40 protein-coding genes and 3 pseudogenes (1 of these 43 running past the window's edge) are annotated in these 57,671 nt (G+C 70.9%); 23 read left to right on the top strand and 20 right to left on the bottom strand.

Going from position 1 to position 57,671, the window contains the following annotated elements; translation table 11 throughout:
* The 4 genes from ACFYR0_RS11145 to ACFYR0_RS11130 all read right to left on the bottom strand — a co-directional run.
* Positions 1–814, bottom strand: the 5' portion of a protein-coding gene (locus ACFYR0_RS11145) for a permease (RefSeq protein ID WP_389324754.1). The gene continues 212 nt to the left of window position 1, outside the view; 814 of the gene's 1,026 nt are visible here — the first part of the coding sequence; it begins with the start codon at positions 812–814; its stop codon lies off the left edge, out of view.
* 632 nt (positions 815–1,446) lie between these two features.
* Positions 1,447–2,679: a cytochrome P450 gene (locus tag ACFYR0_RS11140; RefSeq protein WP_389324751.1), complete on the bottom strand. Its 1,233-nt coding sequence runs from the start codon at positions 2,677–2,679 to the stop codon at positions 1,447–1,449.
* Between the two features lie 1,238 nt (positions 2,680–3,917).
* Positions 3,918–4,310 carry a CBS domain-containing protein gene (locus ACFYR0_RS11135; RefSeq protein WP_389325445.1) on the bottom strand — a complete coding sequence of 131 codons (393 nt, stop codon included), beginning with the start codon at positions 4,308–4,310 and terminating at the stop codon, positions 3,918–3,920.
* 486 nt (positions 4,311–4,796) lie between these two features.
* Positions 4,797–9,266, bottom strand: coding sequence for an HAD-IC family P-type ATPase (locus ACFYR0_RS11130; protein ID WP_389324748.1), 4,470 nt, complete (start codon positions 9,264–9,266; stop codon positions 4,797–4,799).
* A gap of 280 nt (positions 9,267–9,546) precedes the next feature.
* Here ACFYR0_RS11130 and ACFYR0_RS11125 point away from each other — a divergent pair, with 280 nt between their 5' ends.
* Complete coding sequence (locus ACFYR0_RS11125) at positions 9,547–9,903, top strand: hypothetical protein (RefSeq protein WP_389324745.1); 357 nt, start codon at positions 9,547–9,549, stop codon at positions 9,901–9,903.
* 43 nt (positions 9,904–9,946) lie between these two features.
* On the top strand, positions 9,947–12,298 hold the full coding sequence (locus ACFYR0_RS11120; protein WP_389324742.1) for a tetratricopeptide repeat protein: 2,352 nt from the start codon (positions 9,947–9,949) through the stop codon (positions 12,296–12,298).
* Between the two features lie 21 nt (positions 12,299–12,319).
* Here the strand turns inward: ACFYR0_RS11120 and ACFYR0_RS11115 are convergent, their stop codons facing one another.
* Complete coding sequence (locus ACFYR0_RS11115) at positions 12,320–15,121, bottom strand: AAA family ATPase (protein WP_389324739.1); 2,802 nt, start codon at positions 15,119–15,121, stop codon at positions 12,320–12,322.
* A gap of 123 nt (positions 15,122–15,244) precedes the next feature.
* On the opposite strand from ACFYR0_RS11115, the gene ACFYR0_RS11110 reads away from it, so the two are divergent.
* The 6 genes from ACFYR0_RS11110 (at position 15,245) to ACFYR0_RS11085 (ending at position 21,900) form a co-directional block, all read left to right on the top strand.
* On the top strand, positions 15,245–15,442 hold the full coding sequence (locus ACFYR0_RS11110; RefSeq protein ID WP_389324736.1) for a hypothetical protein: 198 nt from the start codon (positions 15,245–15,247) through the stop codon (positions 15,440–15,442).
* 357 nt (positions 15,443–15,799) lie between these two features.
* Positions 15,800–19,207, top strand: coding sequence for a CHAT domain-containing protein (locus ACFYR0_RS11105; protein ID WP_389324733.1), 3,408 nt, complete (start codon positions 15,800–15,802; stop codon positions 19,205–19,207).
* On the top strand, positions 19,207–20,259 hold the full coding sequence (locus tag ACFYR0_RS11100; RefSeq protein ID WP_389324729.1) for a hypothetical protein: 1,053 nt from the start codon (positions 19,207–19,209) through the stop codon (positions 20,257–20,259). The genes ACFYR0_RS11105 and ACFYR0_RS11100 overlap by 1 nt, the downstream gene beginning before the upstream one ends.
* Entirely contained in the window at positions 20,256–20,909 is a 654-nt protein-coding gene (locus ACFYR0_RS11095) for a DUF6338 family protein (protein WP_389324726.1), read from the top strand. Before ACFYR0_RS11100 ends, ACFYR0_RS11095 begins: the two co-directional genes overlap by 4 nt.
* Positions 20,896–21,081, top strand: a complete 186-nt coding sequence (locus ACFYR0_RS11090) for a hypothetical protein (RefSeq protein ID WP_389324723.1) — start codon at positions 20,896–20,898, stop codon at positions 21,079–21,081. The genes ACFYR0_RS11095 and ACFYR0_RS11090 overlap by 14 nt, the downstream gene beginning before the upstream one ends.
* A 411-nt stretch (positions 21,082–21,492) precedes the next feature.
* Positions 21,493–21,900, top strand: a complete 408-nt coding sequence (locus tag ACFYR0_RS11085) for a DUF6336 family protein (protein ID WP_389324720.1) — start codon at positions 21,493–21,495, stop codon at positions 21,898–21,900.
* A 337-nt stretch (positions 21,901–22,237) separates the two neighbouring features.
* Here the strand turns inward: ACFYR0_RS11085 and ACFYR0_RS11080 are convergent, their stop codons facing one another.
* From ACFYR0_RS11080 to ACFYR0_RS11070, 3 genes are all read right to left on the bottom strand, one after another.
* Positions 22,238–22,765 carry an HAD domain-containing protein gene (locus ACFYR0_RS11080; protein ID WP_389324717.1) on the bottom strand — a complete coding sequence of 176 codons (528 nt, stop codon included), beginning with the start codon at positions 22,763–22,765 and terminating at the stop codon, positions 22,238–22,240.
* A 311-nt stretch (positions 22,766–23,076) separates the two neighbouring features.
* A complete protein-coding gene (locus ACFYR0_RS11075; RefSeq protein ID WP_389324714.1) occupies positions 23,077–25,818 on the bottom strand; it encodes a tetratricopeptide repeat protein in 2,742 nt (913 codons plus the stop codon).
* Positions 25,819–25,835: 17 nt separating this feature from the next.
* Positions 25,836–26,243: a hypothetical protein gene (locus ACFYR0_RS11070; RefSeq protein ID WP_389324711.1), complete on the bottom strand. Its 408-nt coding sequence runs from the start codon at positions 26,241–26,243 to the stop codon at positions 25,836–25,838.
* An 811-nt stretch (positions 26,244–27,054) separates the two neighbouring features.
* Here ACFYR0_RS11070 and ACFYR0_RS11065 point away from each other — a divergent pair.
* The 4 genes and pseudogenes from ACFYR0_RS11065 to ACFYR0_RS11050 form a co-directional block, all read left to right on the top strand.
* Entirely contained in the window at positions 27,055–27,861 is an 807-nt protein-coding gene (locus tag ACFYR0_RS11065; RefSeq protein ID WP_389324708.1) for a hypothetical protein, read from the top strand.
* Positions 27,862–27,930: 69 nt separating this feature from the next.
* Positions 27,931–28,739: pseudogene (locus ACFYR0_RS11060) on the top strand (IS5 family transposase).
* A 79-nt stretch (positions 28,740–28,818) separates the two neighbouring features.
* Complete coding sequence (locus ACFYR0_RS11055) at positions 28,819–29,346, top strand: DUF6584 family protein (RefSeq protein ID WP_389324705.1); 528 nt, start codon at positions 28,819–28,821, stop codon at positions 29,344–29,346.
* Between the two features lie 98 nt (positions 29,347–29,444).
* A pseudogene (locus ACFYR0_RS11050) lies at positions 29,445–29,728 on the top strand (transposase family protein); the annotation flags it as partial.
* A 59-nt stretch (positions 29,729–29,787) separates the two neighbouring features.
* Here ACFYR0_RS11050 and ACFYR0_RS11045 read toward each other — a convergent pair.
* Positions 29,788–30,702 (bottom strand): YihY/virulence factor BrkB family protein, encoded by a 915-nt coding sequence (locus ACFYR0_RS11045; RefSeq protein WP_389324702.1) that lies wholly within the window; start codon positions 30,700–30,702, stop codon positions 29,788–29,790.
* 508 nt (positions 30,703–31,210) lie between these two features.
* A complete protein-coding gene (locus ACFYR0_RS11040; protein WP_389324699.1) occupies positions 31,211–31,621 on the bottom strand; it encodes a RidA family protein in 411 nt (136 codons plus the stop codon).
* Between the two features lie 77 nt (positions 31,622–31,698).
* Here ACFYR0_RS11040 and ACFYR0_RS11035 point away from each other — a divergent pair, with 77 nt between their 5' ends.
* The 3 genes from ACFYR0_RS11035 to ACFYR0_RS11025 all read left to right on the top strand — a co-directional run bounded on the left by ACFYR0_RS11035 (position 31,699) and on the right by ACFYR0_RS11025 (position 36,136).
* A complete protein-coding gene (locus tag ACFYR0_RS11035; RefSeq protein ID WP_389324696.1) occupies positions 31,699–32,073 on the top strand; it encodes a winged helix-turn-helix transcriptional regulator in 375 nt (124 codons plus the stop codon).
* 367 nt (positions 32,074–32,440) lie between these two features.
* Complete coding sequence (locus ACFYR0_RS11030) at positions 32,441–33,235, top strand: maleylpyruvate isomerase family mycothiol-dependent enzyme (RefSeq protein WP_389324693.1); 795 nt, start codon at positions 32,441–32,443, stop codon at positions 33,233–33,235.
* A 441-nt stretch (positions 33,236–33,676) separates the two neighbouring features.
* Complete coding sequence (locus ACFYR0_RS11025; protein ID WP_389324690.1) at positions 33,677–36,136, top strand: SpoIIE family protein phosphatase; 2,460 nt, start codon at positions 33,677–33,679, stop codon at positions 36,134–36,136.
* Here the strand turns inward: ACFYR0_RS11025 and ACFYR0_RS11020 are convergent.
* Positions 36,058–36,573: a hypothetical protein gene (locus ACFYR0_RS11020; protein ID WP_389324687.1), complete on the bottom strand. Its 516-nt coding sequence runs from the start codon at positions 36,571–36,573 to the stop codon at positions 36,058–36,060. The two genes, ACFYR0_RS11025 and ACFYR0_RS11020, sit on opposite strands and share 79 nt — an antisense overlap.
* Positions 36,574–36,829: 256 nt before the next feature.
* Positions 36,830–37,240: pseudogene (gene tnpA, locus ACFYR0_RS11015) on the bottom strand (IS200/IS605 family transposase); the annotation flags it as partial.
* Between the two features lie 894 nt (positions 37,241–38,134).
* Between tnpA and ACFYR0_RS11010 the strand changes: the two are divergent.
* Complete coding sequence (locus tag ACFYR0_RS11010; protein ID WP_389324684.1) at positions 38,135–38,788, top strand: esterase/lipase family protein; 654 nt, start codon at positions 38,135–38,137, stop codon at positions 38,786–38,788.
* Between the two features lie 428 nt (positions 38,789–39,216).
* On the opposite strand, the gene ACFYR0_RS11005 is transcribed toward ACFYR0_RS11010, so the two are convergent.
* The 4 genes from ACFYR0_RS11005 to ACFYR0_RS10990 all read right to left on the bottom strand — a co-directional run bounded on the left by ACFYR0_RS11005 (position 39,217) and on the right by ACFYR0_RS10990 (position 43,760).
* Positions 39,217–39,927: a hypothetical protein gene (locus ACFYR0_RS11005; protein WP_389324681.1), complete on the bottom strand. Its 711-nt coding sequence runs from the start codon at positions 39,925–39,927 to the stop codon at positions 39,217–39,219.
* A 478-nt stretch (positions 39,928–40,405) separates the two neighbouring features.
* A complete protein-coding gene (locus ACFYR0_RS11000) occupies positions 40,406–41,392 on the bottom strand; it encodes an SMP-30/gluconolactonase/LRE family protein (RefSeq protein ID WP_389324678.1) in 987 nt (328 codons plus the stop codon).
* A gap of 86 nt (positions 41,393–41,478) precedes the next feature.
* Positions 41,479–42,363, bottom strand: coding sequence for a helix-turn-helix domain-containing protein (locus tag ACFYR0_RS10995; RefSeq protein ID WP_389324675.1), 885 nt, complete (start codon positions 42,361–42,363; stop codon positions 41,479–41,481).
* 410 nt (positions 42,364–42,773) lie between these two features.
* A complete protein-coding gene (locus tag ACFYR0_RS10990; RefSeq protein WP_389324672.1) occupies positions 42,774–43,760 on the bottom strand; it encodes an ATP-dependent DNA ligase in 987 nt (328 codons plus the stop codon).
* Positions 43,761–44,489: 729 nt separating this feature from the next.
* Here ACFYR0_RS10990 and ACFYR0_RS10985 point away from each other — a divergent pair.
* The 3 genes from ACFYR0_RS10985 to ACFYR0_RS10975 all read left to right on the top strand — a co-directional run bounded on the left by ACFYR0_RS10985 (position 44,490) and on the right by ACFYR0_RS10975 (position 48,505).
* Entirely contained in the window at positions 44,490–46,364 is a 1,875-nt protein-coding gene (locus ACFYR0_RS10985) for an AMP-dependent synthetase/ligase (RefSeq protein WP_389324669.1), read from the top strand.
* 790 nt (positions 46,365–47,154) lie between these two features.
* Positions 47,155–47,979, top strand: a complete 825-nt coding sequence (locus ACFYR0_RS10980; RefSeq protein ID WP_389324666.1) for an SDR family oxidoreductase — start codon at positions 47,155–47,157, stop codon at positions 47,977–47,979.
* 283 nt (positions 47,980–48,262) lie between these two features.
* On the top strand, positions 48,263–48,505 hold the full coding sequence (locus ACFYR0_RS10975; protein ID WP_389325442.1) for a DUF2945 domain-containing protein: 243 nt from the start codon (positions 48,263–48,265) through the stop codon (positions 48,503–48,505).
* Between the two features lie 204 nt (positions 48,506–48,709).
* Here the strand turns inward: ACFYR0_RS10975 and ACFYR0_RS10970 are convergent, their stop codons facing one another.
* Complete coding sequence (locus tag ACFYR0_RS10970) at positions 48,710–49,387, bottom strand: zinc-binding dehydrogenase (protein WP_389324663.1); 678 nt, start codon at positions 49,385–49,387, stop codon at positions 48,710–48,712.
* A gap of 55 nt (positions 49,388–49,442) precedes the next feature.
* On the opposite strand from ACFYR0_RS10970, the gene ACFYR0_RS10965 reads away from it, so the two are divergent.
* Positions 49,443–49,643 carry a phosphatase PAP2 family protein gene (locus tag ACFYR0_RS10965; RefSeq protein ID WP_389324660.1) on the top strand — a complete coding sequence of 67 codons (201 nt, stop codon included), beginning with the start codon at positions 49,443–49,445 and terminating at the stop codon, positions 49,641–49,643.
* Positions 49,644–49,975: 332 nt separating this feature from the next.
* Here ACFYR0_RS10965 and ACFYR0_RS10960 read toward each other — a convergent pair whose 3' ends face one another.
* Positions 49,976–50,734 (bottom strand): GvpL/GvpF family gas vesicle protein, encoded by a 759-nt coding sequence (locus ACFYR0_RS10960; RefSeq protein ID WP_389324657.1) that lies wholly within the window; start codon positions 50,732–50,734, stop codon positions 49,976–49,978.
* The gene (locus ACFYR0_RS10955; protein ID WP_389325438.1) at positions 50,731–51,132 is read right to left on the bottom strand and encodes a gas vesicle structural protein GvpA; all 402 of its coding nucleotides are present in this window, start codon (positions 51,130–51,132) and stop codon (positions 50,731–50,733) included. Before ACFYR0_RS10955 ends, ACFYR0_RS10960 begins: the two co-directional genes overlap by 4 nt.
* Before the next feature lie 844 nt (positions 51,133–51,976).
* Between ACFYR0_RS10955 and ACFYR0_RS10950 the strand changes: the two genes are divergently transcribed.
* Together ACFYR0_RS10950 and ACFYR0_RS10945 are read left to right on the top strand one after the other, a co-directional pair.
* Positions 51,977–52,543: a DUF4383 domain-containing protein gene (locus tag ACFYR0_RS10950; protein ID WP_389324654.1), complete on the top strand. Its 567-nt coding sequence runs from the start codon at positions 51,977–51,979 to the stop codon at positions 52,541–52,543.
* Between the two features lie 266 nt (positions 52,544–52,809).
* Positions 52,810–53,586 carry a YqjF family protein gene (locus tag ACFYR0_RS10945; RefSeq protein ID WP_389324651.1) on the top strand — a complete coding sequence of 259 codons (777 nt, stop codon included), beginning with the start codon at positions 52,810–52,812 and terminating at the stop codon, positions 53,584–53,586.
* A gap of 429 nt (positions 53,587–54,015) precedes the next feature.
* Here the strand turns inward: ACFYR0_RS10945 and ACFYR0_RS10940 are convergent, their stop codons facing one another.
* Positions 54,016–54,816: a DUF2382 domain-containing protein gene (locus ACFYR0_RS10940; RefSeq protein WP_389324648.1), complete on the bottom strand. Its 801-nt coding sequence runs from the start codon at positions 54,814–54,816 to the stop codon at positions 54,016–54,018.
* A 491-nt stretch (positions 54,817–55,307) separates the two neighbouring features.
* Between ACFYR0_RS10940 and ACFYR0_RS10935 the strand changes: the two genes are divergently transcribed.
* Complete coding sequence (locus ACFYR0_RS10935; RefSeq protein ID WP_389324645.1) at positions 55,308–57,236, top strand: Ig-like domain repeat protein; 1,929 nt, start codon at positions 55,308–55,310, stop codon at positions 57,234–57,236.
* The last annotated feature ends 435 nt before the right edge of the window (positions 57,237–57,671 follow it).

Raw genomic sequence — 57,671 nt, 5'->3', positions numbered from 1 at the left:
ACACCGCCAGCACGATGGCCAGCCCGGTGAGGAAGAGCACCGACAGCCAGGGCGAGCCGGAGAAGACGTCGAGCAGGGAAGGCGGCACCATCACGTTGAACGCGGCCGCGGCCATGGCGCCGAGGACGAGAAAGCCGCCGGCATGCAGGAAGTCGTGCTGGAACCCGATCCGGAACTCCTGCCAGCGGCTGTGCCCCGGCTGATGACCGCCGTGCCGTACAGCCGGCCGCAGCCACTTCTCCTGGCCCAGCCAGAGCCAGAGCCAGCCCATCACGGCCGCAGTGGCGAGGGAAGCGGCCAGCCGGGCCGCCACCATGGCGGGATTGCCGGGGAAAGCGACGGCGGTGGCTGTCAGCACGATCGGGTTGACAGCGGGTGCGGACAGCAGGAACGCGAAGGCGGCGGCCGGTGTGACCCCCCGGCTGATCAGGCTGTTCGCCACAGGGACCGAGGCGCACTCACAGCCCGGCAGAACGGCTCCCGCCGCGCCGGCCACCGGCACCGCCAGCGCAGGACGCCGGGGCAGCACCCGCGTGAACAGCCCGGCGGGAACGAAGGCGTTGATCGCGCCGGACACGACCGTGCCCAGCACGAGGAAAGGAAGCGCCTGGACGGTGATGGCCAGGCAGACGGTGCGCCAGGCGGCGAACCCCGGATGGCTCAGCCACTGTCCCTGCGTGAGGGAAGGCACGACGGCCACCAGCCCGACGGACGCCGCGAAACCGACGGCCAACGCGGGCGGAAGCAGCCGACGCCACGCTGGAGCGGCCGACACGGCCACGCCGTCAGCCAATTCATCCGTCTTTGTCATCATGTGCTCCGGATGTCGGTGTCCCAGCCGAAGATAAGCGAGAAGCGCCGCCCCGCCCGCCCTCACACGCCGCCTTGAACGGGTCGAGCTCTGTCGGGGTACCCGGGGCGAGGACGAAGGCCGCCTGGGCAACGCCATCCAGCAATACCGCCCCAAGCCCAGCTCTGGCGGATACACGCACTACGACAGGCTCTTCACCGGTCCCGGACGCCTCGGCAACAGCGACGCCGGGACGCGGAAGACCTACGGCACCGCGGTCAAGGCCGGCGACGGCTACGACAGCGGCCTGCTCGCCGACAGGGCCAGCATCCGGCATGCCACTCTCATCGACAGCGCCGGCCAGGGTCCGGAGCCGCTCAACCAGGGCGCGCCGATCACGGTCGGGCGCGTCCTGAAGCGCGCCAACCGCACCACCCATCACTACGGCCTCTTCGGCGGCGAGAAGGCCACCCTCCACTTCAAGGCGGCAGGCACCACGGCGTGCACCAACGTCAGGACGGTCACCACCACGTCTCCGGCGCGCTGAAGGCAACGCCCGGGCCCCGGCGGACAGCACCTGGCGCTGCTCCTCCGCGGGAGACCCCGCCCTTGAGGGCGGGGGAGGACGTCAAGGCGGGGTCCCTCGTAGGGTTCGGTCAGTGGAGCTGAGCCGGGTGCAGGCGCACGGGGACGGTCGTGTGCCCGTTGCTGATCAGGCTCGGCAGCTTTCTCAACTCGTCTTGAGCGGTGGCGAGTTCGATGTCGGGAAAGCGTTCGAAGAGCATGCGCAGGGCGGTGGCGACTTCGAGTCGGGCGAGCGGGGCGCCGAGGCAGTAATGGACGCCGTGGCCGAAGGCGAGGTGTTCCTTGCTGGGACGGGTGGCGTCGAAGTGGTCGGCGTCGTCGTGCCAGTCGGGGTGGCGGTTGGCGGCGGCGTAGGAGGCGAGGATGGCGTCTCCGGCCCGGATGGTCCGCCCGTCGGGGAGCGGGATGTCGGCGCGGGCGTAGCGCAGGGGAAGGTGCTTGACCGCGGGCTCGTGGCGCAGGGTCTCCTCGACCACGTCCTGCCAGGTGCATCGGCCGTCCCGGACGTGTGCGAGCTGCTTCGGGTCGGACAGCAGGGTGGTGACGGCCTGGTCGATGACGTTGACGGTGGTCTCGTAACCGGCGCTGATCATCAGCAGCAGCGTGTCGCGCAGTTCGGCGTCGCTGAGGGCGGAGCCGTCTCCCTCGTCGTCGCGGGCGGCGATCAGTGCCGAGGTCATGTCCTCGCCGGGCTCGGCCCGCTTGGTCTGGATCAGGGCGTCCAGCAGGCCGTAGAGGGCGGCGGTGTTGGCGGCTTGTTCGTCAGCGGTGAGGTGGGTGGCGAACACGTTGTCCACCACAGCGCGTAACTCGGTGCGCCGGTCGGCGGGTACACCCATGAGTTTGCCGATGACGGCGATCGGTAGCGGGTAGGCGAGATGCTCGCGCAGGTCGACTATTTCGCTCGCAGGACGGGCGTCGAGTCCGTCGAGGAGGGCGCTGACGAGAGTCTCGATGTCCGCTTGGAGGGCTTCGGTGCGGCGGGCGGAGAGGGCCGGGGCGACCATGCGCCGTAGGCGGCTGTGGTCCTTGCCGTAGGCGGTGAACATGTTCTCCACCGCGATCCACAGGGCCAGCGGCCAGGTGGCGACGGTCTCGGCGAAGGCCGGCCAGTGGGCCCGGCCGTCCTTGGAGACGTCCTTGCTGGTCAGGAGCTGCTTGAGGAGGGCTGGGTGGGAGACGGACCAGGCGCGCACGCCGAGGATGTCGACCGGCGTCGCGGGGCCGCGCTCGCGCAGGGCCCGGTGCTCGTCGTCCGGGGCGGAGCTGGCCGGATCGAGGACGAAAACCTGCTGTTCGGACATGTCGAGGTCCCTTTCGGCTGGTCGGAAAGCTGACGGGCAGGGTGGCCACGGGGACGGTGGAAGGGCCCGGGAGGGGGTTGTGGTCGGCGGCTCGGCGGGGCTGGGGTCTGCCATGCTTTCGGGGCAACCGCGCCTGCGCAAGCGGCTGTCGGGAACGCGTGGAAAGCGACCTGTCATGTGCCACCTGGCAGACGATCACCCGGAGTACGGGCGCTTCGCCCTGCTTCTCTCACGAGTCGTTCGCCGCGTACCCCGGTCTGTGGTTCTGCGTTCTTCATCCTGGGCACTTGGGGCGCAGGCCGACACCGGTGCCCATGGAGCCGGGCCGGTTCAGGTTCCTCTGGTTCGGCCCGTGTGCCAGAGGAGCCGCAGGCCGCATCTCCGCCGGTCAGTCGATTCCGCCGCGTTCACAGATCTGACGGGCGACGTCGCGGAGCTTGGTATTCGGTCCCGGGAGTAGCGGCGCAGCACGTCGAGGGCCTGGTCCTCGGTGAGGCGGCGGGCGCCCATGAGGATGCCCGTCGTCTCACCGGTGATGTGCGCGGGTGGCGACAGTGTGTTCGATCTGTGCCTGGGGGCGGGCGCCGGAGAAGGCGACCGTGGCGTGGGAGGCGAGCAGTCGGCCGTGAACGCACCCGCCTTGCGGGGGTACAGGTTCAGCGCCCCCGGTTCCTTTTCCTCGGTGTGCAGCAGGAGCCTCATTTGGGTGCCCCCGCCGAGCGCGGGGGCCTGGGGGCGTAGGACCGCCAGCGCTGCACCGTGGCGGTGGGAACGGTGATCCGGAAGACCCGCTCGCCCTGCGAAGTGCGGGCGGGCGGCGTCGAAACACGGCGTGGCGGGTGCCTGGGGCAAGGGCGCGTGGTGTCCGCGCCCGTGCCCCGGCTGCTGCGCGGACGGGCGCGTGGCCGCGGCGCCGCGATCATCGCTGCGCGCCTGCGTGCAGCTCTGGCCTGCCCCTCCGGCGGCCGTGGGAGGTCTTCGCCGACGAGTCGCCCAAGGGGCCGAGGGCGGGGTGGCTGTCCGGGCTCGCTGGGGCCTGTGCGGCAGCGAAGCGCTCGGCTGACCGGGGCGCTGGTCGAACGGGCCGGTTGCGTGCTCCCGCAGCGGGGGCCGGCGAAAACCTCTGCCCTCCTGCCTGCCTGGACCGGGCCTTGTGCCGCACCTGCCCCGCTACCACCCCGCCCCGCGCCCGCCGCGGCGTGAGCGGCCGGGCGCCGTGCGTGCGGCGGTTCACCCCGTCAGGTGGAGATGTCTTCGAGGAGTTCGCCCACCTTGCGGTCCGGCAGTGCGCGGGCGACGTCTGCCTGGGAGACGATGCCCACCAGCACGTGGCCGTCGATGACCGGAAGCCGGCGCACCTGGTGCCGGCTCATGGTGCGCAGGATCTCCTCTGCGTCGTCGTCGGCGGCGATCGTCACTATGTCTCCTTCGACGAGTTCGCCGGCTTTGACCTGCGAGGGGTCCTTGTGCGCGCCGAGGACCTCCACGACGATGTCGCGGTCGGTGAGCATTCCCTTGAGTTTGTCGTCGCTGCCGCAGACCGGGAGGGACCCGACGCCCAGGTCCGTCATCTTCTCCGCCGCGGTCTGGACGGAGTCGGTGGCGCTGATGCAGGTGACGTCCGGGGTCATGATCATGCGTGCGGTGATCACGCCAGGGCGGTGCTCCCGTTCAGGCGACGGGGGCGTGGCCTCGGTGGTGGGGGTCGAGGTGGCGGGTTCGGCGAGGACGCCGCCGTCGTGACGCAGGACGGCGTAGCCGAGGCCGATGCCGGCGGCGACCGGCCAGGCGAGTACGTCCGCAGCGGCGAGCACTCCCAGGCCGAGGTAGAGCGGTAGGCCCTTCTTCGCCGGGAGGACCTGCCGGGCGACGGTGGCCGGCAGCTTGGCGGCGTTCAGGGCGTCGCTGCCCACCTTCCCGAGGGAAGGGACGGTGAAGGTGATCGTGCGCTGCTGGGGCGTGGAAGGGTCCGGGCCGGGCCGGGGCGGGTCTTTGGGTGACTGGTCGTCCGGCGTGCCGACTGCGGTCGGGGCGTGTGTGGGGGTCGGAGTCGTCACGGCAATCGCCTCGCTTCGAAGAGACAGCTCCTCCTATCCCTGTGTCCGCTTTGGGGGAGTTTATGGGTTCGGTTGCCTGGTGCGGGTCGCCTTCACGGACGAGGAGGAGGGCCGACTTGCGGGGGTCGGCGCCTGGTCGGGGACGTCGGGGGCAAGACGCGAGACGAGGTGGGGCGCGAGGAAGTGGCCGAGGAGGGTGGCGGTGGTGATGGCGGAGAGGACGATCGCCCAGGCGACGGGGCCCAGCGGGGTGCAGCCGAAGAACTGGCTGGGGCCCGGGATCTGGATGATGGCGGCGAGTACGGCCGCCGAGCCGAGTCCGGCGACGAGGACGTCCCGTCCTGTGCCGCCGGCGATCAGGGTCTGAGCCAGCTGGGTGCCGACGACGGCCGCCAGGGAGACGGTGGAAGCGCGGCGGCCGCGCCCGGTCAGGCGGGCTGCCGTCCAGGCCAGGCCGGCGCCGGCCGCGGTGATGAGGCCGCGCAGCAGCATTTCCCGTGTGAGTGAAACGCCCAGTGAACGCTGGGGACCCTCGGCGAGGAGGCGTGCGCCGGTCTGTTCCGAGGGTTCGCGTACGGCGATGGCCAGGGAGGGCGCGAGGTCGGTGAGAAGGTTGACCAGCATGATCTGGCGTGCGTTCAGAGGAGTGCCGCCGGTGATCGCCGACGTGACGACGCCGAACGTGACCTCGCCGAGGTTGCCGCCGATGAGGATGGCGAGGGCCGCGCGGACGGATGTCCACATGGCCCGGCCTTCCATGAGGGCCGCGACGATCGTTTCGAGTCGGTCGTCGGTGACGACGAGGTCGGCGGCGGCGGTCGCGGACGGTGTGCCGCGGCGCCCGAGGGCGATTCCCACGTCGGCGAGCCGGATGGCGGGAGCGTCGTTCGCGCCGTCGCCGGTCATCGCGACGACGCGGCCGAGGCGCTGGTAGGCCTGGACGATTCTCACCTTGTGGCTGGGGCTGCAACGGGCGATGACGTCGACATCGGGCAGCAGTGCGTCCAGAGCGTCGTCGTCCATGTCGTCGATGTCCGGTCCCGTGCAGACCCGGGGTTCGGAGTTGCCGCTGATGGTGGAGGCGATGGCATCCGCGGTGGCGGGATGGTCGCCGGTGAGCATGACGGTGTGCACGCCGGCCTCGCGCAGGCGCGCGGTCGCGGGCGCGGCGCTGTCGCGGACGGGGTCGGCAAGTGTCAGGAAGCCGAGGAACACCAGGTCCCGCACAGCGTCGTCGGTGAGGTCCTCACCGGCTTCCATACGCCGCTCGGCCACGGCCAGGACCCTTCGCCCCGCTGCCGCGAGCTCCTCGGCCGCTGTGGCCAGCGCGCTGCGGTCGGCGTCGTCGAGGTTCGACTCTCCCTGCGGGTGGCGTCGCCGTGCGCACCGGTCGACGACGTTTTCCGGGGCTCCCTTCACGCTCAGCAGAGCGCCCCCGCCCGTCTCGCCGGAGGTGGCGTGGTAGGCCCGGGCCGGCTCGAAGGGCAGAGCGTCCGCGCGGCGCCACCGCGGGACTCCCGTGCGGGTGGTGACCCGCGCGCGGCGAGCACCGTCGAGGATCGCCCGGTCGGTCTGGTGCGCCATGGGTTCGGCCTCCCGGGCGGGCGGGCTTGCGCGCAGAGCGGCGGCGAGGATCTCCTTCCCGGACGGGCCGAGCCGTTCGACGGCGGTCTTGGTGCTGCCGTCGCTGACGCCGGTGAACTCCAACGTGCCCTGGGTGAGGGTGCCCGTCTTGTCGAAGCACAGGACGTCGGCGCGGCCGAGCGCTTCGATCGTGCGGGGGTTGCGGACCAGGGCGCCGACGTCGGCCAGGCGGCGCGCGGCGGCCAGTTGGGCGGCACTGACCAGGAAGGGCAGACCCTCGGGCACGGAAGCGACGGCGAGGTTGACGGCGGAGGACAGATTGGCGGTCAGGGGACGGCCGTGAAGCAGTCCGGACAAAGACACCGCGACGGCGGAACCCAGGGCGATGGGCATGCTGGCGCGGGTCAGCGACGAGAGCCTGCTCTCCACGCCGGTCTCGGGGGAGCCCTGCCGGGCGGTGGCCAGGCTCCGTCCGGCTTCCGTGGCCGACCCGGTCGCCACGACCACCGCGGTGGCCCGCCCGGCGGAGACGGTGGTGCCCTCGTAGAGCATCGAGCGGCGTTCGGTGACGTGCGAGGCGACCACGGGGGACGGGTCCTTGGTGACGGCGAGGGACTCGCCGGTGAGGGACGATTCGTCGACTTCGAGTCCCTCGGCCTGCAGCAGGCGGCAGTCCGCGGGGATCACGTCCGCGGGCCGCACCGAGATGACATCGCCGGGAACCAGGTCGGCGGAGGTGACCAGCCGCTCCCGTCCCTCGCGTCTTACCCGGGCACCGATGGCCGACTGGGCGAAAAGCTCGGCCAGGGCACGGTCGGTGCGCACGCGCTGGAAGCCGCCGACCAGAGCGGAAAGGGCGGTGATGGCCGCGACGAGCACGGCGTCCGTCCGGGATCCCACGGCCGCGGACAGCGCCGCACCGGCCGCGAGGATGGGGGTGAGCGGATTCGACAGCTCCTCCACGAAGGCGTGGGGGAGGGTCAGCTTCGCCGGCCCGCCGGTGGGCGCCCCGGAGCGGCGGGCGGCCGCCTCCTGCGGTGTGAGGCCCTCCTCCCGGGTGCGCAGCCGCTCCATCACGCGGTCGGCGGGCATGAGGTGCCAGGGGGTGGTGATCACCGGCGGGGTGAGCGGGAGGCTCATCAGCTGCCGGGCCCGCCAGGCTCCCATGCAGAACGCGACCGCGCCGGCGGTGCTGCCCACCGCCAGTACACGCGCGGTCGCCCGCCGGACGGGACCCTGCAACGCGGCCACCGCACCGATACCGCTCCCGCCGGCGGCCAGGTAGTGGCTGTCGCGGTCCACCAGGGCGGCGACCCCCGCAGCGTCGACGATCAAGGCGGCCGCCTCGAGATCCGCCCCGACCAGGATGTGCGCGCCCCACGGTGTGAATCCGTCCTCGTCGTGCGCGCCGACAGCGCAGTCGGCCGCGCTCAGGGCCGCACGGTTCCCGGAGATCAGCAGTACGACGGCGCCGGAGGCCTGCAGAGCCCGTACCGAGGCGAGGAGGCCGTCTCCGGCCGGAACCACGGCATCGGCGAACGGGGGACCGGCGCCTTCCCGGTCGGACGCCATGACGACCCGCGCCCCGGAGCGCCGCGCCGCAGCGGCGACAGCCTCGGCGCCGGGAGTCGACTGGACCGCCAGTCCCACCACCGCCCGCAGACGCCGGCCCCGGGCCAGCCCGAGGACCTTCTCGCTGCCGTGTCGCCGCAGCCCGTTCGCCCCCTCGCCGCCGGTTCGGCCTTCGAGGTCCAGGCCGTCCAGCGGCCCCAGCACCCAGTCCCCGTCCCGACGCACGTCCAACGGGGCGTCGGCATCGAAGAGCGCGAAGAACCGCTCCGACGCCTGCTCGGAATCCGCGTCGCCGACAAGCTCCATGTCCCTCGGCTCGAGCAGGCTTCCCCGCAGGGCGTCCTCCTCCAGCACGATGGTGTCCACCTGGCCCAGGCGCCGCAGGACCGTCCGGTCCATCGTCACCACCCCGCGCTGCGCCAGGGACCGGCCGAAAGCCGCAGCGAAGCCCTCCCTCCCCGCCCCGGGGGCCTTGGGGACGGCCGCCACGGCGACGGCGACCGCCTTGCGCACACCGGCGAAAGGCAGCGTGAGAAGGCCGGCCGCGACACCTGCGGCCATCGACCGCTCCGCGTAGCGGTCGGCATCGTCCTGCGGAACGGGCCCCGAGCGGCCGACCGTCTCGGCATCGGCCGCGGCCTCGTCCGGGCCGCGGACCAGTCTGGCTTCACCGGCACGCCATGCCGCATTCTCCGCAGCGGCCTCCCGCCACAACGCCAGACGCTGCACCACGTCCAGGGCCAGCCCGCTGCCGCCCGTCGCCAGGCCCTGCACCAGGGCGCCGATCACGGGCAGCAGCGAGTCGTCCTGCTCATCGGCTTCCGTACCCTCGACCAGATGCCGAAGCCGCGGGTGGTAGCGGACGGCGTCGATGCCGCCGGCGATCTCTGGTGGCAGCCCGAACGGAGCGAGTCGCCGAAGCGTCACCAGGGCAAGCCCCAGGGCGTCCGCCACCAGGGCCGGCACCGCCGGGTGCGGCGGACCTTCCGCGGGGTGATGCGGCTCGGGCTGCCACGCGTCGAACGCCTCCGCGTCAGCGGCGTGCTCGCCCTCCGCAGCCCTCACCAGCGCCACCAGTTCGCTCTGCGGCGGAGCAGGCGACGCCACAGAGACGATCACGCGTTCCATGGGTGCGTTCACCCGCGCCCACAACACTCCCGGATGCCCTTCCAAGGCCCGGCGCACCCGGCCGGCGACGGCCGCGCCCCCAGGACCGTGCACCCCGGACACGGCGATATAGCACCGCCCCGACGTCCACGACACATCGCGGCCAGGCCCGTCGAGCAGCTTCTGCGCCGCCTCCTGGACCGTCCGTACGCCGAGGGCCGCATGGGAGAGGGCTTGTGTGAGCAGCGAGGCAGGCTTCAATTGCATGACCCGTTCTCCTCGCCTCGGACGGTGTGCGCATCAGGTTCACAGGCAGTCTGGTCGACGCCGGGGGGACCAGCCACGCGAGAGGGGGCGAAGGGAGGTATCCCTCCACGGTGGTGGGGCGCGTCCCGCGTGCCGGCGCAGGGACGTCACGAGCGCTGCCCGCACCGGGTCCTTCCGCGTACCGACCGAACCATCGGATTGCGGTTCGGCATCCTCGGAGGTAGGTAAGACCTCTCTGGGTTGCCGTTCGGTCGGCGGACTCCGGGCCAGGGGAGGCAGCGTGTCGCAGGGGTGGAAGGTCACCGTCATTGCCGTGGCCGTGGCCGCGATCGTCTCCACGCCGTTGCTCTGGCTGTTGGGGACCCCCGACGCGGGGCAGATGGCCGGCGCGTCGGTGCAGGCTGCCACCGGCGTCACCGCTCTGCTGTGGGCCGTGCTCGGCGGTTCGCCTGCTCCGGTCCCGGCCCGGGACGAGGCCCGCCGCACCGGCAGTGCCGAGGCCAGGGTCGGCGGCCACGCCGTCTCCGGGATCAAACGCCCGGCAGGCAGCGCGGGCACCTCGGCGAGCGCTGAGGACACCGGCCCCAGCACGGCGCACGGGTCGGGCAGGGCCGTCAGCGGCATCGACTACAGCTGACCGGCTCCGTGAGGACTTCGCGGACGACAGGGGGAACGGCCGCATGGCCGCAGCAGGGCAGCACCCGCACGCTGCCGCGCACCACGGCGAAGTGCCGGTGGCGGTGAACCGCACCGGCGGCGCCGACGCCGGGTCCGAGGCCACAGCGGTCACCGGCTACCGCGGCCCGGCCCCCGCCACGGGCGTTGCCGCTCCAACCTTCGTGCGGGTGTCGGGAAGCGGGGACGCGACCGCGTCCTCGGGCGCGTTCGCCAACACCGGCTACGTCGACAAGATGAGCGTCGACACGCTGACCGTGGTGCAGCAACGCGCCTCGCGCGCGCCGGCGGTCTGGCCCCACCAGGTCGGCGTGCTGCCTCTGCGGGCGCAGTCCTTCCAGCAACGTCCGCAGGCGGAGAGGCTGCGCGCGGCGGCTGGCGACGGCGGCACCACGGGGCTGGGGCAGGTGCTCAGCGGCATGGGAGGGGTGGGCAAGACGCAGCTCGCCGCGGAGTACGCCCGCACCGCCTGGAACGACGGCTGCGGCGACCGTCTGGACGTCCTGGTCTGGGTGACCGCCAGCACCCGAGCGGCCATCGTGGACACGTACGGCCAGGCAGGTGTGGAACTGTGCGGCGCTGACCCCGACGATCCCGAACGGGCCGCACGGGCCTTCCTGGCCTGGCTGACCCCCAAAGCGGGGGCGAGACCGTGCCGGTGGCTGATCGTTCTGGACGACGTCTGCGACCCCGACGACCTGCGCGGCCTGTGGCCGCCCGCCGGCCCCCACGGCGCCACCCTGATCACCACCCGCCGCCGGGACGCCGCCCTGACCGGAGACCGTCGCCGCGGTATCGATGTCGGTCTGTTCAGCCCGGACGAAGCCGTCGCCTACCTCACCGCCTCGCTGGCGGGCCGCGGCCGCACCGAGCCCGAAGCGCAGCTGCGTGCCCTGGCCGCCGAACTCGGCCACCTTCCCCTGGCCCTGGCCCAGGCCGCCGCCTATCTCAATGACGCGGGCGAGGACGTGGCCTCCTACCGCGACCTCCTCGCCGACCGTGCTCTTGCGCTCTCCGACGCCGCCCCCGACCGGCTTCCCGACGATCAGGCACACCCCCTGTCCGCCGCCTGGGCCCTGTCCTTCGACCGCGCCGACGGACTGACCCCCGTCGGCCTGGCCCGCCCGATGCTCCGCCTCGCCGCTCTCCTCGACGCCAACGGCATCCCCCAGAGAGTCCTGACGAGCGAGCCCGCCCTCTCCTACCTCGCCGTGCACCGCACCCCGACCGGCCGCGGCGTCGGGGAGGAACGCTCGCCGCTCTCGGCCCGGGACGCCGTCCGGGCCCTGCGGGCCCTGCACCGGCTCAATCTCGTCGACCACGCGCCCCACGCGCCGCACCACACCGTCCGCGTCCACCAGCTCATCCAGCGGGCGACCCGCGACACCCTCAGCCCCGCCGAACTCGACAGTCTCGCGCGTACCGCCGGCGACGCTCTCCTCAGCGCCTGGCCCGATGTCGATCGCGACACCTCGCTCGCCCAGGCACTGCGCGCCAACACCGCCGCCCTGACCGCCCACGCCGAAGGTGCCCTGTACCGGCCGGACATGCACGCGGTGCTGCACCGCGCCTGCAAAAGCCTCGGCGAGAGCGGGCAGGCCTCCTCGGCGTTCGACCACTGCCGCCACCTCGCCGCCAGAGCCTGCCACCGACTCGGCCCAGACCACCCCGACGTCCTCCACACCCGGCACGAGTCCGCCTTCTGGCGCGGCGTGGCGGGGGATGCGGCGGGGGCCGCTCGTGCCCTCGCCGAGCTGCTGGACCTTACGGTGCGAGTGCTGGGCAAGGACCACCCCCATACCCTCACCACCCGCCACGAGCTCGCCCGCTGGCGGGGGGAGGCGAAGGACGGTAGGGGTGCCGCCGCTGCTCTGGCCGAGCTGCTCGACGACCGGGTACGGGTGCTGGGCGAGGACCATCCCCACACCCTCAGCACCCGGCACGAGCTCGCCCGCTGGCGGGGGGAGGCGGGGGACGCGGCGGGCGCTGCCGCTGCTCTCGCCGAGCTGCTCGATGACCGGGTGCGGGTGCTGGGTGAGGACCATCCCCACACCCTGAACACCCGGCACGAGCTCGCCCGCTGGCAGGGAATGGCGGGACATGCGGAGGGCGCTGCCGCCACCCTGGCCGAACTGCTCGACGATCGGGTACGCGTCCTCGGTGAGGACCATCCCCACACCCTCATCACGCGGCACAATCTCGCCCGCTGGCGGGGGGAGGCGGGGGACGCGGCCGGTGCTGCCGCTGCCCTCGCTGCGCTGCTCGATGACCGGGTGCGGGTGCTGGGCGAGGACCACCCCCACACCCTGAACACCCGGCAGGAGCTCGCCCGCTGGCGAGGGAGCGACGGAGCCTGACTTGCTCCCAGGGCGTGGACATCAGGATTTGTCCAGTGGTGTGCGTCGGCCGGGCAGAGCGGGCGTCGGCGGCTGCCAGAGGGGTGTCGGCGTACCGTCCGGGTCCAAACCGTTCGGCCACAAGTCGTTGAGCAGGGTCCACATCGCCGCGTGGTCGTAGAGAATCCTGGTGTCGCCGTGGTCGGCGGCCTGGCGGGCCAGGGCTTCGGCGCCTTCTCCGTCCCCGGCCTGTATCCGCATGTTCGCCAGGCGGACGAGGGCGCCGGCGTCGCCGTGGTCGGCGGCCAGGCGGAGCATGGCCTCGGCGCTGTTGCCGTCGTCGGCTCTCTCCCGCATGTCCGCCAGCTCCTGAAGGATCTTGGTGCTGCCGTGGGCGGCGGCTTCGCGGGCCAGAGTTTCGGCACTCTCCCGGTCTCCCGCCTCCTCCCGCATTCTCACCAGGTGGTTCAGCGCACCGGTGTCGCCGTGGTCGGCGGCCTGGCGGGCCAGGGCTTCGGCGCCGTCCCGGTCTCCGGCTTCCTCCAGCACGGCCACAAGGCTGTGCACAGCGAGGTTGTGGCCTTCTGCGGCGGCTCGGCGCAGGAGGACCTCGGCGCCTTCGCGGTCTCCGGCCTCGTTGCGTCTCAGCGCCCTGAGGTACAGGGCTTGGGGGCTGCCGTGAAGGGAGGCTTGCCGCAGCAGGGTTTCCGCGCCGACCCGGTCCCCTGCCTCCTCACGCATCTCCGCCAGGCGGACGAGGATGCCGGTGTCCCCCTGGCCAACGGCTCGGCGCGCCAGTGTCTCAGCGCCCTCGCGGTCACCTGCCGCTTCCCGTCTCAGCATCAGCTCGTTCAGGGCGTCGGTACTGCCGTGGTCGGCGGCCAGGTGGAGAAGGGCCTTCCCGCCCGCCCAGTCCCCGGTCAACTCCCGCCTCGTCGCCAGGTATACGAGAGCGCGGGTGTCGCCGTACCGGGCGGCATGCTGACGGGCCAGGGTTTCGGCGCCTTCCCGGTCGCCGGCCTTGTCCCGGATCAGGGCCAGGCGCAACAGGGCGCCGGTGTCGCCGTGCTCGAGGGACTGGCGGGTCAGTGATTCGGCCCTCTGGAAGTCCCCGGCCTCCTCCCGCCGCATGGCCAGGTGCCGCAGTGCGCGGGTGTTGCCGAAGCGGGTGGCTTGCTGACGGGCCAGTGTCTCGGCGCCTTCGTGGTCCCCGGCCTCCTGCAGCATGTCCATCAGGCGGTACAGGGCGCGATTGTGGCCGTGGGTGGCAGCCTGCCGGAAGTCGGCTTCGGCGCCTTCCCGGTCCTCGACGTCTCTTCGCCTCAGAGCCAGGCGGTACAGGGCGTCGGTACTGCCCCGGTCGGCGGCACGCTGCCGGAGGTGGTGGGCCCATTGGAGGCGGTGGCGGTCCTCGGCTGCCTGGGTGAGGCAGTCCAGGTCGTCGGGGTGGGTGAGGTGGCTGTGGGCGGCGTGCCAGAAAGAGGCGGGCGGGCACAGACCGCGGCGGGCGGAGCGGCCGTACTGCTCGAGGTAGTCGGCGATCCGGAACACCGGCCCGGCTGCCCGAGAACCCCGGGCTGCGGGGGCGGTGGCCGGGGTGGGCGGGCGCTGCGGGGGCCGGGGCGTGGTGCGGCGCAGAGGGGTCTGCTTGCCGTGTACCGGCCGGGCGAGTTCGGTGTAGGCGGCTTCGGCCCAGTCGTCGGTGAGCTGGTCGTAGTCGGTGTCGGTGAGGTAGCCGGGGGCGGCGTCGGTGAGGAAGGCCTGGGGGAGGTGAGGGCCGACGCCGAGACGGCGTGCGTCCATGGCTGCCTCCAGCAGTGCCCTGGCAGCCGGGCCGGCGTGCTGGTAGCGGTTGAGGAGTTCAGGGGCGCCAGCCAGGTCCTGGGCCACGCGCCCATCGACGCGGGCACGGGTGAGGGCGTCGGCCAGCAGCCGGTCACCGCCCTCGGCCAGGGCGGTGGCCTTCGCCAGAGCCTGGGGGTCGAAGGAGTCGGGGACGGTCACCATCCGGCCCGCCAACAGCTCTCGCACCCGGCTGTGCGAGTCTGGCTCGCCCGGGGCGGGCAGGGCCGTGTACCGGTGGGCGTACTCGGGCCAGAGCGTGCCCAGCACCAGAACGGGCCCGCGCTGCGGGGTGGTCAGCAGGCGGTGCACGGCTGCCGCGATCTGCTCGCCGAAGGCTCGGCCGCCGAGGTAGTGCTGGGCCTCGTTCAGCCATACCACCGTGTGCGGCCCCACGTGCTGCACGTCCTCCAGGGCAGCCTGCGCCCGGGTCGGATCGAAGGGATGCCACAGCCGCCAACCCTGCTCGGCGAGCGGCTGTACTGCTTCCCAGCAGGCCCGGGTCTTCCCCGTCGAGGAGCTGCCCACCAGGACCACGATCCGGCTGCGGCCTGCCGCCACCTCCTCCACCGCCTCGGCCAGCGTCCGGTCGTGCTCGCGCCGCACATATCCGGGCAGCGCCCGCACGGCAGCGGTGCCGGAGCCGGAAGCGGTCCGGCCGGGTCCGGTGGGATGCACCTCCAGATCGTGCGGCTCCCATTGCCCGATCGGACGCCCCGGCCCGCGCGGTGCGACCGTGGCCAGCACTGCGGCCGCCTTGCGCTGCAACTCCAGCAAGTGGGGCACCGGCAGTCGCAGCGCGCGGGCCAGCGCCGCCACCGTCTGCGCGGACGGCACAGGCTTGCTGGGCGAGAGCGCCTCCGACACGGTGGTGCGCCCCAGCTGTGCCCTGGCGGCGAGCTGCGTCTGGTTCAGCCGGGTCCGGGCCAGCCCGTCGGTGAGAGTCCTGCGTAACTCGGTGAGTGCCGCATGCGAGGTGGGGCCGTTCGGTTCGTCCTGCACGCGCTTGCCCCTGGATGGTGATGTGTTCGCCGGTGTTCGTCCTCATCCCGGCGGACCCCGGCGGACACCGTTTCGGCGACCTTCGTCCACGTCAACACCGCACCGTACACCGGGAGTCCTGCCGTGGCTGTCGCCGTAGCCCTTCTGTCCGCCGCCCTCGTGATCGTCGTCGCGCTGCTGGCCGCGGTCGGCGCGGGCAAGCTCGCCCGTCTGGACAGCGCCACCTACCCCGCCGCCCTCAACCGCGCCGCCACCGTCTTCGCCGCGGTCGTCACCCTCGCCGCGACCGTCACTGCGGCCCTCGCCGCCCTCCTCAACTGATCGGCCTCGTCGGTGGCGGAACTCGGTTCGGTCCGCGCGCCGTGCAGGGGGCCGTGCCAAGGGGGCTGCGCAGGGCTCGGGTTCACCGCACCGGGCAGGCACGCGCCCGATCACAGGCGGCGGACCGTGCTCACCGAGACCGCAGTCGCCATCGGCCTGGCCGCCGTCCCGGAGAGCTCGCGCGAGGCACGCGACGGGCGAATCACGGGTTCACACAACGGTTGTCACTGAGTGTCCCTACAGTGGGGCTGTGGGTGACGGCGTGCCTGTGGTTCGACGGCTTCACCCCGGGGAGCCCCCCGTGGGGACGGGCAGGGGATCCTCACGCGCAGCGTGTGATGTCGGTTGGGGGAGCCGGTGAACTACTCGATTCGGATCAGGCACGATTGGCGGTGCCGCAGGTGCGGGGAAGACGTCCAGGACCACACGTACATGATCGTAGACGCCCTGGCGCGGCCGGACCTGGTGCGGGGAGTGGTCAAGGGCAAGGTGCCGTCTGTCACTTGTCCGTCCTGTGGCGTGAGGAAGGCTCGGCTGTTCCCGCTGCTGGTGTACCGCGGCGCGGCGACTGAGCAGTTGGTGTACTTCTACCCACCCCACACCCCGCCTGAGCAGGACGAAGCCAACAAGAAGCTCTACGTGGAGGCCCTGCTCGACAGGCTGGGGCCGGTGAGCGCGGAGGACGCGGAGAACTCCGGCGTCCTGTCCGTGCCGTTCGACGCGGCAAGGGGAGTGCTGGCGGGGACCGCTCGCGGCGCCTCGGCGGACGGCGGGCCGCGCGTGTGCAGGGTCAAGCCCCGGCGTTCCGAACCACCGCTCGAAGTGCTGCGCATCGCTGCCGAGTTGGAGGCGTCCGGGCGTGGCGGGCTCGGCCGGTCCCTGAGCGACAGGCCGCTCGCCGAGGAGCTGGGGCGTCTGGCGGAACGGGCACTGGAGCTGCTGGGCGACCGGGATCAGCCCGAGATGCGGGGCGCCCTGGAGATGACGCTGGGCATGATGCTGACCAGTGCCAGCCGCGGGCAGGACGTCATCGGCCTGGAACGGGCCATCGGTCTGCTGCTGCGCAACGCGCGCAGTATTACGAGGGAGGAGGACCCGCAGGGCTGGGCCGTAGCCCGGTACGAGCTGGCACGCGCCTACGGCCAGCGCTACACGGGCGACGTCCGCGCCAACCAGGAGCTGGCCATCCGGCACCTGCGGGCGGCTCTGGAGGAGACAGGGCCGGAGCGCAATCCCGACACGTGGGCCCGTGTGCGCAACGAGCTGGCGAAGGTGCTGACCGATCAGGGCACACAGTCCGCACCCGGCCAGATCGAAGAGGCCATCGGCCTGCTGGAACCGGTCGTCGCCCGGCTCGATCCCGCCCGGCACAAGGAGCTCTGGTGCGACGCCCAGAGTTTCCTCGCCGGCGCGTACAACCTCAGGCAACAAGGCGACCCGGCCGTCAACAGAGAGCACGTAGTGCGGCTGTACGAGCAGCTGAACACCGTCGAATCGGAAGAGACCGATCCCGAACAGTGGGCCAACACCCAGGCCCGACTGGCGGTCTCACTCTCCAAGAGAGCACGCGGGGACCGCCGGGAGAACAGCCTCCGTGCACGCGAGCACCTGCTGCGCGCTCTCGCCGTCTACGAGCGGGTCGGCGACCGCGGCGAGGCCTCCAGCACCTACGACAAGCTAGCCGTCGTCGCAGGTGAACTCGGCGAGTACGACGAGGAGATCCGATGCCACGAGGCCGCCCTCGTGCACCGCCACAGGGACACCGCTCCCCACCTGTGGGCACGCAGCATGTCCAAGCTCGGCTGGGCCTTGCTCAAGCAGGCCAAGAGGGGGAAGGCGGAAGATCCCGTCGCCGGGGCGCGGCGGGGGCTGGGGTACATCGAGGACGCCGTCGCCGCCTACGAGGGGCTGCCGACCGGATTCGAACTGGGCTTTGCGTTGCTCTCCTTGGCGGAGGCGTGCCGGGTCGCTCGCAAGCTGGACCTCTCGCGGGAGGACGAACTCCGTGAGCGGAAGCTGTCCGTTCTGCGGGAAGCGATGGACCGTGCCCAGGGTCACAGCGACCTGCTGCGCATGGCGGCGGAACAGCTCGGTGACGCCCTGGCGGAACGAACCGAGTGGTCCGCGGCCGCCGACGCGTACCAGCAGGCCGTTGAGGCGGACGAACAGCTGTTCCGGGCCTGCCTGGTGAGCTCCTCGCGGGAGCAGCGGCTGGACTCGGCCGGGGATCTGCATCAGCGGGCGGCCTGCGCACTGGCTCGCGCGGGCCGGCTGGAAGAGGCGTTGCTCTGCCTGGAGCATGGCAGAACACGCAACTTCAATCTGGTCCTGTCCCCGGATCATGAGCAGCTGCACCGGCTGGCGCGGACGGACCCGGAGACCCACACCGCCTACCTGCGCGCCGCCGAGACCGTACAGACCCTGGAGGCCCGTAACCGTGAGCTGAGCCGCTGGGAAGCCTCGCGGGACGGCGGGCGGGAGCTGGATGCGGCCGAGTACGAGCTGGGCGGCGTTCTCGACGAAGCCAGGGCGGAGCTGGCAGCCGCCCTGGCCCGGGTCAGGGCGCTGCCGGGTATGGAGTCCTTTCTTCGCGAGACGACGCGGGCCGACATCCTGGGGGCCGCACGACCGGGAGAGCCGCTCTGCTACATCGCCGTGACGAAGGACGGGAGCCTGTCCCTGATCGTCCGGCACGAGAGCGACCCCGGGCCGCGTGTCGAAGCCGTGGAGTCCGCGCTGACCGCCGCGGACGCCCGTGCGCTGGCCGACGCCTTCGCCGCGACGGTGGCCGAAAAGGGGAGGGACCTGCGGGAGCTGCTCCCGCGGCTCGGGGAGGAGTTGATCGGACAGGTCGCCGAGGCGCTCGGTACGGCGACCGGTGTGGTCGTGATCGCCTGTGGACCCGTCGCCCATCTGCCCCTGCACGCCGCGCAGCTCCCTTCCACGGGCGAGCCGCTGCTTGCGACCCGGGCGGTCGCGTACGCACCGTCGGTACGACTGCTCCTCGCGGCCAGACGCCGGGCCGCGGCGCCGCCGTCAAAACCCCTTCTCGTGGCGGCGTCCACCCCGGGACAGGACGGAGGACTGCTCGCCGCGCAGGAGGCGGAGACGCTGCGGAAGCTGTTCGCCGCGGTGGGGGAGAGCCGGGACGTCACCGGCGACACGCCGGAGGCCGAGGACGGGTGCACGAAGGGCGGCCTGATCGACGCGCTGTCCGGCGGCAGCCACGTCCACCTCGCATGCCACGGCACCTACGACCCGGCCGATCCGCTCGCCTCCAGTCTCGACCTAGGCGGTGAGAGCATCACCCTGGCCGACCTGCTGGACGCGCGGCCCCGCCCGCTGGAGAGGGCCCGGCTGGTGACCCTGTCGGCCTGTGACACCGGGCTCGTCGACCCCCGGTTGCCGGACGAGGCGATCGGACTGCCGACCGGCATCCTGCTGGCCGGCGGAGCGGGCGTCGTCTGCACGCGCTGGAGGACGAACGACACCGCGGCCGTCCTGTTGATGATCGCGTTCTACCGGCGGTTGCTCGGCCACGGCGTCGAGCCGCCCCCGCACGGCACACCGCCCGGCTTCGCCGGATCGCCCGCACAAGCGCTGCGGTGGGCCCAGTTGTGGCTCCGCTCGGCCACCGTGACCGAACTGCTGGGCCTGGACTGGCTCCCGGCCGAGATCCGCCGGCGGCTGACGACCGACGGTGTTCCGACGCGCCCCTTCCGGCACCCGTTCCTGTGGGCACCGTTCAGCATGGTGGGGGCGTGATGGCCGAGGAGTCGGAGCCGACCGCAGACCGTTTCCTGCACATGCCCGTCTACGAACGGGTCGCGCACTTCGCACTCGTCGACACCCCGGCGGTCCGGCGCACGCTCTCGGACAGGGAGGCGGCCTCCGTACTGGGCTGCCTCTGCCTGGCCTACGCCATGGAGGAACGCTACGACGAGGCCTTCGCCGCAGGGCTGCAAGGGCAGCGGATCGCCCGGGCACGGGCGGCGGACGACCCGGCTCTGCTCGGCCACGTTCTGCTCAACCTCGGGGTCGCCCACTGCCAGGCGGGTGACCTCGAACAGGGCCTCGCCGAGTATCTCGAGAGCTGGACGCACGCACGCCGCGGCGGCGACGAGACGACCCTGTTCAAGGCCGGTGCGAACGCCCTTCTGACCCTGGAGGCAGGGCGGCCGGTCGGGGAGACAGAACTCCCCTTCCTCCAGGAATGCCGTGCCGTCTTCGAGGCGGCGGACAGGCAGCCGGAAGCCGCGCGGGCTTCCCGGCTGCTCGGGGAGGCACTCCTCGACCGCGGACAGGTGACGGACGCGATCACCGTCCTGGACCGGGTCCTGGTGCTGACCGAGTCGCTCGGGGGCGCCCGGTCGATACGGCGGGAGACGATCCGGCTCCTGCTGGCGGCGGACCGGCGCATCGACGACCCGGCACACACGCCGCCGCTCGGCCCCGGCGCCCTGCGCGAGGTGCGCGCTCTGGTCGACGACGGTGTGGAGAGCGCGTTGCGGGGCATCGTGCCGCGCACGAGAACGTGCTTCTCCCGTGCCCTGGCCCTGCTGGAACGGCGCGCCCGGCCACGCGAACGCCTGCTGGCGGCCTTCCTGTTGCTCACAGGCGGCCGGCTGGCCTTCCACGAGGGCGACGAGCCGACGGCGCTCGAGCTCATGAGGCGGGCCGGGCAGGAAGTGGAGCTGATCAAGCCGTCCCAGGCCGAGTGGGTGAAGGCCCACGCCTTCGATCTGGACCTCGGCGCACTGAGCACGCTGGCCCGCAACGCGTCCGTCAGCGCCCGCGAGCGGGGGAGCGGACCATGACACCGAGTACCGTTCAGCAGCTCGCGATCCTGGTGCTGCTGGTTCTGCCCGGCACCTCCTACCTCTTCGCGAGGGAGCGGCTCCTCGGGGTCCGCGAGGCCGAACAGGAGGTGAACAACCGCGTCCTGCGCGCCCTCGCCGTCGGCGTCCTGCTCGACGCCGCCTATCTGATCACCGTCGGTCCCCACCTCATACGGTTGCTGGGAGGCGGGGGGAAGCGGCCTCTGGCCGGTGTCGCCGAGCAGCCGCGGGAGGCCGGGGTGTGGCTGCTGTGTCTCGTCGTCGTCGTGCCGACACTGGTGGCGTGGGCGGAGGCGTACTGGATCCGGCGTCGGCGCGCCGCCGTGCACGAGGAGACCCCCACCGCGTGGGACGCCCTCTTCCAGGACCGTGGGGCGTGTTTCGTCCGGGTCCGGCTGAAGAACGGCGGTTGGGCGGGGGGCTGGTACGGAACCCGCTCGCGTTCCTCCGCCTATCCGCAACCCGGTGACCTCTACCTGGAGTCCCAGTACCGCATGGAGCCTGACGGCACCTTCGGACCACGGATGAGCGGCACGGCCGGCCTGTACGTCCGGGCCGCCGACGTCGACCTCCTGGAATTCCACGAACCGCGCCGCGACACCCGAGGAGACGCCGATGACGCAGTATGACGCCGCCGACTACGAGGAACTCGACGACGACTTCGCGAGCTGGGCGGGTCCGCCGCGGGGCACCCGGCGCCCCAAGAAGGAGGACGTTCCCGAGGACGAGGCCCTGCCTCCGGAGGGACCGGCGGGTGTCTCCACCACCGTGGAACGGGACGGCGACCCGACGCCGCAGTGACGTGATCCCGCGCGGTTCCGGAGGGCGTCCGACGGACCGTCGTGGACCAGGGGCCTCGGCCCGGGCGCCCTGGTACACCGCCGACGGACAGATGCAAGACACGGCGCATGCCGCCCCAGGAGACCAGCCGAACGATCTCCGGGAGCGGACCGAGCTGTTGCATGCCGCCGACCCGGGGCAGCGAGTCCGTTGCCGGCGCGCTCTTCGGCCCGGCACGGAACGAGCGGCCGTCGACACCCGAGGGACACGGCAGCGACCGCACCGGTGCGTCGAAGTCCGCCAGGATCCGCCGAAACCGCGCTCCGACGCGGCCGGTTCGCCACGCCGCGGAGGGCAACAATTGCCGGATACCGGGGATGACCTTCAGGGCCCCCGCTCATGCGTCGTCGGCCCGGCGGTTACTGTGCCCGCATGGAACGGGACGACGAGGGAGTGCTGGCGCCGCGGCTGCGGCTGGGCGGCGTGCTGATACGCGGGGCGGCGGCCGGGGCCGTGGGTGCGGTGGTGGCTGTCGTGGCCGCGCTGACGGTGGGCGGCCACGGCGAACGCATGGAATTCCTGGCGGTCGTCGGTGGCCTCTGCCTCATCGTCGGCGGCGTCCTCCTGGCCGTGGGGTTGTACTTCTGGGCGGCGTGCGCCGGTGACATCAGGCGGCTGCGGGACTGGCCAACGGTCTCCGGGCAGCATGACGCGGCCAGCGTGGTCGCCCCGGTCTCGATCCGGCTCGGCGCCCTGGGCCTGGTCGTCGCGCCCGTAGCGATCGGCCTCTATCACCTCGTGGACGGTGCCGCGTACGGCAGTTGGCTGTACAGCCGCTGAGCCCGCAACGGTCCGGGAAGGATCGGTCCGGAAGGGATCACCTCCTGCTCGCGCGACGCGGCTGACGCTTTCACGCGGCCGGGAGGGCGGCTGTGTGTCGGCCTGCGTCGGCTCGTGCCGACCGGGAGGTGACGGTTCGGCCGACCGTGGAGCCGGAGCCGGAGCCGGATGAACGGTTGTGCGTTCGCCGTCGGCGGGGCGCCGACGCGCGCTCCGCGGGGCCGGGCTCGATCGGACCTCGCCCCACGCTGGCCGTCGGCTGCGCCTCCTGCCGTCGGTTGCTGAGCGGCCTGCCGCACTCGGGGTGTCGTCTCGCATCGATGCGCTGCCGGCGGACCTATGCCCCGAACGGTTGGCCCAGCCACGCGGCGAGAGTGGCGTAGTCGCTGTCGGCGAGGCCAAGGCGGGCATCAACTCGGTGGACCAGGGCGTGTTCCCCATGGTGGCCGGCGACCCAGGCCCGGTCCCTGTCCGTGACCTCGTCATCGACCCATACGAACGGCCGTCCTGCCGCCCAGTCGACCAGGACACGGGTCTTCCAGTGCAGTCCGTCGCGTGCGTCCTGATCGTCGATGTCGGACGGCTGCGGCCAGACGACCACGGCAAGCTGCTGAAGACCGAGCAGCGGAGCGATGCACTCGTTTGCTTCGTCCATCCACGTCGTGGCCCAGACCACCTCACAGGCAAGCGCGGCCAGCTTGGCCCCGTGCTGAGGGTTGATCCTGGTCAGGAGCGGATTTGCATCGGCCCCACGCAGATCGGGGCCGAGGTCGTAAGTGGGATACCGCTGCGACTTTGCACCGAACGGGATGAGGGGCCCGTCGACGTCGAGGAACAGCAGCGGAAGCCGCACAGAGCCAGTCATAGGGGCAGAGGATAGCCAGGTCCCCGCCATCGGCTGGGGCGGTCGGTGAGGTGGTCCGAGGTGGGGATGAGGCTGCCCCGGTGCTCCGACACCTTCAGGACCACCGCCCCCGACCACCCGGTTCGAGCATCGGGGAACTCGCAGATCACTTCTCTCATCACTGCACCTCCGAATGCATTTTGCCGCCCGGCAGCCCCCACTACGGGGTGTGCGTTGGCTCGGACGGGGTCGAGGCGCGGTCCGCAGGGTTCGAAGCGGTCGGCTTTCTACAGCCCGCGGAGAGGTTGCTCGTGAGGGTGCGGAGCGGTCGCTCAGGGAGCTGCGCTGAGGATCTCCTCCCATTGCCACTCGGGGGCGGGGTCACCAGTGGGAGTGAGGCCATAGCGGTCGAGATGGGCGGCTTCGGAATGGTCGCCCTGGTATCTCAGGACGTTCAGCCAGGTGTTGAAGGCGCCGTAGGCCTTGATCCGCAGTCGGTTCCACGCCCAGTCGCGCACCTCGCGGGTGAGGCTGGCGTCGCACAGGGCGCGCCAGGGGATGGTGCCCTTCATGCGGCCGATGTGCGGCGCGACCGCTCGGAGAATTCCGGTCAGATTCTTGTCCTCTGCGATGCGCCGCAGCACGTCCGTGTGCCCGGCGAGAGCGAACCGGAGCAAGAATTCGCTGTCCGGATCCGGATTACGGCGGTCGATCAGTGCGTGTACAGCTGCTTCGAATCCCTGTTCGGCGCTGCGCTGGAGCCACTCCAGGCTCTCCTGCGTACGACCCGACTGGTGAAGGATCTCGAAGAGGCGGTACTGGGCTGTGGCCGAGCCGTTCGTGGCGGACTGAAGCCACAGCGCAATCGCGTCCCGGACGAGGCCGTCACGGACATAGAGCGAGGTGAGATCGTCCCGGGAGTGAGGGTAGCCGTCGCTCTCCAGCTGCTCGTACACAGCGACGGCCTCAGCGGTGCGTTCGACCCGCCAGAGGGTCTCGGCCAGGGCCAGACGGACGAGCACGATGGAGTAGGGGCCGGCAGGTTGGTCCGCAGCGAGTTCGGTGAGGGACTGCGCGAGCCTTTCGAGGCGTTCATGCCGGTCTGCGAAATCCCGCAGCTGCCGCAACGCCTTGCTCCGGCCCAGCCTTACCGCCTGGACGAGCGCGTCGTAGGCCTCGTCCAGGCGCCCGGAATCCTCCAACAGCGCGGCGAGTTCCTTGTAGCACATGCCGTGGTTCTGCTCGAATCCTTGCCGCAGCACTTCGATGGCCTGCTCGGTTTCGGACCGGTGGCTCAGCGACTCCGCATAGCGGATCGACGCCCACCAATCGCCGCCCAGTGACAGCCGTCGCCACAGCCGCGTTGCCTCGTCGTCCTCACCCGTCTCTTCCAGAGCGTAGGCGAGCTGTTGTGCGATATCCGGATCGTTCTCGGCGTGAGGGGACAGCAGCCGAACAGCATCATGCGCCCGGTGCGCCGAAACCAGCAGATAGGCGAGCGCACCCAGCGCGGCCGTCTCACCGCGCTCGGCACCGGGTGTCAGCCAGTCGATGGCCGCCTCGACGAGCCCGCTGGTGTGGAGCAGCGGAGCCAGATCAGTCATGCGCTGTCGATCGGCAGTCTCCGTCAGCCGCCTGCACCACATGGCCCGCTGTCGAATGTCGCCACGGTGCGCGAGGGTCCACCAGGCGGACTCCGAACCCATCTCGGCTGCTTGCAGCAGATATGGCTCGGCGAGGTCGTAGCGCTCGGCCGCCATGAGTGCGCCGCAGAACTCGTTCAGCGCTTCGACGTCTCTGCTTTCTGCAGCGCGGCGCCGCATGAGCGCCGCATGCTTGCGCAGCCCCAGGCCGTGTGCACCTTTCGCGATGCGCAACAGGTCCTTCGGGTCTTCGATACGAGTGACCAGCGCGTCCCACAGTTCCGGCGGTTCGCGCTCGTGCTGGTCGTCGTTCGCCGCGTGCTGCTCGAGATATTCGGCGAGCCGGTAGACCGGACCGCCCGCGAGGGCCGGACGCCCGGGTCGGGCGCGAACCCGCCGCAGAGCGGCCGTACCTCCGTGCACGGGACGTGCGGTGTAGGCCAAGGCCTCCTCGAACCAGTCGTCGTTGAGGGCATAGAACTCGTCTTCGGTGAGATAGGCAGGCGCGGCCGTTTCGAGCAGCCCCATCGGCACATGGACACCACAACCCAGCCGACGGGCGTCGATGGCGGCATCGAGCACTGCACGGGCAGCGGGCGACGCGTTGTTGTACCGCTTCACCAGCGCGGGCGCGCCCGCCAGGAACTGGGTGATGCGACCGTCAGCGGCCCGCTCGTGGGCGAGTCTGAGTCGGTCGTCGACGCGTGAAGCGCTCAGGACGGCGTCGAGTTGGGGTTCGGTGAACGATTCCGGCACCCGCAGGTCGCGTTCCGCGAGGAGTTCGCGAGCCTGGGTGTGTGGATCACGCCCCTCGCCGGGCAGGACGGTGAGCTCGTCCCAGTACCGGGGCCACAGGGTGCCGAGGATCAGCACGGGCCCGCGTGTCGGGTCCGCCAGCAATGCTCGCAGCGCGGCGGCGACACGTTCGCCGGCTTCGGTCGGCACGAGGTAGTGCTGCGCTTCGTTCAGCCAGACCACCGTCTTCGGCCCGACTCTCCGCAGTCCGGTCAGTGCGGCATCGACACGCCCGGGGTCGAAGGGGTGCCAGAGCCTCCAGCCCTCCTCCTCGGCCAGCGGCTGGACAGCCTCCCAGCAGGCGCGACTCTTTCCCGTCGAAGACCCACCGACCAACACAGCCATACGGCTTCGGCCGCCAAGCACCTCAGCGACCAACTCCTGCAGCCGCAGGTCGTGAGGTCTGGGCACGTAGAAAGGCAGCGCGGATTCCGGTGTCTGGTCGGTCCGGATCGCGTGGTGGACCTCCAGGTCCAACGGGTCGCACTCAACGATCGGCCGGCCCGGCAGGTCCTGGTCCACCGCGCCGGTTCCCGATTCCGCCGAACCACGCGTCACATAGATCTGGTTGTTGTCACCCTGAACGGCGAGTCCGATGTCTCGGCCCGCCGCCATCGATTCCCTGGAGGCGCTCACCCTCCCACCAGGCGGAATCACGTCGTGTTGCCGTCCCCACTGATCACTTCACCGATGCTGTCGCCAGCCGCCGTGCTCCCGCGCCCGTCTGCCTTCGAACTCCCGCCGGAACCGCCGGGGCCACCGGAACTGGCCGGCATCGGCACGGCCCCGTTCAGTCGATTGTTATTGCCGGTGACGACACGACCAATGCTGCGGCCCGCCGCGACCCCTCCGTTGCTCGCCTCGACACCCGCGCCACCCGACCTGAGCAGCGCCCAGAGGCTCACCAGGAAGCCCGCGATCCCCACCAACGCCCCAACAATGGAAGCCACTTGGTTCGCAGTCTCCAGATCCGCCAGGAAGGCCACCACCGTGAGCCCGACCGCCGCCACCGCGCACATCACCGCGACAACGACGAGCGCAATCTTCTTCCACCCCGTCATGTCCCATCCAGTACACCCTCACCGCGCCAATATCAACCGCCCCACGCAAGCATCAGCCTCTGGAGCGCTTCCTGTGGTCGGTCCTTCGCCACGGCGCAGGCCCGGCACCTTCAGGATCTCTGCACCAGGCGCCCGAGTTGACGCACGTGCGACGTCAAGGTGCCGGAGACCACGCCCTCCTTTGGAGCGCTTCCTGTGGTCGGTCCTTCGCCACGGCGCAGGCCCGGCACCTTCAGGATCTCTGCACCAGGCGCCCGAGTTGACGCACGTGCGACGTCAAGGTGCCGGAGACCACGCCCTCCTTGGCGCGCTTGCGGCAGTAGGGGCCGCCTATACGTGGTAACCGGCCGTAGGCGGCGATCGCGGTGGGCAGGCTGTGCGGCACACGGGCGCCGTCCGGGGCGCCGTCGTTCGGGTGACTTCACATGGCCGGGCATCGGGGCGACCATGCGCCACATGCGTATGAGCGGGACGCCAAGGGCTGTCCCGTAGCTGCGGGTGTCCCGTCTCAGTGAGGTTCAGCCGACGCCTTACTGATCATTTCAGAAAGAGGTTCGCAGGCAGCGGAGACATATAAGGCTGCAGGCCAGTTCGAGCAGGTTTTGGTAGAGATCGGCACGTCGCTCGTGCGGAGGCCCAGGAGGTGTCCAGGTCCTGCCCCACGGCGCGTACGCGGAGATCCCCCGCCACCGTCCACCTCCTCCACTACGAGCACCTCCATGCCTGGAGTGAGACCGCCGAGCCGTTCCTGAACGTTCGACGCCGTAGCAGCCCCTGGATGACCGGATGGCCACCCTCTACGATCACGCCCATGCCGACCACCTCACCCATACCCGTCCTGCGCGGATCCGGGGGATCCGTCCTCCAAGCCGAAGACACTGACCTCGTATTGACCCGAGAGCGCGAGGAGACGCGGATTCCGTTCCAGGCCGTTCGGACGGTCCGGGCGGAGGGCCGTGCCGTCGCCGTGGAGCTCACCGCCCCGCACGGATCAGCCCCGGCCGTCCACCGGGTCGGGGGCGTGAGCGAGGCGGCGGCCACGATGTTCGCCGACGCGGTCAACGCAAGCCTGCCCGAGCGCGCGGACGAGTCCGCGGAGGTCCCTGACGGATCGGGCCTCGTCACCGTCAGCACACTGACGGAGTCCGACGAGGACGCGCGGTTCCGCAGGTTCACGTTCTGGGCATGGACTGCTGGCCTCCTGATCGTCGCGATGACCGTGGTCATCGGGATCCTGGGGTCGATGGGGATGGCGCTCCTGTTCCTCATGGTCACCCCGTTCGGCGTGGGGGTCACCGCGTTCGGCGCCGTGTCGATGAAGGGGATGTACGACATGTGGTACCTGCCCCGGCACGGCATCACCGTCGAGGCGAAGCGCAACGGCGTGAGCTACGACTACACCGACATGCAGGGCGCGACCCACAGCCGCATCGACCTGCTCGGCAGGAGCACTGCCCAGACCGTCCAGGTCGCCTACCGTCCCGGGTGTCCCGACATGTCGACCTTCGTGTACTCGTGGCTCCGCAAGGTGTGGCTCACCTTTTTCTCCCTGGTCATCCTTCTCGTCGGCCTAGCCGTCACCGCCGTAAGCGTCGCCATCGTGGTCGAGCTCTTCTGACTGATCGCTTCAGAGCGAGTTGAGTCGCGGGTCTTGTGGTCGGCGATCTTGGTCGGCAGGGTGTCCGGAGTGCGTGCTGATCTTGTTCCTGACGACCTGTGGGAGCGGGTGGCCCCGCTGCTGCCGCCCGCTCCCGAACGGTGCCGCCGCTACTCCCGGGCGGCTGCGTGTTCCCGACCGGACGGCACTCGCCGGCGTCATGTACGTGCTGCGGACCGGTGTCGCGTGGTGCGATGCGCCCGCAGCGACGATGGGCTGCTCCAGAGTGACGGCCTGGCGCCGGCTGCGGGACTGGACCGAGGCCGGCGTCTGGCCACGCCCGCACGCCGCCCTGCTGGCCGAGCTTCGGCGCGCCGACCTGCTGGACCCGGACGACTGCCCCGCGGACGGGTCGCACGTCCGGGCCCTCAAAGGGGGGATCACGTGGCCCCTCGCCCGTCGACCGTGCCCGTTCCGGCTCCAGGCACCACCTGATTGTCGACCGCCACGGAACCCCGCTCGCCGTGACGCTGACCGGCGGGAACCGACATGACGTCACCCAGCTCCTGCCGCTGCTGGACGCCGTTCCGCCGATTCGGGGCCGGCGGGGACGTCCCCGCCGCAAGCCCCGGCGTCTGTACGCGGACCGGGGCTACGACTTCGACAAGTACCGTCGCCTGCTATGGAAGCGCGGCATCAAGCCGTTGATCGCACGGCGTGGAGTCGCCCACGGTTCCGGACCGGGCAAGGTGCGCTGGGCGGCCGAGCGCGCCTTCGCCTGGCTGCACCAGTTCAAACGGCTCCGCACCCGCTACGAACGACGCGCCGATCTCCACCAGGGCATGCTCGAACTGGCCTGCAGCCTCATATGCCTCCGCCGCCTGCGAACCTCATTCTGAAACGATCAGTCAGAGCGAGCGAGTGCTGAGCGACAAAACCAGGTCGACGTAGGTCAGTGCGGTGTCCGATCATGCGTTCATGCCTCTGAGAGAGACCCTTGACCGAGTCGATGCAGACCTGGCCGCCGGCCGGGTTCCCGTCGCGCGCCAGCGCCTGCGCGGTCTCGTCTCCTCCTTCCCGTACGACCTGACGCTTCGCCGGCGTCTGGCCGAGGTGTACCGGCTCTACGGCGACACCGCCGAGGCTGGACGCTGGATGTACCTTGAAGAGGACCGGAACGCCGATGAGACCGCCGCTTTCGAGGCGCGGTACAGGTCTCCCGGGTGCCGGATGAAGGCCCTCGCCTGGCGTGGCCCCGAGGCGATGGCTGCCACCGCCTTCGCGGAGGGGCAGCTGGCCGCGGTGCGGACCGCCTGCGCCGAGGAGTTGGGGCACCCCGTCGACTGGGACGACCCCGCCTCCTACCGGGACGATCTGGAAGGGGAGTACGGGGCGCCCTCCGAGCCGTGGACGGTCGGCGGTGTGCTGGCGGGCGTCGGCTGCCTGGTGGGGGCCCTTGCGTTCCTCGCGATCTGGGTGATCGGAGTCGTTGCTCTCTTCGACTAGCTCAGGTCGCCGAGGTTGGTGAGGGGCGCCGCGCAAGGCTCGGTGGACCGTCCAGAACTGCCGTGAACGAGACATCCGATGACGAGTGAAACGCTCTCATGGTGCTTGCTGTGATCACGACTTCGGAGCCCTCCCGGATAACCCCGTTCACCGGGCTGAGCCCACGCCTGTTCGGCAAGCCGGTGACCGTACTGCGCCGCGAGGGTGCTGACGCCGTCCGCAAGAGCCGACCGTGGAGCCTCCCGTTGGAGGCCGGCCTCTGCTGGTCGCGGCATACTGGCGCACGAACCTGACGACGTGCCAGCTCGCCCCGCTCTTCGGTGTCCCAGTCGGCAGCGGCATCATCGACCACCTCGGGCCGATGCTCGCCCCCCATCCCCGTCCCACCGCCGACGCAAGGGCGAAGACCTTCCGGACTACCCGTGCGCGGCCTGCCCCGCCTCATTCCCCGGTCGAGGCCGGCCGGCCCTGGCGGATCTTGGCGAGTTCCGCGTTGAACTGGGCTCCGGCGAGGAGGGCGAGGTTGGATATCCACAGCCAGACGAGGAAGACGACGATGCCCGCGAGGGAGCCGTAGAGACGGTCGTAGGTGCCCGCGTAGTTGGCGGTGTACAGGGTGAAGCCGGCGGATGCGAGAAGCCACAGCACGACGGCCAGCAGGCCCCCCACGGCGCGGTGGCGCAGGCCGTAGGCCGCGGCCTGGCCGGAGCGGAACAGCACCAGGACCATGACGGTGGCCAGGCAGGCCAGCAACGGCCACTTGAGGATGTTCCACGCCGCGACGCCGACGGCGTCCACTCCCAGGATCCTCCCCGCCGCCCGGGCCGCGTCGCCCGTGAGAACCAGGGCCAGCACGCTGGACACGAGCAGGGTCAGCAGCGTGAGCGCCGTGATGACGGTGAGCGGGGCCTTCTTCCACAGCGGGCGCCGGTCCGTGGCCCGGTTCATCGCATGCAGGGCGCGGCGGAAGACGCTCAGATAGCTGGAGGCCGACCACAACGCCCCGACGGTTCCGAAGGCGGCCAGCAACCGGGCCGGGGTCTCCTGCTGGGACATGCTCTCCAGCGCGCTCAGCATGGCGGGACGTGCCTGCCCGGGGACGACGGCGGCCACCTGGTCGACGGCGTGTCCGCCTCCCGGGCGGCCGACGATTCCGAGCAGCGAGAGCGCCACCAGCAGGGTGGGAAAGAGGGTGAGCACCGCGTAGTAGGTCAGCGCGGCGGCCCAGTCCGTCGCGTCCTCCCGCCACAAGGCCGCAGGCGTCCTGCGCAGTGCCGGCCACCAGTCACGCCGACCGCGCACGCCCACGCGCCCCGGGTGGGAAGCCAGCGGGGTCACCGGCTGGCCGGCACTCACGCGTTGTCCCGGCGAAGGTCAGGAGGGAAGTGCTGGTGCCGCATGTCTCCACGCTCCCTGGCCAGGGTCCGGAGCCGGCTCGGGTCGTCTGCCCTTCCGGTGTCTACCTGCTTGCGTTTGCCCGCGCTGAGCAGGCGCATGCGTCTGTACCTTTGTCCGACGCGATCACCGCCATCCGGCCCGAGGTCACCGTCCAGATTCACCCGTGCCCACTCCTTGGTGGCGGGAATTCCCAGACGGACTTGTGCGTCTGGACGGACACCTGCGCCGTCACGCACCGCTGGCCGGGATCGCCGTCGAACGGGGCGAGGGCCTGCTGGTCGAGCGCCTCCAAGCCGCGGGCCATACCCTCTGCTGCGTCTCGCCGAAGCTCTGCGCACGAGTACGGGAGCGCTACCGGATGGCGCCGAGGAAGGACGCTGGCTTCGATTCCATCCCCGCCGCCGTACGGTGCAGCGTGGCGTCGTCCAGCGTCTGCGCCGACGACCGCATGCCCCTGTCGAAGCGGTCAGTCCAGGAGTGCGGTCGCCTCGACCTCGACGAGGACGTCCGGTTCGAAGAGGTACTCGACGCCGATGAGGGAGGCCGGGGGCATGGGGAGCCGCAGGCCGATCTCCTCGGCGACGGCCTCTACGCCGGCCATGAAGTCGCCGATCTTCTCCGGGGCCCACCGGGTCACATAGAAGGTCAGGCGCAGCACGTCCGCGAACGACGCGCCCGCGCCCTGCAGCCCGAGGGCGGTGTTGCGCAGCGCCTGGGCGACCTGCCCGGCCAGATCACCGGGCGCTACCGGGGTCCCGTCGGCCTGGCGCGCGACCTGGCCGCTGACGTGGACGTGCCTCGTCCCGGTGCCCACGGCGACGTGATGGTACGGGACCGGCTGCAGCATGCCTTCCGGCGTGAAGTGCTGAACAGTCATTGCCTTCTCTCCTCCGAAGCAGGTATCCGTAAGCTACCTAGTAGACGAAAGGCACTTCAACGAGACCAGGTTTCGCCATGGATACCGACGACGGACTCCGCATCGACGCCCCCCACCGGGAACTCCTCGACCAGATCCTCGACAAGTGGTCGCTCAGCGTCCTCAACGAGCTCTGCGAGCGCCCCTGCCGCTTCAACGAGCTGCGCCGGGCCATCCCCCGCGTCACGCAGAAGTCGCTAACAGCGACGCTGCGGCGCCTCGAACGCAACGGTGTGATCGAGCGCGAGGTCGTCTCCACCCGCCCCGTGGCCGTCCGGTACCGGATCACCCCCCTCGGCAAGACCCTGCGGCCCCCCGTCGACGTGCTGCTGGCCTGGGCCGCACAGAACATGCCCGCCATCGAACGCGCACGCCAAGGATTCGACACGCGGGAAGAAGAGACCGGCATCTGACCATGCGAAGAGACGGGCATCTGACCATGCCCGCAACCACTCGTCCCGAGCCGACGCAGATCATGACTATGGCGATGAACGCAGCGAGGTTCTCGGTGGTCACTGGACCCTGTCGGCCGTTCGCCCGCTGCCCTACGCCGCATTCTCGGCCGACGCGGCGATCGCCGCACGGCGGCTGGTTGCCGGACCGCGTACCCACCTGCCCCGAGGACGCGGTGGAGGACCTGGAGAACAACGAGTCCCCGGCGCGCGGCTGACGCCGTGACAGCGGGCGGACGGCGGCCCGAGCGGCCCGTGCCGCGCCGCTGCCGCAGGGGCCGGGGAAAATCGTTTTCCCGCGAGATGAGCAGGGTGATAGACACCCGGGGTGCATAACACTCTCGACTTCTCCGACCTCCTGCGGCTGATCGACGAACGGTCGACCGCGTTCCGGGCCGCGATCGCCTCCGCCCCCGGCCTCGACGCGCAGGTGCCGACCTGCCCCGAGTGGACGCTGTTCGATCTGGCGCAGCACCTTGGCGGGGGCGACCGCTTCTGGGCCGCCATCGTCGCGGCGGGGCCCGCCGACGCCCCGCCGGCGGAGGCCGCCGCCGAGCGGGCCGCCCTGGCCCCTCCGCGGGAGCGTGAGGCCCTGGTGGCCTGGCTGGAGGAGTCGACGCAACTGCTGCTGGGCGCGCTGCGGGAGGCGGGCGAGGACGCCGGCTGCTGGGCGTGGTGGAGCGGCCTGCAGACGCCGCGGAGCCCCGGCGGAGTCGCCCGCCACCGGGTCCAGGAGAGCGCGGTGCACACCTACGACGCCCAGCTCGCCGCGGGCGCCCCGCAGCCGCTGCCGGCGGAGGTGGCCCTCGACGGTCTCGAGGAGTTCCTGTTCACCTGCGTCGCGACGGCCAGCGCCTGGCCGCACAAGCCCACCGCCTTCGACTTCCACGCCGCCGAGGGCCGCTCCTGGCGCCTCACGGTCGACGGTGACGGCGCCCGGACCACCCGTCTGCCCGCCGACACCACCGGAGGCGAGGGCCCGGACGCGGCCGGTGTGTCCGCCCACGCCACGGCCGGTGAACTGGTCCTCTTCCTCTACGACCGTCTCCCCGCCGGCTCCGTGCGGATGGACGGCGACGCCGGGCTGTTCGACCTGCTCCGCGCCTGGGAGCCGGAGGAGTAGGACGTCACGGGGCGCCGGCTGCGGTGCCCCGCCCGGGCGGACAAGAGGGCCCGTGTCATCTCCAGGTACCAGCCCTCGCCGATGGCGAGCGTGGGGTGGCGTCCGTTCACGTGGCAGAAGCGGATCTGCAGCTTGCCGTCGATGACGATCCGGTCGGACAGCCTGAAGCCGAGCACACCGCTGAAGAAGGCGTCGGCCCGGGCCAGGTCCGGCACAGCAGCACGACGTGCCCCATGCCCTGTTCCCCGGTTTCGAAGCCGCTGAGAGGTCGGCCGGGCCGGAAGGTGGCGGGACGGCAGTCGCGGCCCCAGGGCAGCTCGTGCCGCAGACCGAACGGGTCGGTGAACCACGGCAGGTCCTCCACCGCACGCTCGCCGGCCAGCTCCGGTGTGCCGTCCGCTGCTCCTATGATGGCCAGAGGGCGAGGTCGGAAATGGACTGATGCCGATGAGCGGACCCGTGAATGCCGAGGGGGCCAGTGCGGGAGAGGAAGGCCCGCCGCCGGACCCCTGTCCCGCCACTGCCTGGGTGGACCAGGTGGGCGCCGTTCAGCTGTGGAGTGCGGAGGCGGAAGCCCTCCTTGGATATTCGGCGAAGGAAGTCTGCGGCACACCGGCGGTGGAGCTGCTGACCACGCGCGGGGACCGCGAAGCGGCGCTGGCCGGGCGCGACCGGCCCGAGGTCGGCCAGAGCTGGGACGGCGTTCTCGCCCTGCGGCACCGCGACGGGCACGGGGTGAGGGTCGCGCTGCGCGCGCGCCCGCTCACGGACCGGGAGGGCCGGGCGGGATGGTCGGTCTCCGCAGGAGACGCTCGGCGGATCGAGCGGGAGGACGTCGACCGGGCGATGATGCGGGCCCTGTTCGAGCAGTATCCCGCCCCCATCGCCCTCCTGGACGACGAGTTGCGGTACCGGTTGCTGAACGGAGAGGCGGAGCGAGTTCTCACCCACACCGGGAACCAGCTCATCGGCCGGCACGTCGGCGCGGACGTCTCCCACGTCGACTCCGGAACGATCGACCGGGTTCTGCGGCAGGTGCGAGAGACCGGTGAGTCCGTCCTCGGCCTTCCGGTGCGCGGGAGCCCACCGTCCGGTCCGGACGGCGACCGGATGTGGTCGCTGTCCACGTTCCGGCTGACCGACCCGACCGACCGCCCCCTCGGCATGTGCCAGACGTACGTCGACATCACGGACGGGTACCGGGCCGAGCGGCGCCTGGAACTACTGACCGAGGCCGGAGCGGGCATCGGTGCCACGCTGGATGTGGCACGCACCGCCCAGGAGCTGGCGGACGTCCTCGTGCCGGCCCTCGGTGACGTCGTCTGGGTAGCCCTGTCCGAGGCCGTGCTCGAGGGGGACGAGCCCCCGATGATGCTCGGCCCGGGGCAGTGGAATCTGCGCCGGATCGGCGTGGCCCCGCCGGGTGACGACTGGCCCACCGGTCTCCCGGCCGTGGGCGCGGTTGCGCCCGCGCTGCCGAACCACCCGCTTCTACGGAGAATCGGGCAGGGGGAGACCGTCCTGCTGCCAGACCGGGACAGCGTGATCGCCGCAGCCGAGGGGCACTCGGAGCTGGCTCATCTGTTCGTCCCCGAGCACGGCCACTCGGCGATCGCGGCTCCGTTGTTCGCCCGTGGCCTCGTCCTCGGCACCGTGGTCGTCTGGCGCACCCGCCGACCCGCCCCCTTCGGTCGGGAAGACGCCGACCTGCTGACGGAGATAGCGTCCCGGGCCGCACTCGGCGTGGACAACGCCCGCCGTTACACGCGCGAGCACCGGGCGGCCGTCGCCCTGCAGCAGCGACTGCTCCCCGCGCCCACCACCGACACTCCCGCGGCGGAGACCGTGGGGTTCTACGTGCCGGCGGGAGGCGGAGCGGAGATCGGCGGCGACTGGTACGACGTCATAGCCCTCCCGTCCTTCCGCGTCGCGGGTGACGTCACGGGACACGGTCTGCCCGCCACCGCCACCATGGGCCGACTGCGCACGGCCGTCGACACTCTGGCCGACCTGGAACTGGAGCCGGACGAACTCCTCACCCACCTCGACGACCTCGTCCACCAACTCCAGGCCGAGGCGCCCCACCAAGGGGACACCGTCGGCGCCAGCTGCCTGTACGCCGTCTACGACCCCGTCACCTGCCAGTGCGCCCTGGCCAGCGCCGGACACCCACCGCCCGTCGTGATCCGGCCCGACGGCACCGTCGAAACCGTCGATGTCTCGCCCGGACCGTTGCTCGGTGTGGGCGGGATGCCGTTCGAGGCGACCACGTTCGATCTCGAGCCCGGCAGCATCGTCGCGGTGTACACCAAGGGCGTCATCTACCGCGACGACCACGATCCCGACGCCGGTCTGCGGCGGCTGACCGACCGTCTCGCGCGGTTCGCGGGCCCCGGCCGTGGTCTGGACGGCGTGGGACAGGAGCTTCTCCGCAGCCTGGGCGACGCTCCGGCCCGCGACGACATGGCCCTGCTCCTGGCACGCACGCGTGCCATCGACCCGGGGAACACCGCGACCTGGGAATTCCCCGCAGACGCCTCCGTCGTCGCCGCCGCCCGCAAGGCAGCGGCCGGGCAGCTGACCGCGTGGGGACTGGAGGAGGTGTCCTTCACCACCGAGCTGGTCGTCAGCGAACTCGTCACCAACGCGGTCCGGTACGCGGGCGGCCCCATCGGCCTGCGCCTCATCCGGGAGAACGCGCTGGTCTGCGAGGTCAACGACCCCAGCAACACCCAGCCACGGCTGCGCCGGGCCCGTTGGTCCGACGAAGGGGGCCGAGGTCTGTTCCTCATCGCCCAGCTCACCACCCGCTGGGGCAGCCGCTACACCCGGAGCGGAAAGACCATCTGGACCGAACAGCCCCTCACCACTGATCTCGGCCTGCTCGACCTGCTGCTGTGATCGCGGCCGGTACGCCGGCCTCCGCGCGGCCAGCTGGTCCGCTCGCCTTCTCGACTGGTGGTGTCGTCAATTCCGGGCCCCGAGAGCCGTCCTCGCCCTGCTGGAGTCGAACACGGTCGACCAGCTCGACGGCAGCGCCGGGACGCAGACGGCCCGGCTGGTGCTGCGCATGCCGGGCCTGCCGGACGAGGACGCCCGGTCATGAGGGCGACGATGCCATGGTCGGTGACGGCCACGGACTGGAGTGCGAGCCCTTCGGGCAGGTTGTCGAGCGGGGCCTGACGCTCCAAGGCCTTCTCCAGCAGGGTGCGTGCGGCAGGAGGCACGTTGTCGGAGAGCCGGACGTCGTTGACTCCGATGGCTCTCGGGCCGGCGACGCCGACGTGCGCGGAGGCGGAGAGCTGTCCAAGCAGCGGGACTTGAGTGGTCGCTACCACCTGGTCGTCGCCGTTGCCTCGGTTGATGTCGGCCCCGTAGAAGGCCGAGAGGTCGCCGTGACCTCGGCCTCGTCGGCCCGCTCCCGCCCGCCCCGCCCTTGGTGTACTCCGTGCAGATGGATGGTGAGGTTCTGAATGGTCAGGGCGCGGCCGTTCAGCCTGGTCTAGCGCGGAACCCCGGGCGTTCGCGCCTGGGAGGAAGCGCTTCTCCGGATCGCTCTGACCCGCGGGGACCCACGGGCCTGCACCGTTGACGTCAGCCGGGTCGCTTCTGGTTCTCGATGTACTCTTTGATGATCTCCAACGGTGGTCCGCCGCACGAGGCGGCGAAGTACGAAGGCGACCAGAAGTGCTCACCCCACAGGTACTTACGGATATGGGCCGGGAACTCCTGGCGGAGCCTGCGGGCGGAGACGCCCTTGAGGGAGCCGACCAGCCGGGACAGGGCGACTTTGGGCGGGTAGTTCACCAGCAGGTGGACGTGGACTCTCTCGCCGTTGAACTCCACCAGCTCGGTGTCGAAGTCCGTGCATACGTCACGCATGACCTCCTCGCAGCGCGTAAGGATCTCGTCGGTGAACGGGCCACGCCGATACCTGGGTGTGAAGACCAAATGCGCGTGGAGTGTGTAGCAGACTGCGGTCCGGCTGCTGTGCCTTCCTCCGCGACTGCGTCTTCGAGAGCCTGCTCAGCCGCTGTCAGGGCACGGGTCACCTCCTCCTTGAGTTCCAGGCTGATGACACGGTCGAGGCTGACCCGCTGCAGCTCCGTCAGGTGATCCTGCAGAAGCTCGTCCAGGAGGTCTCGCTCGACCACGGCCATGTCCCGCTGACGCTGAAGCTCCTCCACCTCGTGAAGGCGGCTGGCCGCCACCGCTTCAAGCTCGAGCAGACCGGCCGTCAGTCCTTGTCGGCGGAGTTGCCACACCATGCTGCCAGTGACCGGACAGCGCCGGCGCTAGGACGGCGGGGATTGGGGTGCCGAGCAGACGACGCGGACTCGTCCAGCGGGCCAGGGGCCACTCGCGGTAGACCGGCAGCCGGCCGCCGGGACGCTCGTCGTGTGCGGGCCCTGCGGCTCGGGGACGACCCCCGCACCAGGTCGGTACCCGCCCCGGCCTGCCGACGACGGAGGGGCGGTCTGAACAGCGCTGTCTGCAGCAGATCGTGATCAGGGCAGCTGGATTGTCGTGCACACGGCTGCGAAGGGCCATTGCTGCCCGGACATCGCATCAGGTCACGCTCTGGGCCTGGCAGATCAGCCGAGGCGGGTCCACGGACGGTCCACAGCTGGCCGAGCACCGCTTCAGGGGCGAAGGGGGCCTGACCTCAGCACCGGCAGGCTGTGTCATGCACGGCCGTGGACGCGGGGGTCGGTCAACGACGGCCACGCACAAAACGCTACGGCGTGGAGCGAAACTGCAGGTCATCGCCCCTGTGCCGATTCGTGCACGGCTATTGACCTTGCCGACCTACTGGGAAGTAACCTCCTCTCGGCCTCCCCCCACAGAGCCGCCGATCACCCGAGGTACGCGTTGAAGAAGTACGTGCTTTCCGCCGTCGTGAGCACTCTGCTCGCGTTCACGTCCGCCGCTCCGGTCCACGCCGCCGATACATCGACTTTCGGCCCGTCCAGCCACCCTGTCCTGTTCGTCCACGGATACAGCTCGTCCGGCTCCTACTGGAACGCCATGTCCGACGCCTTCCGAGCCGACGGCTGGCCGGCCTCCCATCTGGACCAGTGGAGCTACGACTGGCGACAGTCCAACACCACCACCGCCCAGCAACTGGCCGCCGAGGTGGACCGCCTGCTCGCGGCCACCGGCGCATCCGAAGTCGACATCGTCACCCACTCCATGGGCGGGCTGTCCAGCCGGTACTACGCCAAGAACCTGGGAGGCAGCGGAAAGATCGACGCCTGGGTCTCGCTGGCCGGTCCCAACCACGGCACTGACTGGGCCAACGGATGCGGCTATGCCTCCTGCTTCGAGATGCGTATCGGGTCCGCCTTCCTCACCTCGCTGAACTCCGGGGACGAGACCCCGGGCACCCCGCGCTACGGCACCTGGTGGTCGCCCTGCGACACCATCATCAACCCGGACAGCAGTGTCTCTCTGAGCGGTGCGGTGAACACACAGACCGCTTGTCTCGGTCACCTCGCCATCGGCTCGGATCCGACCGTCTACGGCCAGGTGCGCGACTTCGTCAACGGCTGAGGCCTCGCCTCGTGACCGGGCAGTGGGGCCGCCACTGCCCGCTCATGAGCACCGGTCCTGCGTAGCCGTACGACCGTCTCCAGGATTGCCCTCAGCTCGCCGTCGGCAGGCTTGGATTGGGCCTGAGAAGGGCCGTTCTCGGCGATCCGCCGACCGTTGGGGGCCCGCGCTGATCACTGGACCTCACCTGCGGCGACTGCCCGGAATCCCGTCCACGGACCCCGGCATACGGCCGCTCCGGCCCACACGCGCCTGCACACACGCGAAGACCCCGTTCTCAGCGTTCCGCTGGTGACGGGGTCTTCGGGCACCGATGGGCGGGTCTCACAGAACGGGAGCAGCAGTGCGTCCAGGCCAGCTCAGTGCCCACTCCCGGTGGCTGCTCGGAAGGGCCGGTCTGTGCCGGTACTGTGCGCAGAAGACCGGGATCAGGGCAGCTGGATCGTCGTGCATGCGGCTCCGTGGACCGCCGGGGCGTCGCAGTCGTCGGTACCGCCGGCGTTGGACGCGACGATCTCGAGGCCCCAGGCGCCGGGCGGCGCTGAGATCGGCACGCTGACGTCCTGTTTGATCCTGCCCCTGTCATCGGGCCTCATACTGCTCTCGTAGAGGTCCGGCGAGCCCTCAAGGGGATTCCCCTTTTCGTCGATGGCGTCGACGTACACGCCGACCTTCGCCCACGTCTCGACGCCGTCGGCCTGGACGCCGAAACTCAGCCTGAGACCGGACCTCGGCCCTTCGAGCCTGACGTCGCCGATCGTCGGCCTGCCGTTCCCGCCCGCCGCCTTGGCCGCGCCGACGACCGACACGCTCAGAGCGACCATGTAGAGGATCACACCGACGACCAGCACGGCGGTTTTCCACACGTTGCCTCTCCCGGTCGGGTGGATGAGCAACGCCACGATGCTGCAGACGATCGCAAGGATGGCGCACAGAGAGGCGACGTAGATGGGCCAGGACTCGTTGTTCAGCGCCACGAACACGAGATCGCTCGTCAGCCCGAGCGCGGTCATGACTCCGGCCACCGTGACCAGGGCACCGGCCAGGATCTTGGCCACGTCGTCCAGCCGCTTCCCCACGTCCGCCTGAACCGCGTCGAACGCCGGAGCAGCCTCGTCCTCACCACTCGTCTGCTGCACCCGGCCATGCTGCTCGACGCAGGTCACTATGCGAGGGCATCCGCGCCAGGAAGTGCCCCAAGTGGAGGAAGGGCAAAGCCGAGTGGAAGCGGGCTCTGTGATTCGTGCACGAGGGCTCACCCGGAAGCGCCGGGGCTCGATGGGGATCCTGCTTCCATTTCGATCGAGAACGAGGGGGGCCGACCGTGTAGACGAACTGGATGTGGCTCTGCTCAAGACACTCCGGGACACCAGATCGCGTCGAGGTCTTCCAAGGCCATAGGCGGCTCTGGGGCCCGTTCTCCGATGCAGGAGACGCTCTCGCCCGCGGCGCCTTGGATGTTCTGCCTGGCCGTCTTCGCGGCCCGCGAGTGAGTACTGACGCCGGGCCCAGGTCGCATGACGATCACGCGTCCGAGATCACGGGGAAACGTCAGGCGGCCGGGGAAGCAGTACGCTCCCCGGCCGGGACGCGCTGACCGGCGCTGCCGAGCGGGGCTCAGCCGTCCAGACGGGCGAGGATGAGGTTGGGGTCCTTCGCGGTGAGGTAGGCGGCGCTCGTGACGTGGACGGTGTTGCCGCGCAGCGCGATGGAGGTCGGGCCCTGGAGGCCGTCGGCGGCGGTCAGGACGGTGGTCCGGGTGCCGTCGGGCCGGATCAGAGCGACCTGGTTGACGGTGTTGAGGGCGGCGATCATCTGGTCGCCGTGGCCGGTGAAGTCGAAGTCGTCGATCCCGGTCAGGCCGGTGGCGGTGACCCGGGCAGTGCCTGCGCGCCCGTCGGCGAGGATCGGGATGCGGACGACGGTGCCCTTGTCGAGGTTGGTGGCCCACAGCGCCCCGTTGTGGATCTTCAGGCCGTTGGCGCCGAGGAACCCGGCGGGGGCCAGCGCCGGGTCGGTGGACCAAGCGGTGGCGGTGCCGCCGGAGGCGGGTACACGCCAGACGGTGCCCAGGGTGGAGTCGGTGACGTACAGGGTGCGGGTACGGGGGTCCAGGGCCAGGCCGTTGGGCAGGCCGGTGGCGGGCAGTGCGGCGATGCGCTGCGGGCGGCCGCCCGGGCGCAGACGCCATACGCCGGTCAGGTCCGCGGTGCCGGTGGCGTACAGGAAGTACAAGGTGTCGTCCTGGGACCGGACGATGCCCGTGGTCAGCGGGAAGCCCAGCGCCGGGGTGTGGATGCCGCCGTCGGCGGGTTCGGGCAGGGTGGCCAGGATCCGTACGCCATCGCGCCGGGAGACCGCGGCGACCTGGCGGGCCTTGGCGAGGGTGACGTACGCCGTGCCGGCCGGGCCGAGGGCGATGTTCTCCGGCGTCTGGCCCTTGGCCAGGTCGAAGTGCACGGTGGTACGCACGCACCTGAGCGGGTCGGAGGCGGCCGACGACGGTGCCGGAGTGGCCACGGCGATCGCGGCGGCCAGGACGGCGGCCGACAGGGCGGACTTGGAGAGCTTGGTGAACACGCGATTCCTTCTGCTTTCGGGCATGCGGCAGCGCCACGCCGACGCATGAGAGGGAGGATGCCGGCCGGCCCCAGCGCGAGCGGGTGCCGACCGGAGGGAGGGGTACGGGGTCAGCCGCTGTTGAGCCGGCTGTCCGAACGTTCGGGTACGGCCCGGACGGTGGTTTGGGCGAGGAGTTCCAGGGCGGCTCGCGAGGGCGAGCCCGCAGCGGTGGTGGCGACGACGACGCTGGGGCCCGCTCCCTGGTTCAGGGTCTGCTGCGTCACGGTCAGTGAGCCGACCAGCGGGTGCCGCATCTCGTACTCGGCGACCGCGCAGGCCTTGACCCGGTGATCGGCCCACATGGAGGCGAACTCCTCACTCTTTGCGCTCAGTTCACCCAGCAGCATGTGGAGTGCGGCGTCCTGCGGGTGTCGGCCCGCCACCAGTCGCAGGTTCCCCACCACCGCCCTGGCCTTGCCCGGCCAGTCCGTGTACAGGTCTCGGATATGAGCGTCGAGGAAAACCAGCCTCGCCATGTTGGGACGCTGCGCCGGTACGTCCGGGGCACCGGGGTCGAGGTGCCCGGCGAACAGTGCGTGGCCCAGCCGGTTCCACGCCAGGACGTCACTGCGCCGGCCGATCACGATCGCGGGAACGTCCCCGAGCGCGTCGAGCAGTTGGGTGGTCGCCTCCGTCACGCGCTCGGGTGCCGGGCGCCGCCGGCTGTGGGGCTTGGGCGGCCGGGCCAGGTCGTGCAGGTGACGGTGCTCGGACTCGTCCAGGCGCAGCGCCCGGGCGATCGCGTCCAGCACCTCGGGCGAGGCACCCAGCGAGTGCCCCTGCTCCAGGCGGGTGTAGTAGGAGGCGCTCACCCCTGCCAGCAGCGCCAACTCCTCCCGGCGAAGCCCCGGCACGCGTCGGCGCCCCCCGTAGGTGGGCACGTCGGCCTCTTCGGGTCGCAGCCGGGAGCGCCGCGTCCGCAGGAAGTCCCCGAGTTCTGATGTCCCGTTCATGGCGACGAGTATGTGCGGACCCGCTACGCAGAGCCTCTCCCTGCCGGGGATAGGCACCGCCGGGAGTGGCTCCCCGGCCCCAGCGGCGATCAGCTGAGCAGGCGGTGGGCCTGAGCGCGGCCAGTACGGCGGCGGCCTGGCACCCAGTACACGTGGGCCCGGACCTCACCGCGAGCAGACGTGGCGAGGTCTGCTACAGCTCCGCGGAGCGGGGCGCGGCTTCGCTCCGTTGGGCCGGATCGACTTGCCTCGAAGTGGTGGATCTCCTTGAGGTCTGAAAATCCCTTGACCGGCGGCGAAGGCAGAGCTATGGAGGGCGGCCATGGCGTCCGCTGCGTGGTCGGGGAGGTGGAAGCGGGCGTGCTCTGGCGCCCGGCAGGCCGGTAATGAGCCGGTGCTCAGCCGTGTCGTCAGAAGTCGAGCCGGGGGAGTTGGTCGGGGGTGAGGTCGTCGCGAAGGCGGAGCAGGCGTACGGGGTGGCGGTGGATCCCGGAGGCGACGGCGGTGTCGGCGAGGTATTCGGCGACCTGGTCCGGCTGGACGGGGTGATGGTCGAGCGTGCTGCGGGTGCCCGATGAGGCGGTGAACCGCACATCGTGCCAGGGGTGTTGGGGGTCGGCCGGGGTGAGGCGGCGGGCGAGGTCACGGCTGTCGGTGGGGGCGAGCGGGGTGGTGCGGGCGACGAGTTTCAGGGTGCCGGCCGTGCTGTAGCGGCCGAGCAGCAGGGTGGCGGGTGCGGTGCAGGACCCGGTGACGGCGCCGATGACGGCTTCGGCGGTGATCCGGGAGCGGACCTTGATCCAGGCGCGGTGGTGGGGCTGGTAGGTCTGGCCGAGGCCCTTCACCACGACGCCTTCGACGCCGACGCTGCCCCAGGCCGGGTCCAGCCATTCCTGCGCGGTTGCCCGGTCGCGGGTGGCGGGGCACAGCGTGAACGGCGCGCCGAGCACGCCGCGGGCGAAGAGGTCCTCGAGGATGGCGCGGCGCTCTTGGTACGGGAGTTCCAGCAGCCCTTTGCCCTCACGTTCCAGGACGTCGAACACGATCAGGTAGGCGGGGTGTTCGGCGGCGGCCTGCGCGGCGGTACGGCCGCGGCGCAGCGCACGCACTTCCAGGGCGGCGAAGTCGAGGCAGCCTTCAAGGGGGACGACGAGTTCGCCGTCCAGGACCAGGTCCTCGCCGACACCTGCCGCGGCGCGGGCGATTTCGGGGAAGGCCGGGGCCAGGTCGGCGCCGTTGCGGGACTGCACCAGCACGATGTCGCTGCGCGCGAAGACGATCGCCCGGAACCCGTCGGCTTTCTGCTCGAACTGCAGGCTGCCGGGCAGTGCCCCGTCCGGCGGTAGCTGGTGTCGGGTCTCGGCGAGCATCGGCCCGATGGGCGGGGTGAGGATCACGCTCTCATGTCTACGCCGAGCACGGCCCGGCTGCGGCGCGCGACACGGGCGCAGCAGCCGGTGTCCCCGTTCTGCCCTGCGCGGATGCGGCCCTCGTCGGCAGCGGGCAGCGGTGTCGGCACGCCCTTCAGGCCGCGGTTGACGGCGAAGCGGATGTTGCGTCCCCGGCCGTGGGTCTCGGCGAGCTGGCGGGCGAGGTACTTCGGCCAGGCCGGCCGCGGGCTGGCCGGTTCGGCGTCGGCCAGGGCGAGGGCTAGAACCTGGTGTCGGGTCCGGGTTCAAGTCCTGCCGCGCGATCCTTTTCACCCTCTCCGCGCGGGCTTCTTCCGCACTCTGCGCCCCGCCGTGGCCGGCCCGGTCTGCTGGGTGCCTTCCGCGGGGCGGCAGAGCGACGCGCTGCGCGGTGCCCCCGCCTCTCGGTGTCGGCGGCACGTCTGCCGTCTCGGTTGTGTCCGGCGGTGCGGGATCTGTCGAATCCGTTGGTGTTCCTGTCTGCCAAGGGGTTCACGAACCTCGCCACGCGATCAGAAGGGGCGGCAGCAGACCCGAGCGGTGCTTTTGCGGCAGGTCCTCTGATCCTGGTGCGGTTCCAGGCTGAACGTTCGGTAGGCAAACTGATGGCCCAAGTCCACTACACAGGATGAGGTTTAGGCCTTAGCCTCAGCACTCCCGCATGTTACTTGCCAGTTAACCCATCGGTGATGGGCACCTTCGGGGCCGGAGGACGACATGAGTTCCCTGCAGTACCCTCTCGAAAGCCGCCCGAACTCCGTGGCGCACCTGTTCCTGTCACGAGCTGAGGCCACTCCCGGGCGGGAGGCCTATCGGTATCCCGTGGCGGTGGACGGCGGCGAGGAGTGGCGTTCGCTGACGTGGGCGCAGACGGCCGAGCGGGTGAAGGCGATCGCCGCCGGACTGCTCGCCCTGGGGGTGCGGGGCGAGGAGCGGGTGGCCATATCGTCCTCGACGCGGCTGGAGTGGATCCTCGCCGACATGGGCGTGATGTGTGCGGGCGCGGCGGCGACTGCCGTCTACCCGAGCACCAACGGCGACGAGACGGCGTACATCCTCGCCGACTCCGACAGCCGCGCGGTCTTCGTCGAGAACGCCGAGCAGTTGGCCAAGGTCGCAGCGCACAAGGGTGAGCTGCCCGGCCTCAGGCACGCGATCCTCTTCGACCCCGCACCGGATGTGGCCGAGATCGAGGGACTGGACGTGCTCACTCTCGCGGACCTGGAGAGTCGCGGCATCGAGTACCTGGTGAAGCATCCGGACGCCGTCGAGACGACGGTCCAGGGCATAGCCCCCGAGCAGCTCGCCACGCTGATCTACACCTCCGGTACGACGGGCCGCCCGAAGGGTGTGCGCCTGGTGCACGACTGCTGGTCGTACCAGGCAGTCGCCCAGGAGGCGACGGGTCTCGTCGTTGCCGACGACGTGCAGTTTCTGTGGCTGCCGCTGTCCCACGTCTTCGGCAAGGCGCTGATCTCCGGCCAGGTGCAGTCGGGTCATGTCATGGCCGTGGACGGCCGGATCGATCGCATCATCACCAATCTGCCCGTCGTCCGGCCGACCATCATGGCGTCCGCGCCACGGATCTTCGAGAAGGTCTACAACGGCATCGCCTCGAGGGCGCGCGCCGAGGGCGGGGCCAAGTACAAGATATTTCTGTGGGCGGCGAAGGTCGCCCGCGACTACGCCCGGATCGGCCAGGAGCAGTTGGTCGCCACGGGCCGGCGTACGGTACCGCTGTCCCTCACCGTCCAGCATGCACTTGCCGACAAGCTGGTCTACGGCAAGATCCGTGCGGCCTTCGGAGGCTCGCTGCGCGGCAGTGCCTCGGGCAGCGCAGCGCTCGCCCCGGACATCGGCTACTTCTTCGCCGGCGCCGGCGTCAACGTTTTGGAGGGCTACGGCCTCACGGAGACCAGCGCGGGCTGCACCGTCAATCCGGCCGACGACTGCCGCGTGGGCACGGTCGGCAAGCCGTTGCCCGGCACGGAGGTCCGCATCGCCGAGGACGGCGAGATCCTCCTGCGCGGTCCTGGCGTCATGCGCGGCTACCACAACCTCCCGGACAAGACGGCTGAGGTCCTGGACAGCGACGGCTGGTTCCGCACCGGGGACATCGGCGAGGTCGACAAGGACGGCTACGTCCGGATCACCGACCGCAAGAAGGACCTGTTCAAGACCTCCGGCGGCAAGTACGTGGCTCCCACCGAGATCGAGGGCCGCTTCAAGGCCGTCTGCCCGTTCGCCAGCAACATCCTGGTCATCGGCAACGACCGGAACTACTGCACCGCCCTGATCGCCCTGGACGAGAGCGTGATCATGCCCTGGGCGGCCTCGAACGGCCTCGCCGGCCGCACTTACGCCGAGGTCGTCGCCTCCCCGGAGGTGCACACCCTGATCGAGGGCTTCGTCCAGCGGGTCAACGAAGGCCTCCAGCGCTGGCAGACCCTGAAGAAGTTCACCGTCCTGCCCCGGGACCTCGACGTGGAGCACGGAGAACTCACGCCCAGCCTCAAGGTCAAACGCCCCTTCGTCGAGCGCGAGTACGCCGACCTCGTCGCGGCCATGTACGAGGGCTCCCGCGAAGCCTGACCTGCGCCCCGGTCCGGTACGGCGCGTTCCGTACCGGACGGGGCACCGGGTTCTGCCTGCCTGGCTTCGTCCGCTTTCACCGACTGGCACTGTGGCCGGGCTCGGTGGGGAGGGCGGCTGCCGACCGGCGGCGGGCTGTGAACAGGCAACGGCTTCGAGGATCGTAGGGACTGACGCGCGCACTTGGGATGTGCGCATCTCGAGGAGGTCCTCAGTGAAGGCCTTCCGGAGTCCATCGCTGCCGACCGGCTGGTCAAGCAGTGCATGGGCAAGGTCGGAGAGTGTCCGTCGGCCTGGACCTCATGCTGGTGGACGACCACGACGTGACCGTGGCCTCAGGCCGGGGGTGCCGATTTGATGGGACGGGCTGAGCTGCGTCCCTCCCCACGGGGCGCACCCAGGCGTTTGTCCGTGTCGTCCAGGGCCGTGAGCAAGGGTCCGCTCACACCCAGGTGATGGCGCATCTATTCTCGCCCGGCGTCGGGGCAAGGTCATCTCCACCGCCCTGGCTGCTCCGCTGCCAGGGCGGCAGCAACGTCGCCGGCGACACCGCGGGCAAGCACGGTGTCGCCCGCCTGGCCGGGGCTCTTGAGGGGCGCCGCACGGCGTCAACGTCAACGCCCTTGCTCCCGGCTGCGTCGCCACCGACAACACCCAGACCCTCCAGGACGACCACGAGCGCCGTGTGACGGGGTGGAAGTGGGGTACGCGGGACCCGCCCCCGGAGTCGGCAGGACGCCGTCCCGCCGGGACGGGCCACCACGGCGCAGGGCGCGACCTTGGAGCCACGATGGAGTCTCACCACATCACCACCCCCGGCCCCCGCACCACGCCCGTGGCCGTGATCACCGGATCCGACTCCGGGATCGGCCGGGCGACCGCCGTGCGTCTCGCGGAGACGGGCATGGATATCGGTATCACCTGGCATGCCGATCGGCAGGGGGCGCTGCGGACGGCGGACGAGGTGCGGGCGACGGGGCGCAGAGCGGTGGTCGAGCAACTGGACCTCACCCGGCTTCCCGGGGCCGCCGGGGTCGTCGACCGGATGGCCGATGAACTCGGCCGGCTCGACGTGCTGGTGAACAATGCCGGGACCGGCACCATGACGCCCTTCCTGGAGCTCGACCACGACACCGTGCGACAGGTCATCGACGTCGACCTGGTGGGTCCGTTCCTGTGCGGTCAGCGTGCCGCCCACCGCATGATCGGCCAGGGAGGCGGAGGCCGGATCATCAACGTCACCAGCGTCCACGAGCACCAGCCGCGGGTGGGTGCGGCGCCGTACTGCGCGGCCAAGGGCGGACTCGGGCTTCTCACCCAGGTCATGGCGTTGGAACTGGCCGAGCACGAGATCACCGTCAACGCCGTCGCCCCGGGTGAGATTGCCACACCGATGACGGGCCAGACGGACGTCGATGTCACCGACGAGCGCAGGCCGGGCATACCGCTGGGCCGTCCGGGCGACGCCCGTGAGGTCGCGGCCGTGATCGCCTTCCTCGCCGGTCCGGACGCGTCCTACGTCACGGGTGCCTCGTGGGTGGTGGACGGAGGGATGCTGCGGATGGGCCCACAGGCCGGTTCCCATCTGCCCGACGACGGTTGGAGGAGCCCCTGAGCGGGGTGCCGGAGAACGGAAACCTGGCAACAGTGAGACCGGCGCACTTCCCGGACACGTCCGCCTGCCGGCGAGGGGCCTTTCGAGGCATATCCCGCCCGATGCGCTCCTGCTCCGTAGGGATGCCCGTCGTTATCGGTGGTGCTGCGGGAGGGCCCAACCGCTTGGCTCGCAGGTCGGCGCAGTGACAGCGGCGGTTGCGAGCGCAAGCCGGGGTGTGGCGTGTGCCCCCTCTCTTGAAGGTGGTACCCGGCCTGTCGGCATGAGCAGAAAGGCGATGATCATGGCGAAGGCGAAACGATCAGCTAGGAGCGGGCTGACCAAAGGCGACGAGGTCGCGTGGAGCAGTCACGGCAGCGAAACCACCGGGAAGGTGGAAAAGAAGATCACCAAACGGACGGAGGCCGCCGGCCGGGCCGTGGAAGCCTCACCAGAGCAGCCGCAGTACGAAGTGCGCAGTGACAAGTCGGGCCGTACAGCCGTACACAAGCCGTCCGCCCTCCGAAAGAAGAACGACTCGACGTGACGAACGACGACCGGCGGAAGGCGTGCGAGACCCTCGGGAACGAACGCAGTCACTGACCCCGCCGGGCCTCTGGACGCCGGGGTCAGTCTGCGTCAGCGCACCGGATGAGCGGCGGCGGTCCACGGAGGAGTTGGTGTGCCTGCGGGCCGGGGGCGTCATCTGGCGCGCCTGGCCCGGGACCTCAACTGCGGGTGGAATTGCCGCTCATGGGGCGAGGACGATGCGGCCGGCCGTTGCGTGGTTCTCGAGCTGTTCGTGTGCGGTCGCGGCGTCGGCCAGGGGGAGGACTTCGATCTCGATGTCGGCCAGTCCGCCGACGACCGCCTTCAGTGCCGCCTCTGCGGCGGGCTGAACGGCCTCGGGGTGGGCCGGGATGTAGGCGCCGGCGTTGAACCCGGCGACGGTGATGTTGCCCTGCCAGATGCGGTTGCCGTCGATGCGGTGGTCCCGGTCGCCGCTGGCGTTCCCAACCAGCAGGAGACGGCCTGACGGTGCGAGCAGGTCCAGGCTGTGGGTGCGGACGAGCCCCCCGACGGGGTCGACGATGACGTCGAACTTCTCACCGCCGAGCACGTCGGGCAGTTGAGCGGAGTCGACGACGGTGTCGTACGGCAGTCTGCTGGCGGCCGCCGCGCCCGTCCTCTCGGAACGGACCGTGCCGACCACCCGGGACGCGCCGAGCTGTCGGGCGATGCCGGGGAAGGCGGCGGCCAAGCCGCCCAGCGCGCCGTGGACGAGGACGCTTTCGCCTGCGGACATGCTGATGGCGCGGGTGAGCGCGATGTGGGCCATGATCGCGTTGGGGACGACGGCGACGGCGAGGGCGGGGTCGATGTCGTAGTTCTGCGTCGACACGACCTGTGCCTGGTCGCTGACGTACACGGACGCGTATCCGCCTGTCCCGTGGGAGGACAGTGACACCACCTTCTCGCCGACGGTGAAGCCGGTGACGCCCTCACCGGCCTGGCCGGCCGCCGGGGCCGTGTGCGTGCTGCCTTCCGCGATGGTGATGGTCGAACGGGTGCACAGCGGTGCGCACTATCCCAGCGACGTGGTCACCGGCGCCGCCATCGGCCTGGCCGGTGCCTGGCTCACGCGCCGTGCTCCCCGTTTGCTCATGCGGTACCGGCCTCGGTGACGAAGGCGTCGGGCGGTCTTCCCTCAGGGGTCAGGTCGGCCGGACGCGCTCTGGCTGTGGGAGGTGCCCTGGCTACCTCGCGCATCCGGCCGGGTGGTGAGCCGGGGGCGGGGCAATTCTCCGACGCGACGTCGAGCAGCGGGGAACGTGACCCCGCGTCCCGACCCCCACGGCAGACGCGAGCCCGCCCGCGGCGGCACCCGGCTGTCGCGAGCGGGCTCGGTCGACCGCGTCACAGACCGATCGGAAAGGGCCTCAGTCAGACGCGGCGGTCCAGGCAGAGGTGAAGGCGACCGCTGCCCTGATTGCCGCCGCCTACGCGGGCGACCGGCTCATGCGTTCAGGACCGGGTTTTCCGGTTCGCTGCCGAAGGCGCTGGTGACGAAGCTGTAGGGCGGCATGGGGCCGGCCAGGCGCAGTTCGAGGTGGGGATGTTCCTGCCCGAGGGCGTCGACGGCGTCCCGGAAGCGACCCGCTGCGGAGCGCTCCACGAGGAAGGAGAGATTGACGAGCCAGCCGGAGCTCTGGGGGCCCGTGCTCACCGCTTCCGCGGCAGGCTCCACGGTCCGGCGGACCAGATCGGCATCTTCTGCCTCGCGGGCCTGGACGGCGGCCGCGATCATCTCGCCGAGACGGAGCCTGTCCTCGTGCGAGCCGCCGCCCGCCTCCCGGTTTGCCGCAGCCAGGGACCGGATCTGCGGGTCCTCGGCCGTCACCAGGCGCAGCACTGCCTCTTCGTCGTGGTTCGCTTTGAGGTTGTATTCGGCCCTGCCGTCCAGTGCTTGCAGCTGCTTAAGGAAGTCCTCGGCGTAATCGCTGAGCACCAAGGAGACCGTGTCGTCGTCGGGGGAGAGGGACCCGAAGCGCATGGGCAGGACGACGCCGCCCGATCCGGCGGCGTCCAGGACACGCTGATGAGCGAGCAGATGGCGCCGCTTGGGCCGCAGCTCCTCGTGGAGGCTGCTGATGATCGCTGCCACCTGGCCCTGAGCCAGGACGCGCACCGGCTGAGGGGGGTCGCCGATGCCTTCCACGCCGTCGGGCAGTGTGGGGTGCGAGGCGCGGACGATCCCGTAGACGTAGGTGCTCACCGCTCGTCCCTCCTGCGGCCGGCGCTCTGCCTCCGTGCCCCCTCGTCGCGGGCCTGCTGGAAGGCATCGCTGATGGTTTCCGCGGCACCGGACAGTGCGCCCTTGGTCTTGCCGCGGGCACCGGACTCCGTCAGTTTGCCCGTCAGCTCGGTGAGACCGGCGGGCTTGCGCGGGCCGGCCTCCAGGTCGAGGCGGTTGCAGGCCTCGGCGAATCGCAGGTAGGTGTCCACACTGGCGACCACGACCCGTACGTCGATCTTGAGGATCTCGATACCGACCAGGGAGACCCGGACGAAGGCGTCGATCACCAGTCCCCGGTCGAGAACGAGCTCGAGGACGTCGTACAGGCCACTGCTGCCTCCGCCGCCGCCTTGCTGCGTCGCCACGCTCATCACGATCAGCCCCTCGCCTCACCTGCTGCTGTCCCGGCCCTCCTGGTAGCGAACCCCGTCCCGCTGCGGGAAGGCCTGCGTCCTCGCGCGAGTAACCCCACCTTGTCGCCCTCAAACGGCAGCGGGACATGCCCCCGGCCCGGAGCAGGCGGCGTCTCTGTCTTGCGGCGGCAGCCGCGGGACGAGGAGCTGCGCCCGAGCCCGGGCGTTCCTGGTCGCAGGCCGTTGACCGGGGGCCAGTGCCCGGGGGCGGCGCTTCCGGGACGGTCCGGGGGCGGTGCCCCGGCGCGGTGGCCGTGACTTCGGGCCGGTGAGGCAGTCCGGGGTCCGGGAAGCTCCGTTGCCTTCGAGCCGGCTGCTGTGCTCGTTCGGCGGCGGGAACCGCATTGTCGAGGTCGTACTCTTCGTCCGGCAGCGCTTGATCACTGCCCGGTCGCAGGACCCTGCCTCAACGCGCTCCAGAGTGATCGGAAGTTGACGAGTGCCATCGTCGTTCGGTGGCCGAAGGGTTTCGCACCCTCAATCGGAACTTCTGCCTCCTGTGTGGTTCCGCCCGCGCCCATCCGTGAGGCGTGTCCCCTGCGGGGCGCGCGGGAGGGGAACGCCGCCGAGGGCCCGGCTCGGGGCAGCCGCAGGGCATGCGTGACCGACCTCGGCGGCGTGAACGCCCCCGTCGCCTGCCGGCCGGGCCGGTCCTGGCGGCGGCCGGCCCGTGAGCGGACCGGGGAGCGAGCAACCGCTGCGAAAACGGTGCAACCGTTCACCGCACACCAGGAGAAACAAGAGCAAAACAGACAGGCGTCGGCTCTGACACGGCCCGGGCGCCTGCGGGCTACGGAGAGGACATGCCATGAGGCTTCGTGAGGAACTGCCCGTCGATCACCGGCTGGCCCAGGTGTACCGGTACGGAGCCGGCGTGTGCGGTGTCATCCTGCTGGTGTTCGGCTGTCTGGGCTTCGCGGACAGGCTCACTCCCTTCGACACCGACGGATCCCGGATCACCGGCATGTCGACCAACGGAGTGCTCAGCCTGATCTCTGTCGTCGTCGGACTCGCCCTGATCGGCGGGGCCGTCATCGGAGGGAACTTCGCGTCCACGCTCAACATGACCGTCGGTGGACTCTTCCTGCTCAGCGGCCTCGTCCACGTCTTCATCCTGGACCGGCCCGCCAACGTGCTGGACTTCGGCATGACCAACGTCATGTTCAGCTTCGTCATGGGGCTGCTCATCGCCTGCTTCGGCATGTACGGCCGGGTGTCGAGCAAACTGCCGCACGACAACCCCTACTGGCGGCGCCGGCATCCGCGCGAAGCGGCGCGCGAGTCCCTCGACGCGCGACGCCGCGCACGCCAGGCGGCCCTCGCCCCGGCGCCCGACGACGCGCCCCTGCCCGCGATCACATCTGCCCGGGACTGACGTGGGCGGCGCGGGAGACCGGTGCACGGGCACCCGGAATCGTCGCGGAGACCTCGGGACGGCCGTCTCTCGGTTGCCCTTCCCACCTCGGTCACGACGTCGGCACCCCGAGTCCGGGTTGCGCGCCGGCTCGAGGTGGTGACCGGACAGGACCCGGTGTCCGCAGAGCCGGACGCCGGGCCTCCCGTCACCCCGGTCGCACGAATGGCGCACGACGAGGAAGCGCCCCCGATCGGCGCGGCACACCACCTCGGGAGGGACGCGTGATGCGCGAGCACGACGAGCACCACACCGGCGGCGTCGAGTCGCTCACCCCGATTGCCCCTCGCCCCCTGAGACGTGTGCTGTTCCGTCAGTTCTGGCGGGACCTGGTGTTCCTGCACTGGGAGGTGGATCCCTTCGACGTCGCCCGCCTCCTGCTGCCCGGCACGGTCCCGGACCTGTACCGCGGCCGCGCCTACGCGGGTCTGGTCTTCTTCCGCATGGAGGACCTCGCCTTCGGCGGCAGTGGCCCGCCGCTGCCGTACGTGGGCTCGTTCAACGAGGTCAACGTCCGTCTGTACAGCCGGGACGGGCTCGGCAGGCGCGGTGTGGTCTTCCGGTCGCTGGACTGCGACCGACTGCTTCCGGTCCTTGCCGCGCGGGCGGGTTTCGGCCTGCCCTACCACTGGGCGCGCGTGGCCCGGCAGTGGCACGGAAACCGCCTGCTGTACCGCACCCGGAGCCGCGCGCACGGGCGCCCGGGCGGGCATGCCTGGGTCCGGGTATCGGAGGACGTGGTGACGCCCCGGCCGCTGGACGCTTTCCTGACCAACCGCTGGGGGCTGCACCAACGCGGGCCGCTGCGGTCGTACTACCTGCCCAACGCCCATCCGGCATGGACCTTCCGGCACTGTGACCCCCTCGACTGGGACGCCTCGCCGCTCGCCGGCGCGGGGGTCGCACCCTTGCGGGCGGAACCCGACAGCGTCCTGTACGCGCCCGGTGTCCCGGTGCGCTTCGGCACCCCCGTGCCGCTGCCCGCTCCGGGCCGGACGCGCTGACCGGCCGACGGCCGCCCAGCACAGGCCCATGAGCTCCCGCCCGCAAGGGTGCGACTTCCGCAGAACGCCAGGATCGGCTCGGGCGTCCGACGGCGACGGCGGTTCCCAGGACCACGAGGTCACCCTCACCGCGACGCCCCCGCCACCGCCGCGGCCTTCGACCGCCTGCAGCGGCTGCCAGACGGGCCCGAACGCCAGAATCCGCGCAACGAACTCGTGAAGACCTGACTGCCCACGGCCCGCACGCATCACCGTCCGCTTCCGCGACCGGTTGCTTCGTAGTGCCGGTGACACGCATGGAAGCGCGCCTCCCGGATCGGAGCCGGTCGGCTTCCCGGACGCCGATGCGGCCGCAGGACGCCGTGTCCCCCCGTGCCCTGGGCGGCGGCCCGGACCGGGCCGCCGCCTGTGGGCGCAACGCGGTCACAGTCACCGGCCGCGCTGGTCCTCGTCGTCACCTTCGGTGTCGATGTGCTCCTTGCGGACCTGGCCGCGCACGGTCTCTTCCTCGGTGTGTTCCTCGGTCGTCATGCGTACCCGTTCCACCGGAACCGTCTCGGTCTGGGTGACGGGGCGTTCCTCGTGCAGGACGACTTCGTGCTCGGCCTCACTGATCTCGGGCCCGGACAGGGCGGCATCCCGGTTCTCGTCCGTGATCGGTTCGCGTTCGACGCGGACTTCCTCCCGGCGCACCGGCACGGTCTGCTGTACCTCCTCGGTGACGACGTACTTGCGCAGCCGCGCCCGGCCGGTCTCACGACGCTCGATGCCGACGCGCATGTGCTCTTCCGAGCGTGTCATCGCGTCATCGCCGCCGGCACCGGCGGAGGCATACATGCCGGTCGTCCCGCCGGTGACCGTGGGGGAGTGGCCGGCCGCGCCCGGCTCGTTGACCTGCTGCCAGGCCGCGTCCCAGTCGATGCCGTAGTACTGGTACAGCCGGTGCTCCTCGTCCTCGGAGAGGTGGCCGCCCGCGTCGACGTCGACATTGGGCGCGTCCTTGACCCGGTCCTTGGGGTAGGGAACCTCCAGGTGGTCCTCCACGACGGAGGCGTCGCGGATCGGTACGAAGGACTCACTGGTGCCGAACATGCCGGTCTTCACACTGACCCACTCGGGCTCGCCGGTGGCGTCGTCGAGGAAGACGTGCTTGGCTTCGCCGATCTTGTTGCCGTCAGTGTCGTAGACCGGGTGGTCCAGCACGGTCGGGATCTGCTCGTGGGTGATCACAACAGCTCACCTTCTCAGTTTCCGGGGTCGGCTCACCGCCCCCGGCTCCCCACCCCAATACGTGTGAAACAGGAGATTTGCCCCGCAGTCGCCCGGCCGGGCTGCGGCCGGGGCATGCCGGCCGACTCAGGTACGACGACGGAGCCCCGTGCGATGGCGGCCACCCCGTGCTCTCTGCGCCCGCCTCACGCCACAAGACGGCAGCCCCTGATAGCCACAGCCGGCCGCCCTTGGGCGCCCTCACCTTACGAGTGGGAGGGCCAGCCCAAGCAGGAAGGTAGAGCCGCCCCAGGCCGTCGCAGCCCTTGGTGGGAACCGCGTTCTTCACTGTCGCAGGCATGTCATACGCTGCACCGGCAGCTGCTCCCCGTATGCCGCCGCCTCCTGGCGGGTGCGTCCGGGGCTGCGCGGCGCTCTCGACATCTCACGGCTCCGGGCCGGTTTTTCTCGTGGGGGTACACAGCACTGTGCGTACGCGCAGCATCTCGACCGTGACGGCGCTTGCGGTCCTCTTCAGCTCGGCGGCACTGACCGTCGTCACGGCCGGCTCGGCGTCGGCTGCGTCCGTCGTGATCAAAATGCCGGGCGGCATTGTCGTGGACGGGGTGCATCGGAGGGTGTTCTTCGGCGACAAGCTGACCGGGAGGATCGTGGCGGCCGACTACTCCGGCACCGTCCTCTGGGATGCGTGGGGTCTCCCTGGGGTTTTCGACCTTGCGGTGTCCGCGGACGGCGAGACGTTGTACGCGGCTCGAAGGGACCACCTGGCCCAGGAGATTCTGGAGCTCGACGCGGACACACTTGCGGTGAGAGCCCGCCACAGCATCGACCTCGGCTCCAATGTGCGGAAGATCGTCTTTGCCGGCGGCAAGCTGTGGTTCTCCTACCAGACCACCGGTGCCAACAACTTCATCCAGGGTGACCTTGGTTCGATCGACCCGACCGCCGAGACCGAGGCGCTGCGCCTGGAGCAGCTCCCGGAGAGTGTGAGGCCCTACTACAACGGTGGCCTCCTGGACGCCAACCCTGGCGCTCCGAACCTGCTGGCTCTGGGCGACAGCGGCAATTCCGACGGCGGGGCGAGGGTGCTCGACGTGACGGGCGGGCTGCCGCGACTGGTTGCCCAGAGCGGCAGCGGGAACTTCTTCGGTGACATCGACCTCGTTCCCGGCGCCGACGAGGTGCTGGCCAGCGGCCTGTACAAGTGGGCATATGCGGACGGGCAGCTCACCGAGCAAGCCGTGTTGCCCGGCCCGGCCTTTTCCGGGGACGTCGCGCCGAACGGTGCCATCGCTCAGGCGTACGACCACAGTGTGTCCATCTTCAAGCCGGGCGACGTGAAGCCGGTACGCGTCTTCACGCTCAGCACCCCGGTGGAGCAGGAGGTCGCCTGGGCGGGGGACTCCTCGCGGGTCTTCGCCCTAGCCCACGGCGAGTCCGGCTACACACTTAGAGTCCTCACCAACCCCACCCTCAGCGTCCCGGCCCTCACGGTGAACGCCCCCGACACCGCCACCCGCGCCAAGCTGCTCACCGTCAGCGGCAAGGTCACGGCGACGGTTCAGCTCCCCGCCGGGGCGCAGCTGACGGTCGTCCGCACCGACCTGGAGAACCCGGACGGAAAGACCCTGCCCGCCGTCACGGTGACGGCGGACGGCACCTACTCGTTCTCCGACGCCCCCCTCTCCGGCGGCACCGTCACCTACCGGGTGTCCTACGCGGGCGACGCCGAGCACACGACGGCGAGCGCCTACGACAAGGTCTCCGTCTCCCGTGCCACGCCGACGCTGACCCTGAACAACCACGGCAGGATCTACAGCTACGGCGCCGACGTCGCCTTCACCGCCCACCTGGGCACGACATACAAGAACCGCACGGTCGAACTCTGGGCCGACCCCTTCGGCACCGACCGCCCCAAGCGGCTGATCCGCTCCGGCACGGTCAACTCCTCCGGCAACATCTCCGCCACCGTGGACATGGCCCGCGACACCACCCTCTACGCCGTGTTCAAGGGCGACTCCCGCTACGCGCCGCGGACCGTGGCCGTCACGGCCTACGCCAGGGTCAGGGTCTCCACCGCCGTCTCCCGCCACTACAAGACCGGCAGGACCGGCTCCGGCTCCACGACCTACTACTGGTTCCGCAAGAACACCGACCCGCTGCTCACGACCACGATGACGTACTACCCGGGCCGTCGGCAGCGCTTCGACCTCCAGGTCTACTCCCAGGGTGCCTGGCACACCCTGGACTCGCAGTACTTCACCCTCGGCACCACCGGCAGGTCCGCCGTCACCCTCGGCGCCCCCGGCGAGGCGGGAATCCGCGCCCGGATGCGGTCGGCATACGTCAACGGCGGCTCCGGCGACACGGTCAACTCCACGACGTACGGCGCCTGGAAGTACCTGTACTTCACCAACTGAGCCCTGCCGCAGCGCAGCTGGCGGTGTCGCCGGCAAGGCACCGGGGGTCGGCACCGCCGGCGGCGGTCAGAATGCGGGTTCGCCGCAGCGCGGGCAGTCCCGCTGAAGGGGGCCGATGCCTGGGGCCGTGAAGGGGCCGGGCTCGGCCGCCCGACGACCTCATTGGCATCGACCACGGCGATTCGGTCGAACCCCTTCGCGATCGTGCGGCATTCGTGGAGCGGCTGCGTCAGGCCGGACGCGGTGGTTCCTGCAGCTGAGCCCCGTACAGCGGGCGCCCAAGGCGGCGCTCGCGGTCGCAGGCCGCACCGGGGCAGCCTTGCCGGGGGTCGGGGCGCGATCTTAGACGCCGTTTCTAATGGCGTGCTCGCTCGTTGAGCCGTGCATGACTGATCTAGTGGAGCGGTTGGTGCCGGACGAACTGTGGACGCTGTT

The organism is Streptomyces sp. NPDC005017 (genome assembly GCF_042873115.1).
Classification (GTDB): domain Bacteria; phylum Actinomycetota; class Actinomycetes; order Streptomycetales; family Streptomycetaceae; genus Streptomyces.
The sequence above is the reverse complement of the archived record's forward strand: the minus strand, read 5'-3'. Positions and strand labels throughout refer to the sequence as shown.

Coding starts and splice junctions, on each gene's coding strand:
- ACFYR0_RS11140 (WP_389324751.1), bottom strand. CDS start 2,679: ATGTCCGAACAGCAGGTTTTCGTCCTCGATCCGGCCAGCTCCGCCCCG.
- ACFYR0_RS11135 (WP_389325445.1), bottom strand. CDS start 4,310: ATGACCCCGGACGTCACCTGCATCAGCGCCACCGACTCCGTCCAGACC.
- ACFYR0_RS11130 (WP_389324748.1), bottom strand. CDS start 9,266: ATGCAATTGAAGCCTGCCTCGCTGCTCACACAAGCCCTCTCCCATGCG.
- ACFYR0_RS11120 (WP_389324742.1), top strand. CDS start 9,947: ATGGCCGCAGCAGGGCAGCACCCGCACGCTGCCGCGCACCACGGCGAA.
- ACFYR0_RS11100 (WP_389324729.1), top strand. CDS start 19,207: ATGGCCGAGGAGTCGGAGCCGACCGCAGACCGTTTCCTGCACATGCCC.
- ACFYR0_RS11095 (WP_389324726.1), top strand. CDS start 20,256: ATGACACCGAGTACCGTTCAGCAGCTCGCGATCCTGGTGCTGCTGGTT.
- ACFYR0_RS11090 (WP_389324723.1), top strand. CDS start 20,896: ATGACGCAGTATGACGCCGCCGACTACGAGGAACTCGACGACGACTTC.
- ACFYR0_RS11085 (WP_389324720.1), top strand. CDS start 21,493: ATGGAACGGGACGACGAGGGAGTGCTGGCGCCGCGGCTGCGGCTGGGC.
- ACFYR0_RS11080 (WP_389324717.1), bottom strand. CDS start 22,765: ATGACTGGCTCTGTGCGGCTTCCGCTGCTGTTCCTCGACGTCGACGGG.
- ACFYR0_RS11070 (WP_389324711.1), bottom strand. CDS start 26,243: ATGACGGGGTGGAAGAAGATTGCGCTCGTCGTTGTCGCGGTGATGTGC.
- ACFYR0_RS11065 (WP_389324708.1), top strand. CDS start 27,055: ATGCCGACCACCTCACCCATACCCGTCCTGCGCGGATCCGGGGGATCC.
- ACFYR0_RS11055 (WP_389324705.1), top strand. CDS start 28,819: ATGCCTCTGAGAGAGACCCTTGACCGAGTCGATGCAGACCTGGCCGCC.
- ACFYR0_RS11040 (WP_389324699.1), bottom strand. CDS start 31,621: ATGACTGTTCAGCACTTCACGCCGGAAGGCATGCTGCAGCCGGTCCCG.
- ACFYR0_RS11035 (WP_389324696.1), top strand. CDS start 31,699: ATGGATACCGACGACGGACTCCGCATCGACGCCCCCCACCGGGAACTC.
- ACFYR0_RS11025 (WP_389324690.1), top strand. CDS start 33,677: ATGCCGATGAGCGGACCCGTGAATGCCGAGGGGGCCAGTGCGGGAGAG.
- ACFYR0_RS11000 (WP_389324678.1), bottom strand. CDS start 41,392: ATGCCCGAAAGCAGAAGGAATCGCGTGTTCACCAAGCTCTCCAAGTCC.
- ACFYR0_RS10995 (WP_389324675.1), bottom strand. CDS start 42,363: ATGAACGGGACATCAGAACTCGGGGACTTCCTGCGGACGCGGCGCTCC.
- ACFYR0_RS10985 (WP_389324669.1), top strand. CDS start 44,490: ATGAGTTCCCTGCAGTACCCTCTCGAAAGCCGCCCGAACTCCGTGGCG.
- ACFYR0_RS10980 (WP_389324666.1), top strand. CDS start 47,155: ATGGAGTCTCACCACATCACCACCCCCGGCCCCCGCACCACGCCCGTG.
- ACFYR0_RS10975 (WP_389325442.1), top strand. CDS start 48,263: ATGGCGAAGGCGAAACGATCAGCTAGGAGCGGGCTGACCAAAGGCGAC.
- ACFYR0_RS10950 (WP_389324654.1), top strand. CDS start 51,977: ATGAGGCTTCGTGAGGAACTGCCCGTCGATCACCGGCTGGCCCAGGTG.
- ACFYR0_RS10945 (WP_389324651.1), top strand. CDS start 52,810: ATGCGCGAGCACGACGAGCACCACACCGGCGGCGTCGAGTCGCTCACC.